This is a genomic window from Flavobacterium sp. GW823-FHT06G12 (assembly GCF_058794775.1).
Genome location: NZ_JBXAHE010000002.1, coordinates 329,062 through 386,732, shown reverse-complemented (window position 1 = coordinate 386,732; position 57,671 = coordinate 329,062). Strand labels below are relative to the sequence as shown.

The 57,671-nt window shown below is 33.8% G+C and carries 40 protein-coding genes and 1 pseudogene; 27 read left to right on the top strand and 14 right to left on the bottom strand.

The features are described from left to right. Window positions 1-52: 52 nt before the first annotated feature. On the top strand, window positions 53-829 hold the full coding sequence (gene proC, locus AC1Q5Z_RS08565; RefSeq protein ID WP_198855211.1) for a pyrroline-5-carboxylate reductase: 777 nt from the start codon (window positions 53-55) through the stop codon (window positions 827-829). A 76-nt stretch (window positions 830-905) separates the two neighbouring features. Here the strand turns inward: proC and AC1Q5Z_RS08560 are convergent. After that, a pseudogene (locus AC1Q5Z_RS08560) lies at window positions 906-1,151 on the bottom strand (c-type cytochrome); the annotation flags it as partial. A gap of 210 nt (window positions 1,152-1,361) precedes the next feature. Beyond that, window positions 1,362-2,498 carry a Na+/H+ antiporter NhaA gene (gene nhaA / locus AC1Q5Z_RS08555; protein WP_343584854.1) on the bottom strand — a complete coding sequence of 379 codons (1,137 nt, stop codon included), beginning with the start codon at window positions 2,496-2,498 and terminating at the stop codon, window positions 1,362-1,364. A 207-nt stretch (window positions 2,499-2,705) separates the two neighbouring features. On the opposite strand from nhaA, the gene AC1Q5Z_RS08550 reads away from it, so the two are divergent. From AC1Q5Z_RS08550 to AC1Q5Z_RS08530, 5 genes are all read left to right on the top strand, one after another. Next, on the top strand, window positions 2,706-3,656 hold the full coding sequence (locus AC1Q5Z_RS08550; protein ID WP_492444357.1) for a 2-hydroxyacid dehydrogenase: 951 nt from the start codon (window positions 2,706-2,708) through the stop codon (window positions 3,654-3,656). 190 nt (window positions 3,657-3,846) lie between these two features. Beyond that, window positions 3,847-4,224 carry a DUF4234 domain-containing protein gene (locus AC1Q5Z_RS08545; RefSeq protein ID WP_198855215.1) on the top strand — a complete coding sequence of 126 codons (378 nt, stop codon included), beginning with the start codon at window positions 3,847-3,849 and terminating at the stop codon, window positions 4,222-4,224. Further along, a complete protein-coding gene (locus AC1Q5Z_RS08540; protein WP_343584861.1) occupies window positions 4,199-4,663 on the top strand; it encodes a DUF2752 domain-containing protein in 465 nt (154 codons plus the stop codon). The genes AC1Q5Z_RS08545 and AC1Q5Z_RS08540 overlap by 26 nt, the downstream gene beginning before the upstream one ends. Before the next feature lie 78 nt (window positions 4,664-4,741). Continuing rightward, window positions 4,742-5,014, top strand: a complete 273-nt coding sequence (locus AC1Q5Z_RS08535; protein ID WP_343584863.1) for a TM2 domain-containing protein — start codon at window positions 4,742-4,744, stop codon at window positions 5,012-5,014. A gap of 195 nt (window positions 5,015-5,209) precedes the next feature. Next, the gene (locus AC1Q5Z_RS08530; RefSeq protein WP_343584865.1) at window positions 5,210-5,581 is read left to right on the top strand and encodes a DUF805 domain-containing protein; all 372 of its coding nucleotides are present in this window, start codon (window positions 5,210-5,212) and stop codon (window positions 5,579-5,581) included. A gap of 59 nt (window positions 5,582-5,640) precedes the next feature. Here the strand turns inward: AC1Q5Z_RS08530 and AC1Q5Z_RS08525 are convergent, their stop codons facing one another. Further along, window positions 5,641-7,443, bottom strand: coding sequence for a GNAT family N-acyltransferase (locus AC1Q5Z_RS08525; RefSeq protein WP_198855219.1), 1,803 nt, complete (start codon window positions 7,441-7,443; stop codon window positions 5,641-5,643). A 118-nt stretch (window positions 7,444-7,561) separates the two neighbouring features. Here AC1Q5Z_RS08525 and AC1Q5Z_RS08520 point away from each other — a divergent pair, with 118 nt between their 5' ends. The 3 genes from AC1Q5Z_RS08520 to AC1Q5Z_RS08510 all read left to right on the top strand — a co-directional run bounded on the left by AC1Q5Z_RS08520 (window position 7,562) and on the right by AC1Q5Z_RS08510 (window position 10,689). After that, the gene (locus tag AC1Q5Z_RS08520; RefSeq protein ID WP_343584868.1) at window positions 7,562-8,323 is read left to right on the top strand and encodes an exodeoxyribonuclease III; all 762 of its coding nucleotides are present in this window, start codon (window positions 7,562-7,564) and stop codon (window positions 8,321-8,323) included. A gap of 124 nt (window positions 8,324-8,447) precedes the next feature. Then, window positions 8,448-9,392 carry an OmpA/MotB family protein gene (locus tag AC1Q5Z_RS08515; protein ID WP_492444354.1) on the top strand — a complete coding sequence of 315 codons (945 nt, stop codon included), beginning with the start codon at window positions 8,448-8,450 and terminating at the stop codon, window positions 9,390-9,392. Between the two features lie 259 nt (window positions 9,393-9,651). After that, entirely contained in the window at window positions 9,652-10,689 is a 1,038-nt protein-coding gene (locus tag AC1Q5Z_RS08510; protein WP_492444352.1) for an aldo/keto reductase, read from the top strand. A gap of 70 nt (window positions 10,690-10,759) precedes the next feature. Here the strand turns inward: AC1Q5Z_RS08510 and AC1Q5Z_RS08505 are convergent, their stop codons facing one another. The 4 genes from AC1Q5Z_RS08505 to AC1Q5Z_RS08490 form a co-directional block, all read right to left on the bottom strand. After that, the gene (locus AC1Q5Z_RS08505; RefSeq protein ID WP_492444350.1) at window positions 10,760-12,391 is read right to left on the bottom strand and encodes a DUF4139 domain-containing protein; all 1,632 of its coding nucleotides are present in this window, start codon (window positions 12,389-12,391) and stop codon (window positions 10,760-10,762) included. A gap of 58 nt (window positions 12,392-12,449) precedes the next feature. Next, entirely contained in the window at window positions 12,450-13,073 is a 624-nt protein-coding gene (locus AC1Q5Z_RS08500) for a murein L,D-transpeptidase catalytic domain-containing protein (RefSeq protein ID WP_343584876.1), read from the bottom strand. 8 nt (window positions 13,074-13,081) lie between these two features. Then, window positions 13,082-14,242 (bottom strand): vWA domain-containing protein, encoded by a 1,161-nt coding sequence (locus AC1Q5Z_RS08495; protein ID WP_492444348.1) that lies wholly within the window; start codon window positions 14,240-14,242, stop codon window positions 13,082-13,084. 107 nt (window positions 14,243-14,349) lie between these two features. Continuing rightward, window positions 14,350-15,315, bottom strand: a complete 966-nt coding sequence (locus AC1Q5Z_RS08490) for an SIMPL domain-containing protein (protein WP_492444346.1) — start codon at window positions 15,313-15,315, stop codon at window positions 14,350-14,352. A 148-nt stretch (window positions 15,316-15,463) separates the two neighbouring features. On the opposite strand from AC1Q5Z_RS08490, the gene AC1Q5Z_RS08485 reads away from it, so the two are divergent. Continuing rightward, on the top strand, window positions 15,464-17,281 hold the full coding sequence (locus tag AC1Q5Z_RS08485; RefSeq protein WP_492444344.1) for a tetratricopeptide repeat-containing sensor histidine kinase: 1,818 nt from the start codon (window positions 15,464-15,466) through the stop codon (window positions 17,279-17,281). Beyond that, window positions 17,281-18,027: a LytR/AlgR family response regulator transcription factor gene (locus AC1Q5Z_RS08480; RefSeq protein ID WP_343585143.1), complete on the top strand. Its 747-nt coding sequence runs from the start codon at window positions 17,281-17,283 to the stop codon at window positions 18,025-18,027. The genes AC1Q5Z_RS08485 and AC1Q5Z_RS08480 overlap by 1 nt, the downstream gene beginning before the upstream one ends. A 222-nt stretch (window positions 18,028-18,249) precedes the next feature. On the opposite strand, the gene AC1Q5Z_RS08475 is transcribed toward AC1Q5Z_RS08480, so the two are convergent. Beyond that, window positions 18,250-20,214 carry a transglycosylase domain-containing protein gene (locus AC1Q5Z_RS08475; protein ID WP_492444342.1) on the bottom strand — a complete coding sequence of 655 codons (1,965 nt, stop codon included), beginning with the start codon at window positions 20,212-20,214 and terminating at the stop codon, window positions 18,250-18,252. A gap of 263 nt (window positions 20,215-20,477) precedes the next feature. Between AC1Q5Z_RS08475 and AC1Q5Z_RS08470 the strand changes: the two genes are divergently transcribed. Continuing rightward, window positions 20,478-20,963 carry a DUF6252 domain-containing protein gene (locus AC1Q5Z_RS08470; protein ID WP_343584885.1) on the top strand — a complete coding sequence of 162 codons (486 nt, stop codon included), beginning with the start codon at window positions 20,478-20,480 and terminating at the stop codon, window positions 20,961-20,963. An 80-nt stretch (window positions 20,964-21,043) separates the two neighbouring features. Here AC1Q5Z_RS08470 and radA read toward each other — a convergent pair whose 3' ends face one another. The 4 genes from radA to panC all read right to left on the bottom strand — a co-directional run bounded on the left by radA (window position 21,044) and on the right by panC (window position 24,977). Further along, entirely contained in the window at window positions 21,044-22,405 is a 1,362-nt protein-coding gene (gene radA / locus AC1Q5Z_RS08465) for a DNA repair protein RadA (protein WP_198855229.1), read from the bottom strand. Further along, window positions 22,405-23,559, bottom strand: a complete 1,155-nt coding sequence (locus tag AC1Q5Z_RS08460; RefSeq protein WP_343584888.1) for an alpha/beta hydrolase — start codon at window positions 23,557-23,559, stop codon at window positions 22,405-22,407. The genes radA and AC1Q5Z_RS08460 overlap by 1 nt, the downstream gene beginning before the upstream one ends. Before the next feature lie 204 nt (window positions 23,560-23,763). After that, entirely contained in the window at window positions 23,764-24,114 is a 351-nt protein-coding gene (panD, locus tag AC1Q5Z_RS08455) for an aspartate 1-decarboxylase (RefSeq protein ID WP_008465481.1), read from the bottom strand. 14 nt (window positions 24,115-24,128) lie between these two features. After that, window positions 24,129-24,977 (bottom strand): pantoate--beta-alanine ligase, encoded by an 849-nt coding sequence (gene panC, locus AC1Q5Z_RS08450; RefSeq protein ID WP_343584890.1) that lies wholly within the window; start codon window positions 24,975-24,977, stop codon window positions 24,129-24,131. A gap of 106 nt (window positions 24,978-25,083) precedes the next feature. Here panC and AC1Q5Z_RS08445 point away from each other — a divergent pair, with 106 nt between their 5' ends. The 12 genes from AC1Q5Z_RS08445 to AC1Q5Z_RS08390 all read left to right on the top strand — a co-directional run bounded on the left by AC1Q5Z_RS08445 (window position 25,084) and on the right by AC1Q5Z_RS08390 (window position 39,759). Beyond that, window positions 25,084-25,890 (top strand): glycogen/starch synthase, encoded by an 807-nt coding sequence (locus AC1Q5Z_RS08445; RefSeq protein ID WP_095930313.1) that lies wholly within the window; start codon window positions 25,084-25,086, stop codon window positions 25,888-25,890. Between the two features lie 21 nt (window positions 25,891-25,911). Further along, the gene (bamH, locus tag AC1Q5Z_RS08440; RefSeq protein WP_492444337.1) at window positions 25,912-27,546 is read left to right on the top strand and encodes a BamH family beta-barrel-assembly machinery protein; all 1,635 of its coding nucleotides are present in this window, start codon (window positions 25,912-25,914) and stop codon (window positions 27,544-27,546) included. A gap of 9 nt (window positions 27,547-27,555) precedes the next feature. Next, a complete protein-coding gene (glmS, locus tag AC1Q5Z_RS08435; protein WP_198855233.1) occupies window positions 27,556-29,406 on the top strand; it encodes a glutamine--fructose-6-phosphate transaminase (isomerizing) in 1,851 nt (616 codons plus the stop codon). 310 nt (window positions 29,407-29,716) lie between these two features. Then, complete coding sequence (locus AC1Q5Z_RS08430) at window positions 29,717-32,545, top strand: TonB-dependent receptor domain-containing protein (RefSeq protein WP_492444335.1); 2,829 nt, start codon at window positions 29,717-29,719, stop codon at window positions 32,543-32,545. A gap of 83 nt (window positions 32,546-32,628) precedes the next feature. Then, a complete protein-coding gene (locus tag AC1Q5Z_RS08425; RefSeq protein WP_198855235.1) occupies window positions 32,629-34,182 on the top strand; it encodes an SGNH/GDSL hydrolase family protein in 1,554 nt (517 codons plus the stop codon). A 238-nt stretch (window positions 34,183-34,420) separates the two neighbouring features. Then, complete coding sequence (gene atpD, locus AC1Q5Z_RS08420; protein WP_198855236.1) at window positions 34,421-35,932, top strand: F0F1 ATP synthase subunit beta; 1,512 nt, start codon at window positions 34,421-34,423, stop codon at window positions 35,930-35,932. An 83-nt stretch (window positions 35,933-36,015) separates the two neighbouring features. Beyond that, window positions 36,016-36,297 carry a FoF1 ATP synthase subunit delta/epsilon gene (locus tag AC1Q5Z_RS08415; protein WP_177211684.1) on the top strand — a complete coding sequence of 94 codons (282 nt, stop codon included), beginning with the start codon at window positions 36,016-36,018 and terminating at the stop codon, window positions 36,295-36,297. Between the two features lie 62 nt (window positions 36,298-36,359). After that, on the top strand, window positions 36,360-36,890 hold the full coding sequence (locus tag AC1Q5Z_RS08410) for a hypothetical protein (RefSeq protein ID WP_492444332.1): 531 nt from the start codon (window positions 36,360-36,362) through the stop codon (window positions 36,888-36,890). A gap of 153 nt (window positions 36,891-37,043) precedes the next feature. Beyond that, window positions 37,044-37,313, top strand: coding sequence for a hypothetical protein (locus tag AC1Q5Z_RS08405; RefSeq protein ID WP_198855238.1), 270 nt, complete (start codon window positions 37,044-37,046; stop codon window positions 37,311-37,313). A gap of 188 nt (window positions 37,314-37,501) precedes the next feature. Then, the gene (locus AC1Q5Z_RS08400; protein WP_492444330.1) at window positions 37,502-38,140 is read left to right on the top strand and encodes an NAD(P)-dependent oxidoreductase; all 639 of its coding nucleotides are present in this window, start codon (window positions 37,502-37,504) and stop codon (window positions 38,138-38,140) included. A 75-nt stretch (window positions 38,141-38,215) separates the two neighbouring features. Beyond that, window positions 38,216-39,352, top strand: a complete 1,137-nt coding sequence (locus AC1Q5Z_RS08395) for an aminotransferase class I/II-fold pyridoxal phosphate-dependent enzyme (RefSeq protein WP_492444328.1) — start codon at window positions 38,216-38,218, stop codon at window positions 39,350-39,352. 2 nt (window positions 39,353-39,354) lie between these two features. Then, window positions 39,355-39,759 (top strand): putative signal transducing protein, encoded by a 405-nt coding sequence (locus AC1Q5Z_RS08390; RefSeq protein ID WP_492444326.1) that lies wholly within the window; start codon window positions 39,355-39,357, stop codon window positions 39,757-39,759. 43 nt (window positions 39,760-39,802) lie between these two features. On the opposite strand, the gene AC1Q5Z_RS08385 is transcribed toward AC1Q5Z_RS08390, so the two are convergent. Then, a complete protein-coding gene (locus tag AC1Q5Z_RS08385) occupies window positions 39,803-43,957 on the bottom strand; it encodes a DUF8693 domain-containing protein (RefSeq protein WP_492444324.1) in 4,155 nt (1,384 codons plus the stop codon). 395 nt (window positions 43,958-44,352) lie between these two features. Beyond that, complete coding sequence (locus AC1Q5Z_RS08380; RefSeq protein WP_198855243.1) at window positions 44,353-44,835, bottom strand: regulatory protein RecX; 483 nt, start codon at window positions 44,833-44,835, stop codon at window positions 44,353-44,355. Window positions 44,836-45,115: 280 nt separating this feature from the next. Here AC1Q5Z_RS08380 and AC1Q5Z_RS08375 point away from each other — a divergent pair, with 280 nt between their 5' ends. The 3 genes from AC1Q5Z_RS08375 to AC1Q5Z_RS08365 form a co-directional block, all read left to right on the top strand. Next, window positions 45,116-51,502 (top strand): DUF8693 domain-containing protein, encoded by a 6,387-nt coding sequence (locus AC1Q5Z_RS08375; protein ID WP_492444322.1) that lies wholly within the window; start codon window positions 45,116-45,118, stop codon window positions 51,500-51,502. Window positions 51,503-51,649: 147 nt separating this feature from the next. Further along, window positions 51,650-55,525: a DUF8693 domain-containing protein gene (locus AC1Q5Z_RS08370; protein WP_492444320.1), complete on the top strand. Its 3,876-nt coding sequence runs from the start codon at window positions 51,650-51,652 to the stop codon at window positions 55,523-55,525. Window positions 55,526-55,969: 444 nt separating this feature from the next. Further along, window positions 55,970-57,671 (top strand): glycine-rich domain-containing protein (locus AC1Q5Z_RS08365; protein ID WP_492444318.1); only part of this gene is annotated, 1,702 nt, incomplete at its 3' end.

Sequence of the window (57,671 nt, the reverse complement as noted above, 5' to 3'; positions counted from 1 at the left end):
GCAAGCGGAAAATGCTGTTTACCAACCAGAAATAAATTAAAGCCAAACCAAAATGAAAGTACACATTATTGGAGGAGGAAACCTTGGGGTTTCTATTGCCTTAGGGATTGCTAAATTCTCGAAAAACAACCAAGTTACTGTCACTAGAAGAAACACTGCAAGTATTCAATATTTATCAGAATATGGCATTACGGTTTCAAACGATAATAAACACAACATTCAGGAAGCTGATGTTATAATTTTAACCATAAAACCATATCAGGTAGATATTGTTTTGGCTGAGATTTTACCAGTTATTAAAAACAAAACAATTGCTTCTGCAGTAAGCGGATTGTCTTTGGATGTTTTTCAAACCAAAACAAACTACGAATATCCTGTAGTGCGCATTATGCCAAATATAGCGGCGCAATTTGGAGAATCGGCAACTTGTATTTCTTTTCCAGAAAAATATAAAGAAAATGCTACTCCAATTGTAGATTTATTCCAAGATTTAGGAACAGCTCCTGTGATCGACGAAAAATTGATGGACGCGGCAACAGTTTTAGGCGCTTGCGGAACAGCTTATGCATTACGTTACATTCGTGCCTCTATGCAAGCGGGAATCGAAATCGGTTTTGATTCTAACACTGCTTTAGCAATTGCAGCACAAACAGTAAAAGGAGCTGCAAAAATGCTTTTAGAAGAACGAGTGCATCCAGAACAATTGATCGATCGTGTAACGACGCCTCAAGGCTGTACGATTGTCGGTTTAAATGAAATGGAACACAATGGTTTCAGCTCATCATTAATTAAAGGAATTAAAACTTCTTTAAAACAGATCAAAGGTTAGTTTTAAAGAAATTCCAATATTTAAAAAATCCAAATTCCAAGTTTAAACAGGAATTTGGATTTTTTTGTTTTGAGATTCAATACCGTACTCCTGAACAATAATCAATTAAGTCGGGAAGATTTTCTTCATTGATAACATCTTTAAATGTTGTTCTGTGATAATCAATTCCAAACTTTTCAATCTTCAAGATATCGATTTTATAGTTTTTCCTTAACATCCATTTTATAAAAACCAATGAGTCTATATTACGAAGTGCAGGTCCAGTACTCTTGGAATCTAGTTTATGGCAAGCGGCACAATTAGAATTAAAGATTTCTTTTCCATTTCCTGGATTTCCTTTTGAATATGCATTTCCACAAAATAGTAAAGTAGGAGTCTGATTGTAAAAATCTGAAATCGGAGGTTTATATGTTATGACTTGATAGAGAATAATACCAACAAGCAATATTATGAGAGATATTGATATTGCAAGTATTTGTCTAATTCTTTTCATCAGTTAAACTCAGTAATTAGAATTTAAAACATTCGAAATTTACTTTCTGTTTAATGTATATTTTAAATAAACAAATCCCATTAATCCTGCTAAGAAGGAAGCAATCAGAATAGCTATTTTAGAAAAAACGACAATTTCAGGGTTTTTGAATGCTAAAACTGTTATGAAAATTGACATAGTAAAACCAATTCCGCCTAACATTCCTGCTCCTAAAATGTGTGCCCATTTTAAGTTTTTCGGTAAAATGCATAAACCCGAAGTTACACCTACTGAGGAGAAAAGCAAAATTCCAAGAGGTTTTCCAACTACAAGCCCCAAAATAATTCCGTAAGTATTAACATGACTAAGACCTTCGTGCCAATTGTCTGAAATTGTTAAAGCAGTATTTGCAATTGCAAACAATGGCAAAATGAAAAAAGCAACTGGCTGATGTAAAAAGTGCTGTAGCCTATATGAAGATGTTTTTTCGCCACCATCTCCAAACGGAATAACAAACGCTAAAATCACACCAGTTATGGTTGCGTGAACTCCAGAATTAAGCATAAAATACCACATTATTGCTCCACCGATCAAATATGGAATTAGATTGTGAATTTTCATTCGGTTTAAAACAAAAAGTAAACACCAGATTCCAAGAGCAATTCCAAGATTTAAAAAAGAGATTGATGTCGTGTAAAAAATGGCAATCACGATAATTGCTCCTAAATCGTCAATTACAGCCAAAGCAGTTAAAAAAACTTTTAATGAAGTAGGAACTTTATTGCCAAGAAGCGATAAAATCCCGATTGCAAAAGCAATATCGGTTGCCATAGGAATTCCGGCTCCGTTTTGTGTAGTTGTTCCATAGTTTAATGCCAAAAAAATTGCTGCAGGAACAAGCATTCCGCCAAAAGCGGCCATAATTGGCAGTGAAGCATTCTTAATGTTGGATAATTCGCCATGATAAATTTCGCGTTCCAGTTCTAATCCGATCAAAAGAAAGAAGATTGTCATTAATCCATCATTAATCCAATGAGTTATAGAGTGTCCCGAAATTTCTTTCTCCCAAAAAGTAACATATGGAACTTGAATAGAAGAGTTGGCAAGATAAAGAGATAAAATCGTGACAAATAGCAAGATAATTCCTCCCGATTTTTCGTTTTCAAAAAAGGCTTTAAAAGTCTTGGTTAATTTCATTGGGAAGATTTTCTGAAGATTTATATGATGGATTTGAAAAATCCTTATTCTTTCAAAGTTAGAAAAAAAACCGCGCAATAAAAAAGTATTTGCTATGAAGGCTTGAACGGATAAGGTTTTTTCTAGTTTTTTCGGTTTTAAATTATCTATTGAGACTTTATGAGGTTATATTTCCCGTATTTTTGTATTTATAAAATTCAGTAAAAAATGAGCATAAAAATTCTTCATATCGACAGCAATAATCCAATTCTTTGGAATCAATTGGAAGAAGCTGGTTTTGAAAATCACGCCGATTTTAAATCTTCAAAAGAAGAAATCGAAGCAAAAATTCACGATTACAATGGCGTCGTAATTAGAAGCCGTTTCAAGATTGACAAGGTGTTTTTGGATGCCGCAACAAAGTTGCAATTTATCGCGAGAGTTGGCGCAGGTCTAGAAAGTATTGATTGTGAGTATGCTTCTGCAAAAGGAATTCATCTTATTGCTGCTCCAGAAGGAAATCGCAACGCTGTTGCAGAACATTCGCTAGGTGTGATTTTATCTTTATTCAATAATTTAAATCAGGCTGACGCTGAAGTGAAAGCAGGACACTGGAATAGAGAAAGCAATCGTGGCCACGAGTTGGATTTGAAAACGGTGGGAATTATCGGTTACGGAAATATGGGTAAGGCTTTTGCTAAAAAACTAAGAGGTTTTGATACAGAAGTTCTTTGTTATGATATTTTGGATAACGTTGGAGACGAAAATGCCAAACAAGTTTCTCTGGAAGAATTACGCGAAAAAACAGATGTTTTAAGCTTGCACCTTCCTTGGACACCAGAAACAAATAAAATGGTCGATAGTGGCTTTATAAATGCGTTTAAAAAGCCTTTTTGGATTATAAATACTTCACGTGGTAAAAACATTGTTACAGCAGATTTGGTTGAGGCTATGAAATCGAAAAAGATTTTGGGTGCAGGTTTAGATGTTTTGGAATACGAAAAGTTGTCGTTTGAAACCCTTTTTCAAGATAACAGCACGCCAGAAGCACTTCAGTATCTTATGCAGGCAAAAAATGTGTTATTAACGCCTCATATTGCGGGTTGGACATTTGAAAGTCATGAACGATTGGCTCAGGTTATTGTAGATAAAATTAAAGCGGTTTACAACAAAAAATAGTCTACAGCCTTTAGAATTTAATAACGAGGTTTTTCCTGTAAATTTTATTTAGCAAGATTAGTTTTATTTGCTAATTTTTAATAATATTGTTTCCGAATTTCAAAAGAATCAATCTAAATAAGTTCTTTTAGGGGTTTGGAGAAGCCGAAAATCCAAAGAGTAGGAATTAACGAATTTTATAAGGAAAAAGATGGAATTACAACAAACATCGAATAATTTTGAAGAACCAATCCCGGTATTTAAAGTAGACCCAATTATGGTATTGCTTTTTGGATTTTTAACATGCGGATTGTATTTGATTTATTGGAATATTAAAGTAGCTGAAGTTTTTAATGCTGTAGCAAAAAAAGAAGTTATCTCGCAACCAATTGCAATTTTTGCAGGTTGTTGTATGCCAGTTAATATTTATTTCTATTACTTAGCAGGTAAAGAAGCATTACCAAAAGTATATGAGAAAACAGGTGAACTTCAAAAAGATCAATCTACTTTACTAATTGTTTTAGGATTCTTTTTTCCTATTGCGGCTGCAATGATCGTTCAAGGTGATATCAACAGATTATATAACTAATACGCAAACAAGACGTAAAATTTACGGAATTATCGGTGCATTAATTACACTGGTAGTTCCGTTTTTTTTAATGCTTGATAATCATAATGACCATTTAGAAACAGACCAGTCTTTTTGCCCTTTTAAAATGCTGACAGGGTTTCCTTGTCCAGGATGCGGGATCACAAAATCTTTGGTTTATTTTTATCAAGGAGATTTATACAAATCAATCAGCTATCATGTTTTAGGTCCTTTTGTCATTGCATTTTGTATTGTAACTGTTTTAGTACTTACATTAGAGCTTATTACCAAAAAAGAATACTTCACAGGACTTTTGTATAATAGAAGGCTGGCATACGGACTAGCTATTTTTTTAGGTGTTTATCATTTTATAAGACTAATTTTCTTTGTAAAAAATAATTCTTTTGATGATATTCTGCATCAATCAATCTGGTTTTAATAATGTATAAACTGGTTTTATTTACGAATCAGTTTTTTTGTTCGAGTACTATTTTAAGAAATAATAAAAATTAAGATTATGGAAAATACAAAAAGAGAAGATTGGAATAATCCACGTTATCAAGAAGAAAATAAAAAAGTAGTGGCTGGAATTCTAGCTATTTTGCTAGGATATTTAGGTATCCATAAATTTTATTTAGGTTATACAAGAGAAGGAATAATTCAGCTGGTTTTAGGGTTAATGTTCGGAATTGGCGGTATAATCGGAATTATAGAGGGTATTATATATCTAACCAAGAGTGATGAGGAATTTTATCAAACTTATCAAATTGGTCAGCGAGGCTGGTTTTAAAAGAAGCACGAATATATTAACGAAGATCCCATTCAGAAATGAATGGGATTTTTTTTGTTTAAAAATGTCTTTTTCTAATACAATTATAACTTTTAGTTCCTTTAAATAAAGACTTTAGTGGGTAATCTTGCAGCATACTAGAAATAATGGAGTAACTGAAAATCCTTAAGAGTAGGGAACTTAAATGAATTTATTATGATTGAAATGTTTAAAAAAGTAGTTTTTGAAAACTATGCAAATTTTAATGGACGTGCTAGAAGAAGAGAATATTGGATGTTTAATCTTTTAACTATTTTGATTTATATGGCACTGCTTGTTTTTAGTTTTATTCCTGCAATTGGAATTGTCTTCTCAATTTTAGTTGGAATATTTTTATTAGGTATTATTATTCCGTCAATTGCTGTAGGAGTTAGAAGAATGCATGACGTTGGAAAAAGTGGCTGGTTTATTCTTATTCCGTATTATAATTTATACTTATGCTGTATCGATGGTGAAAAAGGACCTAATCAGTACGGTGCGGATCCTAAGAATCAATTAGAAGAGATTAATGAAATTGGTAAAGAGTAAGTTTTCTAATTTTAATGATACAAAAAAAAGCCGTTTCAACTGAAACGGCTTTTCTTTTATTAATCTTCTTTCTCAGATAGTTTCTTTTCCAATTCAATCTGAAACTCTTCAATTACAGGTTTCATAGTGCTTTCAGGAATATCTGCAATTCTAATGTACATTAAACCATCAATTGCATTATTAAATAACGGGTCAACGTTAAAAGCCACTACTCTTGCATTTTGTTTGATATATTTCTTAATTAAAACAGGTAAACGTAAATTTCCTGGTTCCAATTCGTCAATAATTTTGTCAAACTTATTCAAATCAGATTCTGCTTCGTCAAAAATAAAATCTTTATCAGCATCTTTTAATTTTACTTTGTACGCCTTTTTCGGGTGAATATATTGCGCTATATACGGATCGTAATAGTTTGATTTCATAAACTCAATCATTAATGATTTAGAGAAATCTGAAAATTGATTACTGATACTTACACCTCCAACTAAATATTTATGTTCTGGATGACGCAAAGTGGTGTGAATAATACCTTTCCATAATAAGAACAAAGGCATTGGTTTTTGCTGATATTCTTTTACGATAAATGCACGTCCCATTTCGATCGATTTATGCATCATATCATGAAGTTCTGGTTCAAATCTGAAAAGATCAGTCAAGTAAAAACCTTCAATTCCGTATTTTGGATAGATTTCAGAACCTAATCCCATACGGTATGCTCCAGCAATTTTTTTGGTTTCATCATCCCATAAAAACATATGGTGATAATATTGATCGTATTCATCTATGTCAATAGATTCATTTGTTCCTTCTCCAACTTCACGGAAAGTAATTTCGCGTAAACGGCCTATTTCGTGTAAAATGTTCGGAATTTCTTTTGCGCTTGCAAAGAAAACCTCATAGTTTTTACTTTGTAAAAACCTGCTGTCACTATCTCTTAACGCTTGAACTTCATCAATAAGTTTTGACTCGTTTGCAGGAGTAACGATTTTTTTAGGCGCTTTTGGTATTTTTAAACTTGCAGTGTCAATCAGTTTCGTGTCTTTTTCAAAAGGATTGGCAAGCATGTAGGTTTTCTTTCTCAAGAATTCTGAATATTCTTCGAAAGATTCGATTTCGTTTTGCTCGCTTACAGAGATTGGTTTTCCAATACGAACTTTAATTACACGATCTTTCTGAGTTAATAGCTCAGAAGGTAATTTTGCTGTACGTAAAGTGTCATCAATTTTAGAAAGCCAGTAGAATAATTTACTGTTTTTGGCATGAAAGTAAATTGGAACAACAGGAACTTTTGCTTTTCTGATTAATTTCAGTGCGCCTTCTTCCCAAGGTTTGTCAACTACTAATTTGCCGTCTTTGTAAGTTGAAACTTCACCAGCGGGAAAAATTCCCAAAGGTTTTCCGTCGCTTAAATGACGTAATGTTTCTTTAATTCCAATCACGCTCGATTTTGCATCCTTATGATTTTCAAAAGGATTAACTGGCATAATGTATTTTTTCATTGGAACAATTCTGTGTAACAGAAAATTGGCAATGATTTTGAAATTTGGCTCTCTTTCAAGCATTAATTTCAAAAGCAAAATCCCATCAATTCCACCAAGCGGATGATTTGAAATGGTAATATACGCACCATCTTTTGGCAAACGCTTTAAATCTTCTTCAGGGATTTCGAACTTAATTTCCATTTCGTCCAAAATTCCATTCAAAAAGTCAAGGTCTGTCAAATGTTTATTACGATCGTAAATTTTATTAAGGGTCGAGATCTTAAGAACCTTCATAAGAATCCAGCCAGAAAAAGTACCGAGAACCCCGTACTTTTCAACATTTATTGCCTTTGCAACTTCTTTCGCGGTAACTAAACCCATGTACTACTTTTAAATTATTAGAACAGCGAACAAAGATAACAAAAAAGTCTACTTTTCATTGTTTCCAAGATAAACTTTGCACTTTTTTATTACATTTGAAATCCTAAAAAAATCACTGATGAAAATTATTTCTTATAATGTAAACGGAATTAGAGCAGCAATAAACAAAGGGTTTATCGAGTGGCTGCAACAAGCAAATCCTGATGTTATCTGTCTTCAGGAAATAAAAGCTACACAAGATCAAATTCCTGTAGACGATATTACTGCCGCGGGTTATCCGTTTCAATATTACTATCCTGCAACCAAAAAAGGATACAGCGGAGTAGCTATTCTTTCGAAAACAAAACCAAATAATATTGTTTACGGAACAGGAATTCATCATATGGATTTTGAAGGAAGAAATCTTCGTGCAGACTTTGACGATGTTTCTGTAATGAGTTTGTATCTTCCATCTGGAACAAACATTGAAAGATTGGACCATAAATTTATGTTTATGGATGATTTTCAAAATTATATCAATGAATTGAAACTTACGATTCCGAATCTGATTATTTGCGGAGATTATAATATCTGTCACGAAGCAATAGATATTCATGATCCGGTTCGTAACAAAACGGTTTCTGGATTTCTTCCAGCAGAACGCGCTTGGTTAGATGCTTTTATGAAATCTGGTTTTATCGACAGTTTCCGTCATTTTAACAAAGAACCACATCATTATTCATGGTGGAGTTACCGTGCAGGAGCGAGAGGAAATAATAAAGGCTGGCGTATCGATTATAATTTAGTTAGCAATGTTTTAGAAAACAGGCTAAAAAGAGCTGTTATACTACCAGACGCTATGCATTCAGATCATTGTCCGATTTTAGTCGAAATTGACTAATTTTTGGTATTGTTCTTGTTGAGAGTATCTCGGTTTAAAATCAATGCTTAGAATTTGCAAAATTTCTAGGATTGGTTTTTTACGAAGTTTAAAAGATTAAACGCCTAAATAAAATCAATTAAAGATGATTAAAAAAGCCTCCATCGGATTACTAGCATTAGCTTTGTCCACAACGTCATGTGTTTCTAAGAAAATTTACAATGATTTAGAAACCAAATACTCAGATTTGAAGAAAGAAAGTCGTTCTATTGCTGATGAAAATGAAAATTTAAAGAAAGCAAAGAATCAGTTAGAAGTCGATCGCGATAAACTGACTAAAGATTTAGCAAGTGCTAATGATGATTTGGCAAAACAAAAAGCAGATTTAGCGGCGGCTCAAAATAAATATAAAGTTTTACAGGATTCGTATAATGCGTTGGAGAAAAACAGCAACGATGCATTAGAGAAAAACTTGGCTAAAAACCGCGAATTGTTAGCACAATTAGAAGCAAAAGGTAAAGCTCTTGCAGAAGAACAAGCCCGTTTAGACAAAACGGCAAATCGTCTAAAAGAATTAGAAGATATGATTGCTGCTAAAGAAGAAGCAATGCGTAAACTGAAAGAAACTTTATCTAAAGCATTAACTGGTTTTGAAGGTAAAGGTTTGACTGTAGAACATAAAAACGGAAAAGTATATGTTTCTATGGAAAACAAATTGCTTTTCAATTCTGGAAGCTGGGCTGTTGGTGCAGAAGGCAGAAGAGCAGTTGTAGAACTTGGAAAAGTTTTAGGTGACAATCCAGATCTTTCTGTTCTTATCGAAGGACATACAGACGACGATCCGTACGCAGGTTCAGGACCAATTGCAAACAACTGGGATTTATCTACAAAGAGAGCAACTGCAATTGTTGCTATTTTAAGTGAAAACCCAAAAATCAATAAACAAAAACTAACAGCAGCAGGAAGAAGTGAATTTTCTCCTCTGGCAAGCAACGCGACTCCAGAAGGAAAAGCTAAAAACCGAAGAATCGAAATCATCTTGACTCCAAGATTAGATGAGATTGCGGAGATGTTGAATGGCATTAACTAAAGTTGCTAAGGTTCTAAGATACTAAGTTTCTAAGATTTAAAAAAAGGGTTCAAAGTTTTACTTTGTGCCCTTTTTTATTTAGAAAAAAACTTAGAATCTCAGAACCTTAGTACCTTAGCCTCTTAAAAAAGAATCTTATTCTTTTTTTAACTCTTGTCTCCTTTCGCATTGCACAATCACTTCGTAACTTTGAGGCTTTATAACTCAAAATAAGAAAACTTAGAATCTTAGCCACTTAGAACCTTAGAATCTCAAAAGAATGAAATACACTACATTACCTAACACCGATATAAAAGTTAGTAAAATCTGTCTTGGAACAATGACTTTTGGACAGCAGAATACAGAAGCAGAAGGACATGAACAAATGGATTATGCTCTTGAAAGAGGCGTAAATTTCTTCGATACAGCCGAAATGTATTCGGTTCCTGCGAGTGAAGCGACTTACGGAAGCACAGAAAAAATTATTGGAACTTGGTTTAAGAAATCGGGAAATAGAGATAAAGTGGTTTTAGCGTCTAAAATTGCTGGTCCGAATCCGAATTTTGGTTATATGCGCGAAAAGCTGGATTTTTCTCCAACAAGTATTAAATACGCGGTTGAAAATAGTTTAAAAAGACTGCAAACAGATTATATCGACTTGTATCAAATGCATTGGCCAGAAAGAAAAACCAATAATTTTGGACAGCGTGCTTTTCACGGGCACGATGATGTTTGGGAAGATAACTTTAGAGAAATCTTAGAAACTTTCGATGGATTAATTAAAGAAGGTAAAATCAAACACATTGGAGTTTCTAATGAAAACGCTTGGGGAATGATGCGCCTTTTGGAAGAAAGCAAATACAACAATCTTCCAAGAATCAAAACTGTTCAAAATCCGTATTCTTTATTGAATCGTTTGTTTGAAGTGAATTCTGCAGAAGTTTCAAAATATGAAAATGTTGGTTTGCTTGGATATTCGCCTTTAGCATTCGGCGTCTTGACTGGAAAATTCTTAACTGGAGAAAGTCATCCAAAAGCGAGAATTAATCTTTTTCCGCAATACAAACGTTACAATAGCGACCAATGTACCGAAGCAACAAAATTGTATCTGGAAATCGCTAAAAAACATGGTTTAACGCTAACGCAATTGGCAATGGGATTCGTTTTGCAACAACCATTCTTAACAAGTGCTATTATTGGAGCTACGACATTAGAACAATTAAAAGAAAACATCGATACAATTGATGTCACACTTTCTAAACAAATCTTAGCAGAAATTGACGCGGTTCAGGCTATATTTCCAGATCCAGCACCGTGATTTTAGTAAATTGAATAAATATAAAATCCCGATAGTTGAGAAACTATCGGGATTTATTTTTTAGGAGATATTATAAATTCAAAACCTGATCTTTAGGATATTTTACACGATAACTTATTCTGATCTTCTTGGTTTCATTTGGTTTCAGCTGTAATTGCCAAGTTAAGATTCCTGTTTCAGAATTTACTTTTGCGCTGTCACTTTGTAATAATTCTACCTCGATTTCCTTATTGGTTGTCAACGGATATTGATCTTTTAATAAAAGTTCAACCAATTCTTTTTTATTATTTCGAACGGTAATGTCGTAGGTAAAAGTTTGTTCTTTTCTAGAAGACAAAAACTTCGTTCCCGATTTGTCTGCTACTTTTTCACGTTTTATAGAAACTTTTTTATCGCGCCCCATACTTAAATTCAAAGTATCACTGGTTTGACTTGGTTCTATAAATGTTTTTCCAACATACATTCCTTCAAAAATGATATTCGCTTCGCCTTGCAATAAATTGTATTTGCTGTAATCTGCAATTTCGGCAAGTAGGAAAGCCTCATTTTCTACTTTTGGAGCAGCGTAATATTTATATGTTGCTGGAAGTTTAATTTCTTTTAAGGAAACGCTATGTACTTTTCCATTAGAAAGAATATCGTACGGAATATCAATATCAAAAGCTATATTAAGTTGGTTTTCTGCAACAGTTGTAAAATCAGAAACCGAAGATTTTTTCATCTTTGGCAATGCAGATACTACGACGTCTTCAATTGCTTTATCTTTCACTTCTCCGTAAGCACTACTTTGCAATTGGTTGGCAACAGCTCTTTGATTGTAACCATAATTGGCATTGTTTCTTAAAAACCAAGAACTTAATATTGGAGCTTGATTGTTTTGGTTTGGATAACCGCTAGATAATGTTAGTTTTACTTTTTTCCAGTCGATGCCACTGTTCTGAACAACCTGTGCTTTATAAACCATATTGATTGGTGCATTTACACTTTCGGTACGCAAATCATAAAATGGTGTCCAAGATGCGCTTTGTGTTAAATATGAAATCTCTAACGGAACAATTCCTGCTGTAGTGTTCATTACTTGAACAATTAATTTTCCTGATGAAGTTCGTTCTTCTTTGTTTGTATCAAACTCAAGTTTATTGTTCAGTTTCTGAAGTGTCTCGTCTAGTTTTCTCTGTTTATCGGTTAAGGTATTGATATTATTGGCAATTTCGATTTGTTTGTTTTTATAATAATCTACCATTTTCATTAATTCAGCAACGTTCAATCCAGAATTTACTCCCGAAATCTGTTGGTTTCGATCGAGTAACAGCATGGTTTTGTTTTCTGAATTAATCGTATTGACTACTTTTTGAAGTTCTTTTTGAACCAAAACAATACTATCATTAACTCTTTTGATTAAAGGAGATTTCGAATCTGTTTCATATTCTGAAATATAATTATTGGTAAACTGAACAGACAATACCGTTACATTTGCTGGAGCGCCAATTTGTACTGAATTTTCATTTAAATATGAAGCCACATTTTTAATGACAATTTCACTTGTTCCTGTAGGCAAAGTGGTACTTGCAGTCTGAGAAATTTCGGCAGCATTAAAATATACAGTTGCGGCTTTTACTTTTGCTGTTGTAAAAATTGGCTTTTGTGCATTCGCGAAAGCGCTGATCAATAATATGATGAATAGAATTACTTTTTTATTCATGAGGTTAAATTTAAATTAGCGGGAAATATATGATTATTACTGTTAAATAAAAATAGATTTAATAGTACATCACTAGAATTATTTTCTTTTTAGAATTGTCGATTAGTTTTTCGAGAACTCCGAAGAATTTTTCGTTTACCATTGGACATCCGAGACTATTGCAAATTGGGTAAGGCTGTTCATCAAAAGGAATTTCTGAGTATTTATGAAGCACTATATTTCGATCAAAAGCGTTATTGTTGGTTTTGTCTAAACCATACAATTTATAGGCTTTTCCAAATGTTCCAACATACGAACCGCCAATGGCGTATTTGCCTAACGAACTGCAATTTGAATTTTTAACATTGCTGAATTTTAGTTCCCCAGGAATTCCTGTTTCAGAACCAGAACCGTGTCCAACCAAACCTTTATCTAGTAACTTGTTGTTTTTTAAATCATAAATAAAAAACCGATTTCTTCCAGATTCTATCTTCATATCTAAAAATAATGCCACATCTGAATTGTATTTTGGAGATTTCCCCAAGAACCTCCTTACTTCAGTTATTTCATTTTTTAGTTTCTTTTCATAAGAATAGATCGGTTTTTTAGTTCTTGTGTCTTTTGTTTTCTCTTTTTTATTTTCACAACTCAAACAAATCAATGGAATTACTGTAAAGAGCAGAAAGAATATTTTCTTTTTCATTTGGATTTTTATTTTTCAACCGTATAGCCTTTTACTTTAGCGAAAGCTAGAATAGAAGAGTTAATCGTATTTCCAAGATCGTCTTGCGTTTTAGTTTTTTTAGCCTCATTATCAATATATTGCTGACGTTTTTTTGCTAAAACACTAATTTCTTTCTGAATTGTTTCTCTTTCTTTTGTTTTTTCGGTCACTATTTTTTGCAATTCTGCAGTGCTTTTGTTTTGCAGTTCGATTGGTAATTCTTCTTTTTTGATTTTCGAAATTGCTCCGGCATCATCTTTTACTTTATCTACCAAATCCCAAGTATCATTTTTATAAACGGCTTTTGATTTACTTACGGCACGATCGGTATAATTGGAAGCTGAAACTTTTTTAGCGTTCTGATCCTGCATTATCTGGTTTCTTTTTTTATCGGCACCTTTCGCTCCGTAATTGATATAGGTTTTATTGATTTTTTCATCACATTTAGCAATTTCATCATCATATGGTGTTGCAATATATTGAACCGCTTTGTCTGAATCGATATTGAAATATTTTCCTTTTCCGCGATCTGCTCCGTCTTTCCATAATGAATTAATGCCTTCTGTTTTGTCTCCACAGAAAATAGTATTCACATAAATATTATTTTTTAAAGCATCGCTAATTGTTTCTTTATAACTTATTCTTCCTTGATCAAAACCTTCATTTCCTGCAATGTAAATCAGTTTCATGCTGTTTTTGTCAGAAGCCCATTTTAATCCCTTAGTTGCATCTTGAATTACAGCGCCGCAATATTCACTTCCGCCATTAGTTCTTAAAGCAAATAATTTCTCCGAAATCAAATCGAGATCTGTCGATAAAGGTGTCACTTGTCTGATGTAATTTGATCTTTCAGATAAACCGTCGTTTCCATATTCGTATAAAGAAATTTCGATGTCTGGAGTTTTTCCTTCGTATTTTAAAGTCGTTAAAGTGTTTACAATGTTCCATAATCTTGATTTTGCCTGATCGATTAATCCGTCCATACTGTTAGAAGTGTCCAATAAAAGAGCGACTTGAATTTTGGTCGTTTCAGCCGAATCTGGCTTTTCGATTTCAGTGTTTTTTACTGGTTTTGCATTAGACGAATTACAGCTTGCAAAAAATATTGCTGATGCCAAAAGCGCTGTTATAAAAAGATTTGATTTCATGATTTTAGTTTTTAATTGAATGATTATAGATCAAACTTAAAAACTAAAAAAGCTCACTTTTTGGACAAATGGTGAAACAGTCTTTTGACTTGGTGAAACTTTCCAGATTAATGCATTTGTTTTGGAGTGTTGATATTCAGGTTTTTTAAATCGCCATTTGGAGTAATCAGAATAAATTCTTTGTCTGTTTTGGCAACTTGCTTCTTTTCTTTTTCTCTGTTAATAAAAATCTTTACTTCATATTGTACTTGAATAACAGGTTCCAGAACCGAAGAATTAATGATGAAATCGAATTCTTTACCAAAAATAGGCTGGTAATAAAGCGTAGTCGATTTATTGGCTTGATTAACATCTGCCGATTTTTTTAAATTTAAAGAAGAACTATTGTACGCTTCGTACGATTTGTACATTTCTACAGGTAAATTCACAACAAAACCATCGGTAATTCTTTTTTCAACGTTTGTAAATGTCTCTCCAAGAAGAAGCTCATAATTCTTGATTTTTTCCTGAATCAGCAGTTTGGCTTTGTTCATCATTTCCTTTTTGATGGTTTCTAATGAATTGGAGAAATAATCAACTCGAACTAAATCATATATTTCATGATTTGATAAAATCGAAATAAAATCGTTCAACTGATTTGGATCGGAAAATTTTATGTGGATGTTTTTCTTTAACTCAAATCCCACAGGAACTTCATTGTACGTTTTACGGCTGAAAATCTTTTTCTCGACTTCATATTCATAAACAGGAACAAAAGAAATCATATCCACAAAAATCTCAACGCCTTTTTTAAGTTTGATTTCGTTAAGCGAACGTTCAATTCTCTGGTCAAGCAAATCATTGACTTCTTTGGTTGTTTTGCCCGTTTGAGTAGTGCTGAAAATTGCCGTATAAGTATCTGCTTTAACATTAGCAAGACCTTTTACAGTTGCTACAATACCTTCGCTAGACGGAAAACCAATATCAATTGTAGTATTTGCAGCATATTGATTCTGATAATTGACATTTCCAGAAACTTGTCCGATAATAAACTGAGAAAAAAGGATAAAAGAGAAGTAAAATAGTTTTTTCATAATGATGGTTTTTAAGATTACTAGGTAAAAGTATTGATCGAAAAAACGTATTTTTGAGAGAATGGGTCAACAAGCCTTTTGACTTGGTGAATGTTATAGGATAGGAATTTGAAATTAAGTTACTTTACACTTTCTAAATAACTTGTTTGTGAAACGTCATGTATTAATTGTTTTCAGTCTGCTTTTTTTAGCGTTTTTATTTCCTCAAGAAATAACTGCGCAGTCAATTCCTGAAAAAAACGAAACAAAGAGTAAAGCCAAAATCAGTAAAACTGCCGAAGAATTATCTAAATCTTTAGATGAAAACGATGAATCGAAAATTGCTCAAAACTATGAAAAGCTGGCTAATGATTTTTTAAGCAAAGGCGATAATGCAAAAGCAGAAGAGTATTTTAAAAGAGCTTTAAATTCTTATACCAAATTAAAACTAACCGAAGATAAAATGCGTGTCACCAGAAGTTTGGCCAAAGTTCAGGAAAACCAGAAAAACTTCGATTCTGCGATTAAGAACTACGAAGCGGCAGGTTCTTTAACCAAAGATGCATCTGAAGAAAAAATAAACCAGAACGATGCTAACCGACTCAGAAATCAATCTAATCCTGCAAGTCAGACCAATTATGTTGATTCGAATATTGAATTGCTGAAAAAAGACAAAAAAGCTGCTGAAGTAAGTGAAGCATATGTACAGAAAGCACAGAATTCTTTGCAGTTAAATGACAAAGCAGTTGCAATTGAAAGTTATAAAAAAGCTTTAAAATATGCTAAAGACAAACCAGAAGAAGTTAAAATTAAAAACGAAATCGCAAAAGTTTACGTTGCCGATAATCAGTTTGACAAAGCACTTGCCATTAACGAAAAATTGCTTGCTGATGCTAAAACCAACAACGATTTTACCACAGAAATAAAACAATTGCAATCGCTGGCTTCACTTTATTTTGAAAAGAAAGAACCAGAAAAAGCCATTTCTTCTTTAAAAGAAGCCTATAATTTATCTTTTCAAAAAGGAAATTCATCTGAAGCCAGAAAGAGTTTATCTTCTTTAATTAAATATTATAAAACAAAAGGCGAAGACAAGGAAAGTATGGCTTTGTACGAACAGTTTTTTAATAATTTCGAACAGTTAATCAAATCCGATACTACTTTAATTGATGCCAAAACGTTTCAGGTTACAGAAGACAAAATTCGTCAGCTTGAAAAAGAAAAGGTTTTAAAAGACGAATTGATTTCGAAGAAAAACTCTTTCAATTATTTCCTTTTAGGTTCAATTGGTTTGTTGTTGCTTTTGTTTTTCTTCATTGTAAAAGCATTGTATTCTATCAGAATCAAAAACAAAGAAATCGCTTTGCAGTCATTGCGTCGCGAAATGAATCCGCATTTTATTTTTAATAGTTTGAATAGCGTCAATCAGTTTATTGCCGAAAACAAAGAATTGGAAGCCAATAAATACTTGACTTCTTATTCAAATTTGATGCGAAATATGATGGAAAACTCTAATAAAGATTTTATTTCGTTGGACAAAGAAGTAGAGCAATTAAAGAAATATCTCGATTTAGAACATTTGCGTTTTCAGGATAAATTCGACTTTGAAATTGTGGTTGATGAATCTCTAGATACCGAAAGAGTTTTTGTTCCGAATATGATCATGCAACCGCATTTAGAAAATGCCATTTGGCACGGATTGCGTTATTTGGACAAGAAAGGTTTTTTGTCGCTTCGATTTGAGTATAAAAACGGAAAAATTAATGTGATTATTGAAGACAACGGAATTGGTTTAACCAAAAGCCGTGAGCTCAAAACGAACAACCAGAAAATTTACGAATCTCGAGGTTTAAATAATACTAAAGAAAGAATTGACCTTTTGAATGAATTGTACAAAAAGGATATTTCGTTTACTATTTCAGAAAAAGAAGAACCAAAATCAGGCACGATTGTTCAGATTGTTTTTCCATTAATTGATAAAATATGATGACTTTGCAGAAAATAAAAAGCGTAATTGTCGAAGATGAATTGGCAGCGCGCGAAGTGCTTAAAAATTATTTGAGCAAATATTGTCCGCAAGTTGAGGTTGTCGGCGAAGCGCAGAATATAAAAGAAGCCGTTCCGTTGTTGCATGAAATTAAACCGCAGTTGGTTTTTCTAGATGTAGAAATGCCTTTCGGAAATGCTTTTGATGTTTTAGAAGCCTGCAAAGAGCTACAATTTGAAACCATTTTTGTAACCGCTTTTTCTGAATATTCGCTTCGTGCTTTAAATCAAAGTGCAGCATATTATCTTTTGAAACCAATTAGCATTGAAGAACTGATTATTGCGGTAAACAAAGTGCATCATCAGATTTTGAATCATGAAATTTTCAATCGAAATAAAATTATTGTTGAGAATTTTCATGAACAAAAACCAGAAAAACAACAAGTCATTCTTCCAACGCTTGAAGGTTTTGAAGTTGTCAAAATGGAAGATATCGTGCGTCTTCGAGGAAACGGAAATTTTACCGATTTGTATTTGAATACTGGAGCAAAAAAAATGGTCTGCCGATTTCTGAAACATTTTTCCGAGATTTTGCCATTGCCTTTTATTCGTGTTCATAAATCGCATATCATCAATCTCAATTGCGTGAAATCGTATAATAAAGGAGGAATTGTAACATTGAACGACGGAACTGAAATTGAAGTTTCGCCAACTTATAAAGAAGAGTTTTTAAAGAACTTTAAGTAGTGGTTTTTGCCACGAAGGCGCTAAGGCACGAAGTTTTTTTAATCTCGCAAAGACGCAAAGTCTTTTGAATAGGAATAAGATCGAAATAGGAAAGGGCTTTAGCCAAACTTTACTAGTTTGGCTAAAGCCCTTAGATTTGCATTTATATTTACATCCAGCTAAAGCTGGATGCAATTGAACTTAAAAAACTTAGTGTCTTAGTGCCTTCGTGGCTAAACCCTCTTACAAATCAAATTCATCATCAACAGCCAAAGAATCTGTTTTGATTGCTGTAGAATCTGGAACTTTAATGCGAATTAATGAACGTGCATTTCCAGAAATATAAACAGGCAATAGACCAATTGTGTCTTCTGGAACTAAAAGCCCTCTTCTAAACATCAAATTCTTCAGGAAATTTTGGTTTTTAATAGCATAATCCTTCAAATTACCTTGGTCATTAAATTGATACATGAACTTTCTAGGTTTCGGAATAATCGTTGCTAAATACAAACATTCATCAACATTTAAAGCCGAAGGACTTTTTTGGAAATAGAAATGACTCGCTTCGCCAATTCCATACACATTTGGTCCCCATTCGATAATGTTGAAATAAACCTCTAGCATTCTTTCCTTGCTTACAATTCGGTTGTTTTCTAAAATGTAAACTAGCAGAATTTCTTCAAGCTTTCGCGAAAGCGTTTTTTCACGAGTTAAAAAGACATTCTTAATTAACTGCATGCTAATTGTGCTGGCACCGCGAGAGAATTTCTTAGTTCGAATGTTCTTAAGAATTGATTGTTTGAAAGCTTCATTTATAAATCCGCGGTGCGAGAAGAAAGAAGGATCTTCGGTCGTTAAAACACATTTTCTTAGATATGGAGAAATTTGGTCTAGCGGAGTATAATTAGGATTCGCATTTCCAACCAAAACTGGTCTTTGCAATACATTTTGAATAATCGCTCGATATACAAATTCGCCATTTAATTTATTTAAATCTGCTTCGCCATATTTGGTAATTCGCAAATCTTCTTTGTTTAATTTGCTGTCAAAAACAAGCGTGTTTGGTTTGTTTTTATTGAATTTGAAATCCAGTTTATAATCGAAGTTTCCAGTGGCCTGCATACCTTGAAAATGCGTGAATAAACCATCTGGAAGCGAAACGATAAAATCTTGCGCTTTCATTTTCGGAATATCGACTTTCAAAGTATAAATTGTGTCTTTTTCTGTATCGTAAGAAATATAAGGACGAACTTTAATCTTGTTCAACTGCATGGTTGACGAACTGTCGATCGAAATAAAGCTATCTCCCAATAAAAATCGGTAATCAAAACGCGCATTTTTTATTACCACATCTTTGCTGGCAATTTTCGGGTGATTGATTGTAAGATTGGCAATCGAAGTAAAACCGTCAATATGCAGTTCGCTGCCACTTTTGTCAATGTTTTGGACATTTAGACGAATAGAATCAAAACTTGCTTTTAAATTGTAGCGTTGATCTAAATAAGGCACACGAATGGCACCATTATCTAAGTTGAAAAAGCGAATATCTGCCTTTTTATTTCTAGGATCGGCAAAACCTTTAATATTCCAACGCTGATCAAAATCTTTTGCTTGAACGTGAAGATTGGTTTCTAATTGTTTGTTGTTTAAAACCAATTTGTCTACATCAATAGAAGTTAGTTTGTCGTTGTCATTGATTTTGAATTTGAAGTTTTTCAAATCCATATCGGTTGGAACCAAATTCAAAACTTTAGAAATGATTCTGTAGGCAAAAGCGGCATATTTACGTTTTTCGTTTGAGTCTGTTTCTTCGCGATCTCTTTTTAGAAAAGCATCAAAATTTCGTTTGTTGCCTTTTTTTACTAGTTGGATATAACCGTTGTCGACTTTTAAAGTTCCAACCTGAACATCTCCAATCAATAAATTGCTTAAACTGATACTGGTTTCTACGTTTTTTATTTTTACAAGTGTGTCTGCATTTATAGGTGCTAGCACAACATTTGTTAAATGTATGGTTGATAATCCATCAAAAGAAGCAGATTCTACAGAAAAATTACTGTTGTATTGAACAGCCATTTTGTGCGTGACTTTTGCAATTGCTTGATTTAAAAGTGAGTTGCGAAAAAAATAAAGCCCAACGCAAAGCAAAACCAATATTGCGGCAAGTATTTTTAGCGCTTTGTATATTTTTTGTTTCGGAAAATTCATAAAATTAATTTGATTCGAAATTATTCAGTTTTCAAATCTAGGATAAATTTAAATTTAAAATTATCAGCTTGTAGAGTTTTTCTTTTAAATTTTAAAAAATCTATTAAAATATTGATATAATAATTTTTGTGTCTATTTATTTATGCCATTTTAAAACTTATAAGCCTCTTTGTACTATTTTCTTTTGCGTTTTGTGGGAAACCGTAATGTCTTGTAGTATATGCCCTATATATTTGTGCTATTAAACAATAAAAACCAGTGAAATGAAAAATTTAAAAAAAGTTATGTTTTTGTCTTTTGCAGTTTTTGCATTAGTGTTGTCTTCTTGCAGTAGTGATAATTCGTCTGATGATTCGGATAGTCCAGAAAGCCAAGAAGGATTTATGAAATTTAAATATAATGAAAAAGATTATACTTTTTCTGAGCCTGCCATAATTACTTCTGGAAGTGTAAATATTATGGGAAGTTCAGGAATTGACAATACATATAAAAAAATCTCTTTATGGACACCTTTAGATATTAAAACGGGAAGTCATCCAATAGTTTATGATTTGTCAAATCTTACAACTACTTATCAAGCAAGTTTTAGTTTTATGCCAGAAATAGAAAATGTCAACGCTACATCTGGAACGCTAAACATCATTACTAATGATGATAAAAAAATTGAAGGAACTTTTAGTTTTTCAGGAACTTCAAACGGAAAAACATTTACAGTTACTGAAGGAAGTTTTAGATTTGTGAAATTTTAGTACTTTTAAAAGTATAAAATCCTGCTCATAAGTTTATTAAACTATTGAGCAGGATTTTTTTTATAATTGATATGCTGAATTTATCCAAAAAGAATGCTTGCAACATCTTCAATTTTTGCAACCAATTCAATTTTAATTCCTGTATTCTTTAAAGCAATTTTGTTGTATTTAGAAACAAAGATAGTATCGAAACCTAATTTTTCAGCTTCTTGAATGCGCTGATCCACACGGTTTACAGGACGAATTTCGCCAGAAAGTCCGACTTCGCCAGCAAAACAGAAACCTTTTCCAACAGGAATATCTTCATTAGACGATAAAATTGCGGCAACAACAGCCAAGTCAATGGCAGGATCGTCAACAGAAATTCCTCCCGTAACATTCAAGAAAACATCTTTTGCACCTAAACGAAATCCAGCTCTTTTTTCTAAGACAGCCAAAATCATGTTTAGTCTTTTGGCGTTGTAACCCGTTGTACTTCGTTGAGGTGTTCCATAAACAGCTGTACTCACTAAAGACTGTATTTCGATCATCAACGGACGCATGCCTTCAAGAGTTGTGGCAATTGCTGTTCCAGATAATTCTTCGTCTTTATGAGAAATCAGGATCTCAGAAGGATTGCTAACTTCTCGTAATCCGCTACCAAGCATTTCGTAAATTCCAAGTTCTGATGTTGAACCAAAACGGTTTTTTAGCGAACGTAAAATTCGGTAAATATGGTTTCTATCGCCTTCAAACTGCAAAACGGTATCTACCATATGTTCCAAAATTTTTGGACCAGCGATGTTTCCGTCTTTGGTAATATGCCCAATCAAGATTACCGGAATATTACTTTCTTTAGCAAATTTGATTAATTCTGCTGTGGTTTCGCGAATCTGAGAAATACTTCCAGCAGTCGATTCGATATAATCGGTGTGTAAAGTCTGAATAGAGTCAATTATGACTACTTCAGGCTGAATGGTTTCAATTTGTTTGAAGATATTTTGCGTTTTAGTTTCAGTAAGAATATAACAATTGTCGCTGTTTGGCGTAATTCTTTCTGCACGCATTTTTATCTGTTTCTGACTTTCTTCACCAGAAACATATAATGTTTTATATGGTAATTTAAGAGAAACTTGAAGTAAAAGTGTACTTTTTCCGATGCCGGGTTCACCGCCCAAAAGCGTTAAAGACCCAGGAACAAGTCCGCCTCCTAAAACACGATTCAATTCGCTGTCAGTTGTGTCCATTCGAACTTCTTGAGCAGAATCAATCTCGTTAATCTTTAAAGGTTTTGGCGCTTTGCTTGTTGGAGTAGGTTCGCTTTTCCAAGCAACCTTATCCTGTTTCTGAATTATTTCTTCGGCAATCGTATTCCATTCTTTGCACGCGTTGCATTGCCCTTGCCATTTGGCATATTGAGTTCCGCAGTTTTGGCAGAAAAAGGAAGTTTTAACTTTTGACATTATTTACTTTTTTTGGCAAGTGTATTCATTTCGTCAATTTTCTCATACATCAAGTCTTTATTCAAATCGCCAATTGGCTCCATTTGCGAAGCATTTTGGTATTTTCTTGATGCGTGTTTAGGATCGCCTTGTTTTTCATACATTAATCCTAACTCATATTCTCCTAACATGGCTTTCGGGTAATTTACATTTCCTATTTCTGCCATTTTTCCTAGTTCGCTGTATGCATTTCTTTTTAAAATAAGACTTTCCACTACTTTAAAATCGCTCATTCGAACTGGAATCTGAACGCCTAAAACTTCAGACATGTCAGCGTATTTTTTTTCTAAATATTCAGCGTAACCTTCTTGAAGAACCGCAATTTTGTCGTTGTATTCGGCAGAATTTATAGGTCGATAAGCTTCAAAAATATGGTACAATGCACTTGGTATAGAATGCAATACTTCTGTATAATGTGTTGCGCCTTTAAATACATCATATTTATAATTCACTAACGGATTATTAGCAATTTTAATATTACTGTTTAATTTATCTATTGGCTCTTTAATTTTTTTAATATCGCCTTCTCCAGCAGAAAGGTAATAGAAAATTGGTTTTTTTACTTTGGCAAACTTCTCTGCAATGCGCACTTCCATTTTTGGAGCAAGCTCAGGGCTTAAACAGATGTATGCATTAAAAAGTGGCATTTCCTTATACAAATAAAAATTAGCAAAACTTGCTGTTACATCGTGACCTGCAATAAGCCTAAAAGGTGAGGTGCGATATTTTTTTTCAATATATGGCACTAACTCAGCTCCGATGAATTCGAAAAATTTTGCGCCTTTTTCAAACGGAAGACCTTCATTTTGATCAATTGTTGAGTCGTCGTAACGCTCTCCATCTTTATTTTGATGAATTCCGATGATAATCATTTCTGGAATGTCATCCCAATAAGTTCCGTAACTAACGGCTCCTGAAAACGGATCAAATAAATAATCTCCATCCAATAAATATAGAACCGGATATTTTTTGTCTTTATTGGTTTCGTAAGAAGCAGGAAGTCCGATTGTAATTCTGCGTTCTTCTCCGAGTTTCTCCGATTTAATGTTGTCGAACGTTTTTTGGGCAAACGACGAAAATGAAATTAATAAAAATAGTAGGTAAACTTTTTTCATGATTTGTGGCATTTCAGTGAATTAAAAAAGTATTGAAAATAGTGTAGCAATATACTATTTTATTTGCTTCTTTGCTAAGTGGTTTAAAAATTGAAGTAGAGTGTTTTAGCGCCAAAATCATTTTTCGATTAGGACAAAAGAAGGATTTTTTGTGCAAAATTGACTTTTGACAAAGTAGGGGAATTCGGTAAGAAAAAGAAAATCTTAGGTTAAAGAATTGTCGTTTTCATTTGGGAAAATGATCCAAGGCTTGAAGGTTTTTGCTTCTTCAAAATCCAGTGTAGCATAAGAAATAATAATGATGATATCATCTTTTTGTACTTTTCTAGCTGCAGGACCATTTAAAGTAATTTCTCCTGAATTTTTTTCGCCTTTAATAGCGTAAGTTTCAAAACGCTCGCCATTATTAATGTTAACAATAGATACTTTTTCGCCTTCAATAATGTTTGAAGCCTCTAGTAGAGTTTCATCAATAGTAATACTGCCAATATAATTTAAATCGGCTCCGGTTACTTTAACTCGATGAATTTTTGATTTTATAACTTGAATTTGCATGATGCAAAGTTAGATTAATTTAATGAAATGGTGTCAATCAGTCTTATAGAATTAACAAATACCGCTATAAATGCTCGATATTTTTTATCATTCTCTTTCTGATCGATAGATAAAAGTGTAGATTCGTCAGCAATAACAAAATACTCCAGTTCAAATTCCTTGTTGTCTTTGAAAGAATTTTCTACAAATTCGATTGTTTCTTGCGGACTATGATTTTGGAAAATCTCTTTTGCCTCTGTCAAAACTTTGTAAATAATAGAAGCGTCTTTTCTTTCTTGAGAAGTTAGACGTTCGTTTCGCGAACTCATGGCAAGTTCATTTTCTTCTCTAAAAATCGGACAGCCCACAATATTTACTGGCAATCCTGTTTTTTCGACTAATTTTTTAACAATTTGAAGCTGCTGAAAATCTTTTTCGCCAAAATAAGCATTGGTTGGCGTTACGATTTCGAAAAGGCGTTTTACAATTGTTCCGACACCATTAAAATGACCTGGACGGAATTTTCCTTCCATCTGGTTTTCTAATCCATCAAAATCAAAAGTCTGCGAAACGGTATTTCCTTCATAAATATCATCAACCGAAGGAGCGTATAAAATAATTTTATCGCTTAATGTACGCATTTTCTTAACATCTTCTTCTAGTGTCCTAGGATATTTTGCTAAATCTTCAGCATTATTAAATTGAGTTGGATTGACAAAAATACTTACTACGGTGTCGTTGTTTTCTTTCAGCGAACGTTGCATTAAAGCCAAATGTCCTTGGTGTAAAGCGCCCATTGTAGGTACAAATCCGATAGTTGAATTTGCGGTTTTGATAGTTTTAAGATAGGCTATCAACGCTGCTTTACTGTAGAAAATATGCATTGAGGTATTATTAAAATTTATGCAAACATAATATATTAGTTATAAACTGCATAAAATTTTGTAATTTTGCGACGTTTTTATTACCAAAATTAAGTAAAATACTATTATGAAAGATAAGAGGATATTATATGTATCATCTGAAGTCGTGCCTTACTTGGCTGAAAATGAGGTTTCTTTAATGTCTTATGACGTTCCGAAAATGATTAATGACCAAGGCGGCCAGATAAGAATTTTCATGCCTAGATATGGGAATATAAATGAGAGAAGACATCAATTGCATGAAGTGATAAGACTTTCAGGGATGAATTTGGTAGTGAATGACTTAGATATGCCATTGATTATTAAAGTAGCATCGATTCCAAAAGAAAGAATTCAGGTTTATTTTATCGATAATGATGAATATTTCAAACGTAAAGCGACTTTTACAGATGAAGAAGGTGCTTTATACCCTGATAATGATGAAAGAGCAATTTTCTTTGCCAAAGGTGTTGTTGAGACCGTAAAAAAATTAAACTGGGTTCCGGATATTATACATGTTCATGGCTGGCTTGCGGCAATGCTTCCTATATATATGAAGCATTATTATAAACATGAAGCATTGTTTTCTGAAACGAAAATTATTACTTCTGTTTACGGGCAATCGTTTGATGAGAACTTAGACTTAGAAATGATAAATAAAGTTAAATTTGATGGTGTTCCTCATGAAGCAGTATCAGATTTAGAAGTGCCAAATTATGAGAACGTTTTAAAAGCGAGTATTTTACATTCTGATGGCGTAATCATTGCGTCAGAAAATGTTTCCCCAAGTTTAACAAAATTTATAGAATCTTCAGGAAAACCTTTTTTACCTTTCGCCACGAAAGATGCATTTGCTGACGCTTATACAAATTTCTACAGAACATTTGGACTTTAAATTTTAATTTTATTATTAGACATGTATAGAACTTCTTTTTTTAAGAAAACTCTTTTAGCTGTAATGGCTGTTTTTTTATATTCTTGTGACAAAGATTTTAATGCGATTGGTGAGGGTTTAGTTGGTGATGATCATTTTGGACTTGAAGCTGTAAAATACGACGTTTTAGCATATAATCAAGAAGTGACTCCTATTCAGTCAAGTAATATGTCGCCAAATAATGCTCTTGGTATTTTTGACAATCCGCTTTTTGGAACTACGACTGCAAATTTTGTTACCCAACTAGGACTTGCTACTTATTCTCCAACAATTGGAGCTTCTCCTGTAGTTGATAGTGTTAAAATAGAAATTCCTTATTATAGTCACGTGACAGCTACTAATGAAAAAGGAGACAGCACCTATGAGTTAGATTCTATTTATGGTGATAAAAACGGAAAATTTAAGTTAAGTATTTATGAGTCTGGGATTCAGATGAGAACTAGTTATTTTAGCGGTGGTAATCAATTGCCTCAGTATTATTATACAGATCAGAATAGTGAATTTAGTAATAAAAAAATTGGAGCAAGATTAAATGATGGAAATGTCCTGCAAAATGATGAGTTCTATTTTGATGCTAAAGAAATTGTAATTAAAACGACTGATCCTGATACTAAAGTTGTGACTACAGATAGGAAAAAGCCTCAAATGACGATGCTGCTTAATAAACAATTTTTTCAAAATAAGATATTAAATGCTGCTGCTTCGAAACTTTCTACAGAAGATCTCTTTCAGGAATATTTTAGAGGGTTGTATTTTAATGTCGAAAAATCAGGATCCAATCCAAGCAATATGGGGCTGATAAATTTTAGTGATGGTAAGATTACAATTTATTACAAAGCTAAAACAGAATCTACAACAGATGAGGATAGCACTATGGAGAATAAATCTATAGTTTTGAACTTAAAGGGAGTAAGTGCACTTACGTCTAGTACCGCTAATTTTCTTGATTATGTTCGAAATGCAGATTATGCAAGTGCTATAACTACAAGCGTAAATAAGACAGAAGGAGATGAAAAGCTTTATTTAAACGGAGGTCAAGGGTCTTTGGCGGTTATAAAACTTTTTAATCCAACAGATGTGTTGAGTTATAATGCTAAAGGCGAAGTAGTGAATGGAGCAAATGGGGTTCCTGATGAATTGGACGAAATAAGAAGTAATGCTACGGTTAAAAACTGGAAAGTTAACGAAGCTAATTTAGTTTTCTACATCGATGCTGATAAAATGAAGGGTACAGGAGAGCCAAATAGAATCTATTTATACGATTTGACAAATAATGCCGTTTTAGTTGATTATTCTACAGATGCTTCATCTACCTATGGAGGATTAATTACTCTTGATTCTGATAAAAGAGGAAAAAGTTATAAAATTAGAATTACAGGACATATTCGTAATTTGATAAAAGATGCGACGGCAAAAAATGTTGATTTAGGTCTAGTTGTTTCTCAAAGTCCGGCAGTACTTGCGTTTAATGCGTTGAAGAATAAAAATGAGGTTATATCTGCAGTGCCAAGAACATCAGTTATGAGTCCTTTAGGTACGGTCTTATATGGCGGAAAAACTTCTGTTTCAGATGATAAAAGATTGAAACTTGAAGTCTACTACACGAAACCAAATTAATAAATATATATGTGTGGAATTGTTGGATATATCGGTCACCGAGATGCCTATCCTATTGTAATAAAAGGATTAAAGCGTCTTGAGTACAGAGGATATGATAGTGCCGGCGTTATGTTGTATGACGACGAATCGGGAATTAAAGTTTGTAAAACCAAAGGAAAAGTTTCTGATCTTGAAGCTAAAGCTAATGAGGGTTTTTCGACAATTGGTAACATTGGAATTGGACATACGCGTTGGGCAACTCACGGGGTTCCAAATGACGTGAATTCTCACCCTCATCTTTCTAATTCTGGAGATTTGGCAATTATCCATAACGGAATTATTGAGAATTATGCTCCTTTGAAAGAAGAGCTTATCAAAAGAGGATATACTTTTAAGTCGGATACAGATACTGAAGTTTTAGTTAATTTAATAGAAGAGGTTCAGAAGAAAGAAAATATTAAATTAGGTAAAGCTGTCCAGGTTGCATTAAACCAAGTTGTAGGTGCGTATGCAATTGCTGTTTTTGATCGAAAAAATCCAAACGAAATTGTAGCGGCTAGATTAGGAAGTCCGTTGGCAATTGGAGTTGGAGAAGGGGAGTATTTTGTTGCTTCTGATGCTTCACCGTTTATCGAGTACACTTCTAATGCAGTTTATTTAGAAGATGGCGAAATGGCAAATATCAGATTGCATAAGCCAATCAAAATTAGAAAAATCCAAGATGACTCTTTGGTGGATCCTTACATTCAAGAACTTCAAATGAACTTGGAGCAGATTGAAAAAGGCGGGTATGATCATTTCATGCTTAAAGAAATCTACGAACAGCCAAGCGTAATTAAAGATACTTACAGAGGAAGACTTCATGCTAATGAAGGAATTGTTCAGATGGCCGGTGTAGAGGATAATCTAGAGAAATTTTTAAACGCAAAAAGAATTTTAATTGTTGCTTGCGGAACTTCTTGGCACGCAGGGTTAGTAGCAGAATATATCTTTGAGGAATTTACACGTATTCCTGTTGAAGTAGAATATGCTTCTGAGTTTAGATACAGAAACCCAATTATAAATAAAGATGACGTAGTTATTGCTATTTCACAATCTGGGGAAACTGCAGATACTATGGCAGCTATTAAACTGGCTAAAGAAAACGGAGCGTTTGTATTTGGAGTTTGTAACGTAGTGGGTTCTTCTATTTCTAGAGAAAGTCATGCTGGTGCTTATACACACGCAGGACCAGAGATTGGAGTAGCTTCTACAAAAGCGTTTACTACTCAAATCACAGTTCTAACTATGATTGCTTTACGTTTAGGAAAAGCAAAAGGAACATTGTCAAATACAGATTTCCATACTTACCTACAAGAATTAGAAATTATTCCTGAGAAAGTGTCTGAAGCGTTAGAAACTGATGCTAGAGCTAAAGAAATTGCTGCTGCTTTTAAAGATGCGCCAAACTGTCTTTATTTAGGTAGAGGATACAATTTTCCTGTAGCATTAGAAGGTGCATTGAAATTAAAAGAGATCTCATATATCCATGCAGAAGGTTATCCAGCTGCTGAAATGAAACACGGTCCAATTGCTTTAATTGACGAACATATGCCAGTTATTGTTATTGCGCCTAAACAAGGACATTACGACAAGATTGTGAGTAATATCCAGGAAATTAAATCAAGAAGCGGTAAAATTATTGCAGTCGTTACAAAAGGTGATACTCAGGTTCGTGAATTAGCTGATTATGTAATCGAAATTCCAGAAACTTCAGATGCATTGTCGCCATTGGTTACTACTATTCCTTTACAATTGCTTTCTTACTATATTGCTGTAATGAGAGGTTGTAATGTAGATCAGCCACGTAACTTAGCAAAATCGGTTACGGTAGAATAAGTTTATTTTTCAAAATATAAATATGTTAAAAAAGCGAGATTTAGGTCTCGCTTTTTTTTATTGCCAATAATTTTTTTACGCATATGTATTTTTGTGAAATTTTCAATTTTTTGATAAAATATTATATGTATGCATAGTAAACTGATTTTTCTTTAGGTTTTCTTTGTTTTTATTTTAATAAAATCAATTAGTGAATAGTTAAAATATAGTGCAAAACAATGATAAATATCAATTTTATTTAACATTTTTTTATGCATATTAAAATATTTGCTTATTTTGGCTATATATACTAACAAAAAACTAACCCAAAATGAGAGTCTACTTGCTAATTATGTTGTTATTCAGCGGAGTGTCCTTTGCACAGAATACAATTACAGGTTCGGTTACCGATGGTAACAAACAATCTATCCCTGGTGCCAATGTTGTTGTTGTCGGAGAAAACAGTGGTACTTCTACTGATTTTGACGGATCGTTTAAATTAACTACTAATGCTAAATTGCCTTTGTCTATAAAGGTTTCTGCAGTAGGATTTGAGACTAAAACGATAAGCGTAACAACGGCAAATCAAAAAGTGAATGTGATTTTAAAAGATGAAGAAACTAAACTGGATGAAATCGTTGTTGCTGCATCGAGAACACCAGAAAGAATTCTAGAGTCTCCTGTAACTATTGAAAGAATGGGTGTGCAGGAAATCAAAAAAACGGCTTCTCCTTCTTTTTATGATGGTTTAGAAAACATGAAAGAAGTGCAGATGAATACTAGTAGTATGTCATTCAAGTCAATCAATACGAGAGGATTTGCTACTGTGGCTAATACTCGTTTTATGCAGTTGGTAGATGGAATGGATAACTCGTCTCCATTATTAAACTTCGTTTTGGGGAATATGATTGGGGTTTCAGAAATTGACGTTCAAAGTGTTGAGTTGCTTCCGGGAGCATCATCTGCTTTGTATGGAGCAAATGCTTTTAATGGAATTTTATTTATGACAAGTAAAAGTCCGTTTACCAATCAGGGGGTTTCAACTTATTTTAAATATGGTGCGACTTCGCAAGAAGCTGCGGGAACAAATAGTTTTTATGATTTTGGTATCCGATTCGCCCATGCTTTTAATAAATATTTTGCAGCAAAAGCAAACTTTACTTATATGCAAGCTACAGATTGGTATGCAACAAATTATAATGATAAAACGAGAGCAGGTATTGATAGAACAGATCCTAACTATGACGGTATTAACGTTTATGGTGATGAGGCTTCGACAAATATTAGAGGTGTTGGTCAAAAATTGGAAGCAATGGGCTTGATTCCTGTTGGAGCATCTAATCTTCTTCCGAATTCAAATGTTAGTAGAACGGGTTATAACGAGATTGATTTGACAGATAATAAAGCGGCAAACAAAAAGATTGACTTCTCTTTGCACGGTAGACCTTTTGGCGATGAAAGATTGGAAATTATCTGGCAGAGTAAATTTGGAACTGGAAATGCGGTTTACCAAGGAGCAAACAGATATTATTTAAATGACTTTTTTATGCAACAGCATAAATTAGAGTTAAGAGGAAAAAACTTCTTCGTGAGAGGGTATATGACAGGAGAGGATGGAGGTCATTCTTACGATATGGTATTTACAGGAATTAATGTAAATAGAAAATGGAAAGACGATAATACTTGGTTTGGACAATATGCGGGAGCTTATATTCAAGGAACTTTAGCAGGTATGAATCCGCAACAAGCCAATGCTTTGGCGAGATCTACAGCAGATACGGGTCGCTTTTTACCAGGTACGGCTGAATTTAAAAATGCATTTAATCAAGTTATAAATGATCCAGATGTTTTAAGCGGATCAAGATTGGTGGATAATTCTAAAATGTATCACTCAGATGCAAACTATAATTTCAGAGATATTATAAAATTTGCTGAAATTCAAGTAGGAGGTTCTTTTAGGTCTTATGAGTTAAATTCTCATGGAAGAATTTATACAGATGCTACTAGCTTGATTAATTATAATGAATACGGAGCTTATGCACAGTTGATGAAAAAGTTTTTGGATGATAGAATGAAGTTTACAGGATCGCTTCGTTATGATAAATCTAAAAACTTTGATGGTAATTACTCTCCTCGTTTGTCTCTTGTTTATTCTGCTGGAGAAAAGAGAAATCATAATTTCAGAGGATCTTTTCAAACAGGTTTTAGAAACCCGACAACTCAAGATCAATATATCGGATTTAATATTGGTAATGCAGTATTGTTAGGTTCTGCTCCAGATAACTTAACTAGATTTAATGAAACTTTCAGTCTTAGCGCAGAAGGTCAGCTATACGCTGGAAGCGCTACAAAGATTATGAATGGTAATGATGCTTATGGCAATTCTTACTTGGCAAGTTCTGTAACTGCGTTTTCTGCAATGGCTGGAACAGATCCTATCGCAGCGGCTGCGTTATTGAAAAAATCAAGAGCTAATTATGTGAAACCAGAAGAAGTAAAAGCCTTTGAGGTTGGATATCGTTCTATTTTTGAAGGTACTTCAATAGATATCAATGGATACTATAATATCTACAATAATTTTATTGGTAATTTAAATGTGGTTTCTCCTTTCTATGGAACGGCTCAAGATAATCCGAATATTGCTGCAGGAGTTGCTGATCCAGGTGTTCAGTCAATCAGAGCTCTTCAAAACGGAGAATATAGAGCATATCAATTGTATACAAATTCAGATGTAGAGATTCATTCATTAGGATTTGGTGTTGGTCTTTCTAGAAAAATAATTAGCGATTTCGAATTAGGATTAAACTATAATTATGCTCAATTTGATTTTGATCAAGCTAAAGACCCAAGTTTTGAGGCTGGATTTAATACGCCAAAACATAGAGTTAAAGTATCTCTTGGAAATGATAAATTATTCAAAAACTTCGGATTTAATGTAAGTGGAAGATGGAACAGCGAGTACGAATGGGAATCTAACTTTGCAGATGGTACAATCAAATCTGCGACAGTAATTGATGCTCAAATAAATTATGGAATTCCAAAATTGAAATCTGTTGTAAAATTAGGAGCTGCTAATATTGGCGGTAAAGAATATTACCAAGTTATTGGAGCTGGATTAATCGGACAGCAATATTTTGCTTCTTGGACTATTAACCCATAATTGATTATTAACTCTAAGTCAAATTCATTATTTGTGTTTCTAGATCAATGTCGAGAAACAGATAATTATAAAAAATATAGATTATGATAAAAAATTTCAAGTGGCTTGTATTGGTTTCGTTAACCTTTATGGCTTGTAATAGTGATGATGATGTGACTCCTGTAGTAGAGTCGTCTGATGGTAAGCCTTTAACTGCTGGAACTGCAGATTTTTCGAAGTATGTTGCTTTAGGAGATTCTTTTGCGGCAGGATTTAGTGATAATGCTTTGTTTATTAAAGGTCAAGAAGGAGCTTACCCAAATATTTTAGCACAGCAATTTGCTTTAGTAGGTGGAGGTGAATTTAAAACACCTTTTGCAAATGATAATGTAGGTGGATTGTTGTTAGGAGGAAATATAATTAGCGGACCGCGTTTGTATTTTAATACAGCAATAACACCAGAACATCCGAATTCAACAGTTGATCCTGTAAACGGAGTACCTACTACAGAGGTTACAGCGCATTTATCAGGGGCGTTTAATAATTTAGGAGTTCCTGGGGCAAAAAGCTTTCATTTGCTTGCTCCTGGTTATGGTAATGCTGCAGGTGTTGCTACAGGAACAGCAAATCCGTATTTTGCTCGTTTCGCATCTAGTGCAACAACAACTGTTTTGGCTGATGCTTTAAGTCAAAATCCTACTTTCTTTTCTTTATGGATTGGAGGTAATGATGAGTTAGGGTATGCAACAGCTGGTGGAGATCCTACGGTAAATCCTTTAACTCCTCCTGCGACTTTTGACGGTGCGTACAAAGCTTTGGTTGCTCAGCTTGTTGCTGGCGGAAGAAAAGGTGTTGTGGCAAATCTTCCTGTTATAACAACACTTCCTCATTTTCATGTAATTGCTTATAATCAACTTAGTCAAGCTAGTTTAACTGATAAAGGAGTTAGTTTGATTCCAGCTTTAAATGCACAATTGTATGGTCCTTTGCATAATGCATTAGCATTTTTAGGTCAGGGTGATAGAATTAAGCTTCTGTCTTCAACAGGAAATAATCCGTTATTGATTGTAGATGAAACATTGCCAGATTTGTCAGCAAATTTAAAAGCAGTGCTAATGGGTGGTGGATTAGATGTTAATACTGCTACAGCAATGGGAATGATTTTTGGAAGAGCAAGACAAGCATTGCCTACTGATTTAATTGTTTTAGGGGCTTCTACAAGAATAGGTAAGGCGCCAAGTGTGGCTTTAGACGGAATCGCTTCGCCTTCGCCATCTTTAGCGCAATTAGGGGTTACTTTTCCTTTGCCAGATAGATATGTTTTGTTACCTTCTGAAGTAGATGAAATAGGAGTAGCTACCGCAGCTTATAATGCAACTATAAAAGCAGCTGCTGAGGCAAATGGTTTGGCAATTGTTGATGCGGAATCGATTATGTCTGATTTAAATAAAGCAAGCGGAATTACAATGAACAATTTTACATTGAAAGCTACTTTTGTTACTGGAGGTATGTTTTCTTTAGACGGAGTTCATCCTACTCCAAGAGGGTATGCTTTTATTGCTAATAAATTTATTCAGGCCATTAATGCTAAGTATGGTTCTAACTTAAAAGGTGTAGATATTGGTAATTATCAGGTTCTATTTTCGAAACAGTTATAATTAAAGAATTAGTACAATATCAAAAAACCGCTCATTTTTACAGATGAAGCGGTTTTTTTTCTTTTATTAAAAAAATGCTGTTTTTGTTATTTTTTGAGCAAGTTTTATGAATCAAACAAAATCATGCTATTTTTTATGAAAAAAAAATTGATTTTATATTTTAAAAAATTATCTTTGCGCTCTGAAAAAAGAGGTATTTTCGATAAACCTAAATAGCTATTTAATAAATACATAAGTAATGTCAAAAGTAATAGGAAAAGTTGCTCAAATCATTGGACCAGTAGTTGACGTAGTTTTCAACGGTAAAGATGTTGAACTTCCAAAAATTTATGATTCACTAGAAGTCACTAAAAAAGATGGAACTATCTTAGTTCTAGAAGTACAATCTCACATTGGGGAAAACACTGTTCGTACAATCTCTATGGACTCTACAGACGGTTTGTCTAGAGGATATGAGGTAGTTGGAACTGGTAATCCAATCCAAATGCCAATCGGTCCAGACGTATATGGACGTTTATTTAATGTTGTTGGAGATGCCATTGACGGTTTAGGTAATTTACCTAAAACAGGAGAAAACGGTTTGCCTATTCACAGACAAGCTCCTAAATTTGAAGATTTATCAACTTCATCTGAAGTTTTATTCACAGGTATTAAAGTAATCGATTTGATTGAGCCTTACGCAAAAGGAGGTAAAATTGGATTGTTTGGTGGTGCTGGTGTTGGTAAAACAGTATTGATTCAGGAGTTGATCAACAATATCGCAAAAGGTCACGGTGGACTTTCAGTATTCGCTGGAGTAGGTGAAAGAACACGTGAAGGAAATGACTTGCTTCGTGAGATGTTAGAGTCAGGAATTATTAAATACGGTGATGATTTCATGCACTCTATGGAAAATGGAGGATGGGATTTATCTAAAGTAGATATGCCAGGAATGAGAGAGTCTAAAGCTACTTTCGTTTTCGGACAAATGAATGAGCCACCTGGAGCTCGTGCACGTGTGGCACTTTCAGGATTATCTATCGCTGAGTATTTCCGTGATGGAGCTGGATCTGATCAAGGTAAAGATGTATTATTCTTCGTTGATAATATCTTCCGTTTTACTCAAGCAGGTTCTGAGGTATCGGCACTTTTAGGTCGTATGCCATCTGCAGTAGGTTACCAGCCAACTTTGGCAACAGAGATGGGTGCTATGCAAGAGCGTATTACATCTACAAACAAAGGATCTATTACATCTGTACAAGCGGTTTACGTTCCTGCGGATGACTTAACTGACCCTGCGCCAGCTACAACTTTCGCGCACTTAGATGCAACAACTGTATTGTCTCGTAAAATTGCTGAGTTAGGTATCTATCCTGCGGTTGACCCGTTAGATTCTACTTCAAGAATTTTGACTCCACATATCTTAGGAGATGAGCACTACAACTGTGCACAAAGAGTAAAAGAAATTCTTCAAAAATACAAACAATTACAAGATATCATCGCTATCTTAGGTATGGAGGAGTTATCTGAAGAAGATAAACTTGCAGTATCTAGAGCACGTCGTGTACAACGTTTCTTGTCTCAGCCATTCCACGTAGCAGAGCAATTTACAGGTATTCCAGGTGTATTAGTTGATATTAAAGATACTATCAAAGGATTTAACATGATCATCGACGGTGAGTTAGATCACCTTCCAGAAGCAGCTTTCAACTTGAAAGGTTCTATTCAAGATGCAATCGAAGCTGGAGAGAAAATGTTAGCTGAAGCATAATAATATTGGTTGTTAGTTGTTAGTTGTCAGTTGTTAGAAAGCAACCATCAACCATCAACCATCAACTATTAACTAAAAAAAATATGATTTTAGAAATAGTATCACCAGAAGCGAAATTATTTTCAGGAGAGGTAACATCTGTTACTTTACCAGGAGTTAATGGAAGTTTTCAGATTTTAAATCATCACGCGCCAATTGTTTCTATTTTAGAAGAAGGGACAATTAAAATTGCAGCTCCAAGCTTCAGTTTTTCTAAAGAGGCTGCTGATAAATTTACGAGAGTGAATGACCAAACTTATACTTTAGAGATTAAGTCAGGAACAATCGAAATGAAAAACAATAAGATAATTGTATTAGTTGACTAAGACAATTTCAAAATAAGCAGAAAAGCCAGACAACATTGTCTGGCTTTTTTTATTTTTGGCACATGGGAGAAAAAAAAGAAAATGAAATTTCGATTTTTACTGGAAAACGAGCTTGGTACGAGCTATTATTAGCATCAATTTTTTTTGGAGCTTTCATATACATGATCGTTTTGTTTGTATATTTTGCTTTTATTGAAGTGTCGATTAAAATAGCGATCAGAGCTTTTGTTACATTTCTTTTATGCGGAACATATTGTTTAGTATATGGATTCAAATTTTCGGCAACCAAAAATATGCTGATAAACTCGGAGACTAATACAGTAATTTCAAGATACATTATTGGACCATTTTCTTATGATGTGAAATTGAAAGCTAGAGAGTTTGAATATATTTCTTTTTTTGAAGATAGATATGGTGAGTTTGGGACAAATCTTTGGTACGTTAAAAACAGACATTATAAAATGTACAGTTTTGAAGATAAAGAATCAGCATTTCAATTTTCTCTCGATCTTTCCAACAAACTTAATATTGATTTGCTTGACGCTACAGAGAAAGGAAATTTTAAATGGGTGGAGAAAGAGAATATACAATAGTTCGTATTTGCCTTTTGTATTGTTTTGTTTGAGTCTGGTGTTTTATATGTCAGAAAATTAACAAAAAAAACATAAAAAACCATTTTAAAAGTTGTAATATTTTACTGATTATTAGCTACGTTTGTAAGTATAATAACATTTAAAAAAAATATTATGAAAAAAGTTTTTTTAGGAATACTGCTAATTGCATTAAGTTTTGGGACAATGTCTCTAACTACTAGTTCTGAGAATGTTACTAAAGCTTCAATAGAAGCTACAAATGTCGTTGTTGGTCCAACATATACGGCCCCTTGGTTAGGAATCTGTTGCGAGTCGCCACTTACTGCTGCGGAACGTGATATTGTAAAACGCGGTTATCCTGCGACTACTCAATATACTATTAATAGTACGACGAGTAATACGGTGACGTACACAATCTTTTAAACTGTTAAAAAAATACATTTAAAGCTAGATTTAAAGTCTAGCTTTTTTTATTTCTGTACTTTTGAACTATCAAAATCTCTTTATAAAATATTTGATCAATTGTAAAAGCTCAGTAAGCTTTTATGTTATTGCTTCGTCTTATTTGACGGGGCATATATTACTTATGTCAAATTTTATAAAGAATATATATGAAAAATATATCAAAAGTTGCTGTTCTTGGCGGTGGCGGAAGAACAGGAAAATATCTTGTAAACCAATTATTAGAAAACGGTTTTAGTGTAAAACTTCTATTAAGAAATCCAGACAATTTTACCTTTCAAAATTCAAAAATTGAAATCATTAAAGGCGATGCTATTAATGAAGAATCTTTAAAATTATTGCTTAGAGATTGTCAGGCTGTAATTAGCACTATTGGTCAGAGACCGGGAGAACCGATGGTGGCGAGTGAGGCAACAAAGAATGTTCTAAATGCTATGAATGAATATGAAATTCAGAGATACATTCTTCTTGCAGGATTAAATATTGATACTCCATTTGATAAAAAAAGTCCAAAAACAACGATGGCAACCAACTGGATGAAAACTAATTTTCCTGAAATTCAGAAAGACCGTCAATTAACTTACGATCTTTTAACTAACAGTAAGGTTAATTGGACGCAGGTTCGTGTTCCGTTAATTGTTTTTTCTGGTGATAGTGATAAAATCTCTGTAAGTCTTGAAGATTGTTTAGGAGATAGAATTACAGCATTAGATATTTCGAAATTTCTAGTAAAAGAAATGGTTGAATCTAAATATAGTCATCAATCACCTTTTATTAGCGCAATTTAAATTTAGAAAAGCAGCGAATTTCACAGAAATTCGCTGCTTGTTTTATTCTAAAATGAATTGTCTAACTTTGTTTTTATGAAGCTGCCAGAAAATCTTAATCGTAAATTGGAAACTTGTATACAGAACAATCTGTTTAGAAAATTGCCTGTATTTAATAATCTGATTGATTTTTCGTCTAATGACTACATCGGATTTTCGAAGTCAGAAACTATTTTCAAGCACACTCATGCTTATTTATTAGAAAATGAGATTTTCCAAAACGGAGCGACAGGTTCAAGATTAATCTCAGGAAATCATTCTCTTTATCAAATTGCAGAAAGTTTTATAGCGGAATTTCATGAGGCAGAAGCGGCTTTAATTTTCAATTCGGGATACAATGCCAATTTGGGATTTTTTAGCGCTGTACCGCAAGAAAATGATGTTGTTTTGTGCGATGAATTATGTCATGCCTCAATAAAAGATGGAATCGCAATGTCTCGAGCTAAATCTCATTATTATATTCACAATGATGTTGAAGATTTAGAGCGACTTATTCTTAACCATTCAAATGCTACAATTTATATTGTAACCGAAACTGTTTTTTCTATGGATGGCGATAGTCCGAATTTAGAAGAACTGGTGTATCTTTCAGAAAAATACAATTGCTATTTGATTGTTGACGAAGCTCACGCTTTAGGCGTTTTTGGAGATAAAGGAGAAGGTCTGACTCAATATTTGCAATTGCACAATAAATTTTTTGCTCGAATTGTAACTTTTGGAAAAGGTTTAGGATGTCAAGGCGCTGCAATTTTAGGAAGTGATAGTCTTAAAGAATATTTAATCAATTTTGCGAGAAGCTTTGTTTATACAACTGGATTATCTCCTCATGCTGTAGCAACCATTTTTATAGCGTATCAACAGTTGGAAATCGAAAAAGAAACCCGTGAAAAACTTCGTCAAAATATTGTGCTTTTTAATCAGCAGAAAAATTTATTAGGATTAAAGCCAATGTTTGTACATAGTAAATCTCCAATACATTCTGCTATTGTTCCTGGTAATAAGAATGTAAAAGAATTGTCGGAGAATCTTCAAGATAAAGGATTCGATGTTCAATCTATTTTTTCTCCAATTGTTCCAGAAGGCCAAGAACGTATACGTTTTTGTCTTCATAGTTATAATTCGCAGGAAGAGATTAATAAAGTTTTAGAATTGGTTAGAGATTTTGTTTTTTAAGTATGAAAGAAGATTTTAAATTAGTTAGAAGTTATCAATATTCATCAGAAGCCCAAATATTCTGTGGTAAGCTAGAATCTGAAGGAATAGAAGTTTATTTAAGAGATAATCACATAGTAGATTCAAATCCGATTTGGAGTAATGCTGTTGGTGGGGTCAAGCTTTTTGTGAGGGAAGAAGATTTTAAAAAAGCAAATGAAATTCTTTCGACAGTTAGTCAATATTCATTAGATGAAAAGAATGATTTAATTCAATGCCCAAATTGCGGTGCCGAAAAAGTCGAAATGATTACTTCACTAAGAGATACGAAATCATTAGTTGCATTTATTTTTTCACTGCTTTTTGTTCTGATGCCTTTTTATTCAAAATACCGTTATCAGTGCGATTGCTGTAAAACTGAATTTTAAAAATAAAAACAAGAAACCCATCTTTTAAGATGGGTTTTTGCTATTAATTAAATATGATTTTCTTTTTTGTTTCATGACCATTTTCAAGAATTACTTTTACTAATAAAACTTGATTGCTTGAATGTAAGTTTGGAATCTGCAATTCTTTAGCTTCAATTTTGTTTTTGTTGTAAAGCATTTGACCGCCAATAGTATAAATCTGAACTTCTTTAATGTTTTCAGTTCCACTGGTTACATTTACAACTTTTGATTTTACAGCTACTAAAACTCCATCCGCTACATTTTCAAAATCATCTGTGCCAAGTGTTTTGTTAGTATAACGTAATACAAAACGATCTGGAAAAGTTCCGACAAGAGTTGTAAAAGTATAATTTGAAGCACGTAAATCTGTTACTATACCTGTTGTTTTATCTTCAAGATAAACTGCTTGTTGGTCGAAAAATCCGTCTGCGTGATCTATCGAGATTGTAAGCGAAGTTTCTACAGTTGCTTTATAGCCAAGAGGAATTATTTCTGTATTGTCAAAAGGTAAAGCTCTTGCCTGAATAGCCAATTTTTTTGCTTCGTTAATCGTATAAAAATCTACATACGAATTAGCTGCTAGTGTAACGGCATCATAATTATAATCGAAAGTGTTTGTTGCGCCTTCTGCATATCCTATTAATAGCTGTTTAAAAGCATCTTCATTATTACTCAGATTTAACCATAAGCGATTTACTTCAGTTTCGGTTTCTTTCGCAGTAGTTTTGAAAAACTGTGTATTTTGTGCTTTTACACGTAGATCATTGTTGAAAATAATTGAAGTTACTTTTGGTTTTACAAAGAAGCCTTGTCCTACCCCAATATATCCAGAAGGCATTTCTCCTCCAGTTGTCGCTCTTGTTCCTCCTAATGATGTAAATATTGCATAATCTGGACTGCTGTATGTAGCAGTGTTGCTACCATTTTCTTTTTTTGGCAACGATGCATGTGTCCAAAAATATAATGGTCCGACATCTCCATTTGCTTTAATAAATTTTCGTGCATCAATAGCAGATGGATAAGGATTTCCAGTAAAATAATATTTATCTGCGGTGGTTTGAATTACAATATCTCCGTTATTTGGTTTTCCAAAGAATTTTCCTGTAAAAGCAGAGGCCGATTCATTATTAAAAGACTGTGGGCCTCGAATACTGTATCCTTTTCCAACTTCCATTGGCAATGTTCCATACAGATTGGTTGCCCATTTGAAATCAGAAGACCAGTAAAGATATTTATCAAAATAGGTTTCAGGAGACAAAGTATTCATTTTAAAATCTGGGTTATTTACTGGTGGTGACCAATACGTCAGATCAAAACGTCGTACTTTGGTAATTCTTTGTATTTCAAATGCCTGCATGCTTCCAGAAAACATGTCTTTACTTGTTGAAGTTTGAAGTAATGATCCGCCGTCTAGAATTAGTAATTTACCTCCTGTTTCAACTTTTATGTTTTCATCAACAGTTAGGGTAACATCTTTTTTAACGGTTAGAGTAATATCTGGATTAATCGTGCAGGAGCAAACTTTAAGATCAGATTCTAAAGCAGTGTCTTTATTGATTACTAAGCTACTTCCATCAGGAATAGTTCCAGTCCCATTGTAAATAATATCTGTTTTTGTAAAATTAATTCCAAGGTTAGCATCGCCCCCATCTTCTCTTAAGCGTATCTCTACTCTAGACTCGCTGTTTAAAGGGTAAAGATCTCCACTGTTAATTAAATATGTAGCATTATCCCAACCATAGTTAGAAAATATTAATTTATCATCGATGTAAAGCTCAATGGCATCATCATGATTCATGTGTTTTAATTGGTATAATCCACAATCAAAACCTTTACGTTTGTAAACCACTGTAAAATTGTTGTCTGGTATTTGAGAACCTTGCCAGATGGTTGCAGCTGAAGGAGATTTATCTTTTGGCCAGTAATTTGTTGAATCGGGATTTAAATTTGGATCAACATAATAACCAGCATATCTTACATTGGCTAACGTTATATCGTTGTTCACATAACCATAAACGTTCCAAACTTTGTCTCCATATTCAGAAGGATTTCCTTTTGGAATGCCAAAGAAAAAAGAAACTCTTGAATCACCTCCGTCTTCATAATACTCAAGAACAAATTTATGTTGGCCTATAGCTAAATCTTGTGTAGCATAATCCATAGTGTAGCCATGACCATTCCATCGTGATATAAGAGGTGTAGCTACATCATCGATATATAGTCTTACCCCGTCATCGCTTCCAATATCAAAACTGTATACGCCAGCTTCAGTAATATCAGCAAGCATTTTATATCGTACAAAGAATCGATCAGAAGGAGCATCATCACAAGCAAAATTCGAAGTTTGACCAGTAACAGCACCACCTCCAATATTTCTATCAAAGTTTTTGTTTTCAGTTACAGTTCCTATATAAGTTGCAATACTAGTACTTGGTAAAGCCGGATAAGAAATATTTGGAGGCATGGTATTGGTTGTTAATTTATAAACATATCCATTCCAAATGTTTGATCCAAAAGCAGTTTGGTCACCTGTTGGTACGCAAGTCGCCAACTCATGAGCTCCGATGTAGGGTTTTATTCTTGTATTGTTGTCAATGTCTGTTGTGACAGTTGCAATTAAAGTTCCGATAAGAGTTTTGTTTATCGCACTATTCGCGTCTAAATATAAACTGTTGTTTAGAAATAGTGGATTTGCATTTTTAGAGTTAGTATCTTTATTTGTTGTTTGTTTCCAATCGTCAATAGTAGTTTTTTTGTTTGCTGAAGTGTAATAGCTTCCAAAAGTACCTACATACTGTGAACTATAGTAGTTGTTGTAATCTAATGTTGGGAATTTTGAACCGTCTGCAGATTCTAAATATATCGCAAAACGTTCGCTTCCTGATGTTTGAGCATTTACAAATATATTGTTTCTAATATCTAGTCCAGAACCATCTCTTACGTATAAAGCAGAAGAGCATCCAGAAGGTTGGTTTGTAATAAGTTTTACGCTATTGTGATATAATTTAATACTAGAACCAGAATCAATATAAATACCAAAGGCATTTTGACTACTTACACCGCCACCTCCAGCCGAACTTGCATCAAGTACAAAGTTGTTGTATAGTAATTGATTGTTTCCTGTTGCGTAGATTCCGCTTGCAGTTACTGCTTGGTCAGAAATTATAGAACTAATTTTATTGTTAAATATTGAAGCATTATTTCCTTCTAGTTTAATTGCTATTGCTCCAACACTAGATGAATTTGAAAAGTAATTAGAGATGATGTTTTTAGAAATAATTACGTTATCTCCTTTAATATAAACAGGATAACCTATGCCGTAACCTCTGCGGTTTTCTATATTTGAAATAGTATTATTTGAAACAGTTCCATCACTTGCCTCTTCTAGATATATACCAGAAAAATTAAGTGTGCCATCAAAATTAGAAGGGATTTTTATTTCGTTTAAGATATTTCCTGTTACAGTATAATTGCTCACATTTAAAAGAGAAATACCTAAAAATGCTTTTGAGCCGATCTTATTGTCTAAAATTTTCCATCCCTCATTGTTTTTGTTTTGACCTTTTACAACTATACCCTGTTTAACATTGACAAAAGTTACATTTTGAATGGTATTATTGCTATTATTTGCATTGCTGTCGAAGCTGTCTCCAGAGGCCAAAATACCAGTAGATGTTGTTCCTATTGCGTCGCCCAAAGTGTTTAATTCGATGGTTAAATTCTTAATGATATTGTTCTCAGACTTTTTATACAGCCAAATTGCAACTCGACTAGAATAGCTATTGCCGTCAAAGTTATTGTAAATTTTTAATTTGTTGTCCTCAAGAGTATTATTTCCATCAATAGTAATATAATCGGCGTTATTAAATGCAATCAATGCTCCACCACCAACTTTTCCAGAGATGATAATTTCTTTTCCATCATTGGGTCTTATGGTTACTGTGTTTTTATTTTTGTTCTTAAAGCTTGGAATTGTTAATTGAGAAGATAAATTTTGATTATCATCTAATAGAAACTGGACATCTTTATCTATTCCCTCATTTTTCAGTTTTTCAATTGCTTCAACAAGATTTTTGAAATCTGCATCAGTTCTGGTTGAACTAATGATGTAATTACGATTCAATTGAGCAAACGTTAAAAAAGGTAATAATAAGAATAAAAGTAAAGTTTTTTTCATGTTAAATGTTTTCTATCAATTTGTTATGCTGGCATAGAACTTTCGAAGCGCGGCAAAGATAGATACATCTACGAGCTAGAATTTGGTAGGGTTTTGAGAACCCATATATAATCGATGAATTGTTAAAATAGTCGATGAACTACATTAAAAATTTTAATGTTCGATAAATATTCTTATAAAAGAATAGAAAATATTATAAGAATAATCGTAAAAAATTGAATTTTTAGAGGTTGTTTTTTGCGCTTTTAGACTAAAAAACGTCAGATTTGCTATAAAATCTTAGAAATAGGAATATTTTACAACTGTGAGTTGTGTTGTTTTTTTGAGGATGAGAAGTTTTAAGAATTTAGAAAATTTATAAAAATTCTTCTTTTTGGAGGATTAAAAAAACAAGTTTAGTTTTCTTCTAATTCTTTTACTTTTTCGTAGACTAAATTGCTTTCGAAACCTCTTCGAAGCATATAGTCACAAAATTTTTTACGCTTTTTAAGAAGATTAGTTTCAGAAATAGTATTCCAAGATCTTTCTGCAAGATTTTCGAAAGTTTCAAAATATTCTTCGGGTGAAATTTCTTTTAAAGCCAATGTAATATTTGTTGAAGAAATGTTTCTCGCTTTTAATTCGTTTGTAATTCTGATTTTTCCCCAATTTTTAATTCTGTGTTTACCTCTAGCAAAACTGCAGGCAAAACGAGTTTCGTTTAAAAAATTGCCTTCAATAAGCTGAACTACAATAGTATCGATCTCATCACGAGTCATTTTCAGGCTGTATAATTTATCAACAACTTCATCGTGACAGCGCTCTTGATAAGCACAAAAATGCTCTAATTTTTGTAAAGCTTCTTTGATGGTAAAAGTGCTGTTCGTCGGTTTTTTCATGCGTTTTAACGTTTAAATGAAGTTATAGTCAATTAGTTATAAAATATTTCTAAAATTTGTTAATATTTTAGAAAAAGAAATAAATTATAACCTTGTGTATTAGGCTAATTTAAATATTTTTGTACGGAATTTTAACATTTTTAAATTTCGGCTAAATGCCAAGATTTTAACATTTTGGATTTCAATATAATACCAAAAGAACATTTATTCTTTTTGAAAGAAATGCCTTTTTTGCTTTAAGCAAACCAAAAACAAATTTAAAACAAATACCTACTGTTATATGATGAGAAAATTACTTTACTCGTTTTTATTCTTCATTTCCTCTAAGTCTTTCTGCAAAAGATTAAGTACTCCAAGTTTAGGATTACTTTGTGTTGGGATGTTTTTTGTGGTTTCTTTTGCTAATGCAGCAACTTATTATTCTCGAGTAACAACAGGTCCTTTCGCAACTAATGGGACTTGGTCAACTAATCGAAATGGGAATCCAACTAACACTACTAATCTCGCTAATGGAGATAATTTTGTAATTCAAAATGGACATACTATTACTGTTGGAGTAAATGAAAGACTTAATAATATAACTATTGAAGCTGGGGGTACATTAATTGTTGGAGGATATGATTTTAGAGTAGATGGTACAACGACTATTTCTGGAACTGTGATATTTAATAGTGCTAGTGGAACAAAAACTTTTTATGATTTAGTGACTATTAATTCAGATGGTATATGGAATAATACTGGTGATTCTATAATAAATTTTAGAGGAGGAATTACAAATAATGGAGCATTTAGTGCAGGGGCAGGTACCCATAATTTTACAACCAATGCTCAATCATTGAACGGAAATTTATCGATTCCAAATATCTCAATAAGCCAAAATTTAACAAATCTAGGGAGTCTCACAGTTTCGGGTACATTATCTGGTGGGTCAACTTTTATTAATTCTACAAATGCTACATTTAATTATGGAGGAACTACTATTAGCCCAACTCTTACAGCTACAGCTTCAGGAAATATAGTGAATTATAATGGATCTATTAATCAAACTATAAAATCGACCACATATAACAATCTTACTCTCTCTGGGACAAGTACTAAAACGTTTTCAGCAAATACGACAATAAATAGTACTTTATCTATTGCATCAAATGTTGTAGCTAATTTAGGTACAGGTTTAAACCATATGGCTAATAGGCTTACTTTAGGAGGAGCGGATACTGTTACAGGATCATGGGGTAGTACAACTTCAGCAGCAACGAATCAAAATAATACCTATTTCTCTGGGGTTACTGGAATTGTAAATGTAAGTGCTTCAAATTGTAATTTAGCGTCATTTACAATGACTGGTACAAGCGGAGGTTATTGTAGTACGGTAGCTGGAACTCCAATAGGACTGTCAGGTTCAGAAACAGGAGTTAATTATCAGTTATATCGAGGTACAACCGCGGTAGGTTCTGCTGTCGCAGGAACAGGAAATGCTTTAAATTTTGGTACGTTTAATACTACTGGAGATTATACTATAGTGGCATCAAAACCATCAACTTTTTGTTATAGAACTTTTGGTCCAATTTCTATTTATAATTATAGCACACCGCCTACGCCTACAGCGACAGTGGTAAAAACAACCTGTCCAACATCTGCTGATGGATCAATCACAATTACAAACGCATTATCACCGGCTTCATTAGCTTTTACAAGTGCAAATAATCAATATGTTGATACGGGAAGTCAATTGCTTTCTAATAGAGCTGCCTTTACGATAGAGGGATGGGTGAAATTTGATCGTGCTACTGCCATTGGAGCAAATAGAATGTCTCTTTTTGGACAAAATGATGCCGTAGAGATTGGTTTTATAGATGGAAATTTAATCTGTTACACAGCTGCAGCGGGTCAGGTTAATATGTCTTTAAGCACTTATTACCCAAATGATAATGGATGGCATCATATTGCAGTGACAGCTGATGGAACACTGGGTGGAATTAAAATTTATGTTGATGGTTCTCAAAAGGTTTCGGGAGGTAGTGCAGTTTCAAATTACGGGTCAAGTAGTTATACGACAAAATTTGGATGGGGAACACTTGATGCAACAGGGGGAGGATACACAGGAGAAGTTTTTAAGCTAGGATTTTGGAACAGAGCACTTTCTGCAACTGAGGTTACGAGTATGGCATCAGGCTTTGTTGTCTATAATGGAGCGCAAACAGGATTATTAGCAGGTTATAGCTTTACTGAAGGGACAGGTTCAACAACTGCATCAGTTGGAAGTGCGGGACTATCAGCATCAAGCCTTACGAATTCTCCTGTTTGGACAGACCCATATTCTTATTCTTGGACTTCTACTCCAGCAGGTTTTACAGCAACGACTAAAAACATAACGGCATTAACGGCTAGAACTTATAATTTAATAACTTCGTTGAAAACTTGTACTAATGCAGGAAGTTGGGCTGTAACGTCGACTAATCCAGCTGTAACGGCAAGTGTGAGCATTGCGGCTTCACCATCGGCAACGATTTGTTCTGGAACATCAGTTACATTTACAGCCACACCTGTAAATGGTGGAACAGTTCCAATTTATCAATGGAAAGTTAATGGGGCTATAGTTGGAACAAATAGTTCAACGTATTCAAGTTCAGCTTTGTTAAATAATGATGTTGTTACTTGTGTCATGACATCAAATGCAGCCTGTGTATCGGGAAGTCCTGCTACATCACCTGGAATAACAATGACGGTAAATCCATATGTAGCGGCTTCTGTTAGTATTGCAGCCGTTCCATCTGGAGCAATCTGTTCTGGAACATCAGTTGCATTTACGGCAACGCCTGTAAATGGTGGAGCAGCTCCAACTTATCAATGGAAAGTTAATGGAACTGTAGTTGGAACAAATAGTTCGACGTATTCAAGTTCAACTTTGTCAAATAATGATGTTGTTACATGTGTTATGACATCAAATGCAACATGTGTAACAGGAAGTCCTGCTACATCGGCAGGAATTACAATGACAGTAAACCCAAAACCAACAGTAGCCAATGCAGGTGCTGATCAATACGGCAATGGAGCATTTACGCTAGCTGCCAATGTCCCTACAGCTGGTACAGGTAAATGGAGTATAGCGAGTGGTCCAAGTACAGCTCTAACTCAGTTTAGTAATGTTAATGCTGCTAACGCTACATTTACTCCTCTTGGAGCAGGAGTATATACATTAAATTGGACAATAACTACTACTAGTTGTGGTTCGTCTACAGATGATGTAGTTCTTTCGAATTGTGTAGGTAATTTAATTCAAAACGGAGATTTTAGTAACGATACAAATAATTGGTCAAAAGCTACTACAAAAGGAACGAAGGTTGAAGTTTTAAAAGAAAATGTATATTTTCCAAACGGCAATAGTGAAAATTATACCGCAGAATTAGATGTAGAAGCATCATTAGGACAAACGGTATCAGTTATTCCTAACGTTCCTTATACTTTAAGTTTTATTTACGCTCGTAGACCGGGATCTTCTCCTACTGTTGCGGTTGATGTCAAAATAATTGACGGATCAAATACAATAACAAGAAGTTATACAACTAGTGATACAACTAATAGTTCTGTGTTTCAGACTATTCAATTTACACCATCAACTTCTTCTATATGGATTGAATTTTACAACTCACTTGAAACTACTACACTTGGTTCTATTGTAGACAACATTGTTTTACTTCCTACTTCTCAAGTGAACCCTGTAGCGACAACAACACCTAAAGGGAAATTTAAAACTGTAGATGCTTGTAATGGTGCAAGTGTTCAGTTAGATGTTGAAAATGTCCCTGCTTCAGGTGTATCATATTCTTGGACAACTACATCGACAGGGGTGACCTTTTCGCAAAATGATATAAAAAATCCTAAAATAACGGTTACAGGAACAGGAATTAAGAACGCGACAGTTGTTGTAACTACTACAGGAGGTTGTTCTTCTGTTTCTTCTACTACTTATGTTAATGTATTGGCTTTACCAGTAGCAGGCTTAGTCAGCAATGATGCAGATAACACTTTTTGCGAAGGAACATCGGTGACTTTTACTGCATCAGGTGGAACAAGCTATGTATTTAAAGTTGGCTCTACTACAGTTCAATCGGGAACTAGTGCCACTTATACAACCACCACTTTAACAAATGGACAGACTGTAACTGTAGATGTTACTAATGCATCAGGATGTACATCAACTAGTGCAGGAATTACTAATACTGTAATCCCAAACAATACCATAACACTAACTTCAGCTACAGGAACAGACTCACAAACTGTATGTGCTAATACAGCAATTACAAATATTACATACTCTACTAATGGAGCGACAGGAGTAAATTTTGGAATCCTTCCTGCTGGAATTTCAGGAATCTGGGCAGGAAATGTTGCAACAATAAGCGGAACTCCAACAGTAAATTCTACAAATTCTTATAATTATACGATTACTTTAACTGGCGGTTGCGGAACTATTACTGCAACAGGAACTATTAATGTAGATTCTTTGCCAGTAGGAGGAAGTATTGCAGGTGGTACGACAGTTTGTTCAGGTACAGGCGATACTGTATTAACATTAAGCGGTAATTCAGGGACAATTGCACATTGGGAATCTTCATTAGATAATTTTGCAACGGCAGGTACAGTTATAAATAATACAAGTACAACACTTACAGCTTCTAATTTAACAGCAACTACATCTTACCGAGCTGTTATAACAAACGGTGTTTGTGCTTCTGTTAATAGTGCTACTGCAACAATAACAGTAAAAGCACTACCAACAACCCCAACAATTACAAAAAACAACAACGTATCTTGTGGCGGTTTCGGTATTATAACATTAACTGATTTACCTGCAGATTGGACAATTAATCAAACAGGATTAACTACTGGATCAAGAAGTTTTTCTGGCACAGATTCTTCTGTACCTATCCAAAACCTTACAATAGATACATATAGTTTTACCGTTAAAGATAATGCTACAGGCTGTACCTCAAACGCTGCAACAGTTGCCATAACAGACGAAAGTTCTATAACAGAATGGACAGATTCAGGATGGAGTAATGGTGAACCCGATGGAAGCAAAAGTGTTGTAATTAAATCTGTAGCAGTAGATCAACCTTTTAAAAGCAATAAACCAAATGTAGTGGCATGTTCTTTAACTATTGATGTTCCAGATAACGGACCAGATGTAGAAATCCCGTCTAATGTTACTTTAAGAATTACAAACATTGTAAAAAGTAATGGAAAATTAGTGTTTAAAAGTGGTTCTAGTTTAGTACAAAAGGATAACGTCCAAAATGATGGTGATATCGTTTATATTAGAGCAACCGATGTACGCCGTTTTGATTTAACTTATTGGTCAAGCCCAATTAAGTCAACAAAACCAGAAGGTTTTAGAATGCAAGACTTGTCACCGACAACATATTACGATAAATATTTATACTGGTCTTCTGATTATAAATGGGCAACCAATCTGAATGGAACACTGCCAATGGAAGTAGGAAAAGGATACAGCATTCGAGGACCTCAAGAATTTGATAATGTTGGTGGAGGTACCTTTGAAGGAAAATTTATTGGAGTTCCAAATAATGGTAATATAGACGTAACAGGTGTAGGTATAGATAAATACTTTTTCTTAGGAAATCCTTATCCATCACCGATAGATGTAGAGAAATTGTGGGATGCTAATCCTGATGTTCTGGGGCCGCTTTATTTCTGGATACATGCCTTACTTCCGCAGAAAGCTCCTGGAGACAATACTGCTCGTTACAGTAGTAATGATTATATAATTTGTACGGCATCAGGAAGTACAGATATTAATGGCGGAACAGCACCTAAATCATTTGGTGGATTTATTGCTGCAGGTCAGGGATTTTTTGCGAAACCAAAAACGACAGTAATACATTTTAATAATGATATGCGCGAAGGTGCAACAGAAAACACTAATTTCTTTAAAACAGCTAAAAGCTCTAGTATTGAAAGAAATCGTATTTGGCTGAACATTAGAAATACTGAAGGTGCCTTCAAACAAATATTAGTAGGTTATATTCAAGGTGCTACTAATTCCGTAGATTTTAATTATGATGCTGCAACGCTTGGAGCTAATTCATTTATCGACTTTTATAGTATAAACGAAACAAAGAAATTAACCATTCAAGGGCGTGCTTTACCGTTTGACGATACAGATGTTGTTCCGTTGGGTTATAAAAGTACTATAGATAGTGATTTTACTATAGCAATAGATCATGCTGATGGATTCTTTGATAAACAAGAGGTTTATTTAGAAGATAAAACTACAGGGAAAATAATCAATTTGCGAAATGAGAATTATACGTTCTCTACATTAGCCGGAACTTTTGCAGATCGTTTTGTTCTTCGTTATACCAATAAAACATTAGGTACTGGTGATTTTGAAAATATTGAAGATAGCGTCTTAATTTCAGTGAAAAATAAAGTGGTAAGTATTACTTCTTCTAAAGAAACAATTAAAGACGTAAATATTTTCAATGTTGGAGCTCAGTTAATGTATAGTAAAAACAAAGTAAATTCGTCAGAATTACAAATTAATAATTTGCATTCTAGCGATCAGGTTTTATTAGTTAAAGTAACTTTAGAAAACGGTTCTACAGTTTCTAAAAAAGTTGTTTTTTCTAATTTACCATAAAAAAATAATACTTCATCAAAGCCCATTTCTTCTCTGAGGAATGGGCTTTTTTTTATAAAATATCCCTAAATCTAGGTATTGTATTTTTAATAACCGCTTTATAATTTTAGCTTAATTCTTACAAATATTAACTTCAATTATATAGTTTTGATTAAAAATATATTTTATTTACTAATCATAATTTCAATATCAGTTCGTACGGTTTCTGCTCAGCAAGGAAAAACTGACAACTCTTTTAACATTCTTGATGATGGACAAAATGGTGATGGGTTTGATAGTACTGTTCGAACTCTTCTCATGCAAAAGGATGGAACTTTACTCGTTGGTGGCGATTTTTTGCGATTGAATGGAACAGCTGTTTCTTACCTCACCCGCTTAAATACAGATGGATCCATAGAAGAAAGTTTCAATACGGGAACGGGTTTTAATGGTAAAATCTATTCTTCTTGTTTACAATCAGATGGAAAAATTATAATTGGAGGAAGCTTTACAAGCTATAACGGAATTAGTGCAGGAAGAATAATCCGTCTGAATCAAGATGGTTCTTATGATCCTACTTTTAATACAACAATTGGAGCGACTTCAGGAATTGTCTATGATATTGCCTTACAGTCTGACGGGAAAATAATTATAGTTGGCAGTTTTACCAACTATAATAGTAGTAAGATAAACAGGATTGCACGCTTGCTGCCAAATGGATCGCTAGATACTACATTTCTTATTGGTTCGGGATCTTTATTAAATGTTACACAAGTAAAAATTTTAGCAGACGAGAAAATACTTCTAACCGGTAATTTTACCATATTTAATACTATTTCAGCTAATCGTATTATTAAACTCAATGCTAATGGGACTTTAGATTCTAGTTTTAATTGTGGATCAGGATTTGACAATGATGTTAATGCCATTGCTTTGCAACCTGATGGTAAAATAGTTTTAGGAGGAAATTTTACTTCTTTTAATAATATTACCGCTAATAGGATCATCCGTTTGAATGAAGACGGAAATAGAGATGAAAGTTTCGTAAGTGGTTCTGGTTTTAGTAAAGAAGCAGTTGAAACAATCAAGATTAATAAGAATGGAGAAATAATGGTTGGAGGTTCCTTTACGGGATTTTACAATACCAACGAAGTGGTGAGACTAATTTTATTAGAACCCGATGGAAGCATAAAACCTAATTTTGATATCGGTTCTGGGCCTGCAACAGCTTCAGTATTCGCTTTAGAATTTGATGAAGAGGGGGCTTGGTTTGTTGGTGGTTCTTTCAGTGTTTTTAATGGTCTAAATCAAGGAAGATTAGTAAAAATCAGTAACGAAGGAGAACATGATATTTCATACTTGGCTTCAGGTATTGGTTTTGATAATTCTGTTTTTAGCATTTTGCCTCTTCCAAATAGAAAAACTATAATTGGCGGAAATTTCAAAAAGTTCAATGGAAATGTTGCTTCAAAAATTACTTGTTTATTAGAAAATGGCACAACCGATCCTACTTTTAACGCCACGAATTCAGGAAGTAATAATGCAGTAAAAGCTACCACATTGCAATTGGATGGAAAGATAATTTTGGGTGGTAATTTTACAAAATACAATGACTTTACGAATAATCGTATTGTTAGAATATTTCCAAATGGAGATATCGATAACTCATTTAATAGTGGAGATGGATTTAATGGACAGGTCAATGTATTGGCCATTCAATCCGATCAAAAAATAATTGCTGCAGGAACATTTACAAAATATAATGGATCTGCCGTCAATGCTAGTAGAATTGTCCGAATTCTTCCAAACGGAGCAAGAGATCCTGATTTTAATATTGGTTTTGGCGCAGACTCTTTCATAGAAAGTTTGGTTTTGCAAAAAGATGGAAAAATACTCGTAGGAGGTCGTTTTAAAACTTTCAATAATATACCCTTTGCAGGTTTAGTAAGATTAAATGAAGACGGAAGTATTGACGAGAGTTTTAATATAGGAGTTGGTTTTGATAAATATGTTTTTGCAATTGCACTTCAATCCAATCAGAAGATTATTGTAGGTGGTTCTTTTTTGACTTTTAATGAGGTTTCACAAAAGCGTATTGTTCGGTTAAACAAAGACGGAAGTTTTGATGATACCTTCGATTCAGGTAATGGCTTCAGTAAAGGAGATGTTCGTGCTATTTTAGTGCAGCCCGATGATAGAATTTGGGTAGGAGGAACTTTTTCTGGAACATATAATGCCATTTCTTCTTCTAGATTGATTCGGTTATCATCTTCAGGAATCTTTGATAATTCTTTCGTAGTACCACTAAATAACACCTTGTATGCGATGAATTTTAATGAAGATTATAAATTGATAATTGGAGGAAATTTTAACTCCGTTTCGGGCAAGTCAAAACATAGAATAGCCCGTTTAAAATTTTGTATTAATACAACAACTTGGAATGGAACTTCATGGTCAAACGGTTTTCCTTCCGCAGGAAAAGAGGTATACTTTAAAGAAAATTTTCAAAATTTGACTACTACTAATATTTGCGGATGTAATATAGACAGTGGAAAAACGGTTACTTTGCTTGAAAATAATACATTAGGAATTGAGTTTGCCTATATTGGCCAAGGAATACTGGTTTTAGAAAATGCCGCCAGTCTATATCAAGATGACGATGATATAGTAAACACTGGAATTGTTCATGCAAAAAGAAAAACAAAACCTGTAATCCGATTCGATCTTACCTATTGGTCTTCGCCAGTGGCAGATATGAAATTATGTGATTTTTCGCCAGAAACATACTTTGATAAATATTTATGGTTTGATCCGATCTTGGGATGGAAAACAAATCTTTACGGAACATTCACTATGGATTCAGGGCATGGATACAGTGTGAGAGCACCTCAAAGTTTTTCTAATAGTGAGCGAGGAATATTTGAAGGTGTTTTTAAAGGAATTCCAAATAATGGTAAAATAAAAGTTGAATTTATTGCACCAGAGCGGTATTATTTCGTTGGTAATCCATACCCTTGTGCAATAAATGCAGATGATTTCTTAAGGGGTAATGCTCCAAAGACAAAAGGAACCTTATATTTCTGGACACACAATACGCCACCCAGAATAACGATACCCGGAACTAATACCGCTCGTTATAGCAATGATGATTATGCAGTTTATAATTTGCTAGGCGGAGTTGGCACAAGTTCAGCTTTAAATTCTGGAATAAGTAATGATGCACCAGATGGTCTTATCGCTTCTGGACAAGGTTTTTTCGTGAAAAGCAATCAGATTGGTTATTTGGAGTTTAATAATAGCATGAGAGTCAGAGATAGAAATACTTCTTTTTTTCGACCAGCTTCAAATTCAGAAGTGAAATCGATTAATGAAAAGTATCGATTTTGGCTAAACATTAGAAATAATGGAAATGAATTTAAACAGATCTTATTAGGCTACGCGACAGAAGCTTCAAATTCTTTAGATTTAATGTATGATGCAGAATATTTGAGTTCAGGAACGGCAGTAGATTTTTATAGTGTAATAAATGATAAAAAGCTAGTGATTCAGGGGCGTGAATTGCCTTTTTCGGAGAATGATTCAATTTCTTTAGGATATAAAACTACCATTAATGATAGTTTTAAAGTAGAAATCGATCATCAAGATGATTTTTTTAATGACAAACCTATTTTTTTAGTAGATAAAAATTTAAATCTAGTTCATAATCTTTCTGAAGGGCCTTATCAATTTACGTCTGAGGTCGGAACTTTCCATAATCGTTTTTCGATAATTTACAATGATAAAACTTTAGGGAATACAACTTTTAAGGATAATTCTAATAACGTTTTAATATCTACTAAAAATCACATTATAAATATCGAATCTACCAAAGAAAATATAAGCGAGATTATAATATTTGATGTTTTGGGAAATCAAATCTATAAAGAAGATAAACTTGAAACTAAAAAAATCGCTGTTCAAAACTTGATCTCTTCTCATCAGGTTTTATTTGTAAAAGTCATTTTTGAAAATGGCAAATCCAATTCAAAAAAGGTAATTTTTTAATAATTGAAAAATTATTGGAACAAATCCTTTTCGCTGTAACAATTCGCTGATAATCAATGATATAATCTTTGTGTTTTTATTTTTTAACAGTTTTTTCTTATTTTTTATAGTTTTTAGATTTTAGCTGTTAAAATTATGTGTTTAATACTACATTATGAATTTCAATGTAAATAAAATCGTACCTTGTAGTTGCTTTTAATCGATTAAAAGCGTTTTTAATCGATTAAAAGTATTTCTATAAGCCTTTGTATTATAATTTTTTTCTTCGAAAAGGACAGTTATAAAAACTGTCGTTTTATCTGCCTTAAGTTGATTGTAAAAATTGGAGGGTTTCTTTAATTCCATATTCTTGTTAAGCTGACTCCCAAACTTTAATCTTCCTGATTTTGCAATTTATCTTGTTTTGAGTTTGAATTTATTTTTCAATTACTAAAATGCCACAAGATGAAAAAAGATTTACTTACGATGCTGAGTTTCTTCAGCCATTTATCTTTAATAGCAGATATTGAAAAACTATTAAAATCAAGTAGAAGATTAAGAATTCTGCTAGTTTTAGTTTTATCAATTTTTTATACAACGTCAAAAGCACAATTATCACACCCATTCACAACTAGCGGATCTCTTCTTCTTCCTGCCGGTATGGATGTAGTTACTGTTGAAGCTTGGGGAGCCGGTGGCGCTGGAGGTGGAGCCAAAGTGACGCCTCTTGAAGGGAGAAGCGGCGGCGGCGGCGGCGGTGGAGCTTATGCTAAAGGAACAATTAATACAATAGGCGTTTCAAGCTTGAATTATGTAGTTGGAACAGCTGTTGCCGGAGGAGCTGGTGATGGAGCATCAGGAGGAGCAACATACATAACGGGATTTACAAGTGTTTTCAATGCGCCTGGAGGTCTAGGAGGAAAAGGTAATATTGCAACAACTTCTACTCCAACAGGAGGAACAGGAGGTACTGGTGCTATTGGAAATCTTGGAACTGCAATAGGTGCAAATGGTACAAATGGTAGAGTTGCGGCATTAAGTTTACTTCTTACGTCTGGTGCTGGTGGAAATGCAGGTAATTACGGTACAGTAGCTGGAGCTGGAGCTGGTGGAGCTGCGCAATCTACTTTATTATTAACAGATCTTGCTGGAACTAATGGAGGGACTAACGGCGGCGGCGGCGGCGGAGCTCTAAGTGCTAATGTTGCACAAAATGGGGGAAGTGGAGCAAGAGGTAATATTAACATTACTTATACTTGTAAAACGTATAGTCTAACTGGGACATCTGCACCAAATGTTTGTACAGGGACTACTTCACAAGTACAATTAACAGGTACAGCAACAAGTCTTCCGGCTGGAACATACACCGTTACTTATAATACAAGTCTGCCAAACGCAACAGGAAAAACAGAACCAATGGTAGTTAGTACCGCAGGATCTGGAAGTTTTACTGCAAGAGGATTAACTACTTTAGGGAATTGTACTATTACAGTTACGTCTTTGACTTCTGTAGATTGTACTTCATCTATTAGCGCAAATGGTGTTGCAAATATTATTGTTAGCGCTCAGCCAACAATAACTTTAGGAACAACTACTGCCGTATGTGCGAGCGCAAGTCTACAAAATGTAGCATTACCTTATACTGGAGTTACAAATACACCAACAAACTATAGTATAACATGGAATGCGAGTCCTGCAAATAGTTTTTTGCCTGTTACAAATGCCGTATTGCCAGCAACTCCAATAAATATTGCTGTTCCTGCTGGAACTGCTGCGGGCACCTATACAGGATCACTAACGGTTAGTAATGCGGCTGGATGTGTATCTGCTGCTGCAACGAATTTTACTATAACAGTAAATCCACTTCCGACAATCACGCTCGGATCGGCAGGAGCGGTGTGCTTTAGCGCTGGTGTGCAGAGCGCCAGTCTGAGCTACAGCGCTGTGACAAACGCGCCGACCAGCTACAGCATTGTCTGGAATGCCAGCCCGACAAATAATTTTCTTCCCGTTACCGATGCATCTCTAACGGCCGGTTCAATTAATATTGCCGTTCCTGCGGGAACAGCCGTTGGAACTTATACGGGAACTTTAACGGTTAAAAATGCAAACGGCTGCGTTTCCTCAGGAAACAGTTTTACGGTTACGGTTAATCCTCTTCCTGTCT

Excerpts from the sequence above, each read along its gene's own strand:
- AC1Q5Z_RS08520 (WP_343584868.1), top strand. The coding sequence starts at position 7,562 with ATGAAAATTATTTCTTATAATGTAAACGGAATTAGAGCAGCAATAAAC.
- AC1Q5Z_RS08495 (WP_492444348.1), bottom strand. The coding sequence starts at position 14,242 with ATGAAATCAAATCTTTTTATAACAGCGCTTTTGGCATCAGCAATATTT.
- nhaA (WP_343584854.1), bottom strand. The coding sequence starts at position 2,498 with ATGAAATTAACCAAGACTTTTAAAGCCTTTTTTGAAAACGAAAAATCG.
- AC1Q5Z_RS08515 (WP_492444354.1), top strand. The coding sequence starts at position 8,448 with ATGATTAAAAAAGCCTCCATCGGATTACTAGCATTAGCTTTGTCCACA.
- AC1Q5Z_RS08480 (WP_343585143.1), top strand. The coding sequence starts at position 17,281 with ATGACTTTGCAGAAAATAAAAAGCGTAATTGTCGAAGATGAATTGGCA.
- AC1Q5Z_RS08400 (WP_492444330.1), top strand. The coding sequence starts at position 37,502 with ATGAAAAATATATCAAAAGTTGCTGTTCTTGGCGGTGGCGGAAGAACA.
- bamH (WP_492444337.1), top strand. The coding sequence starts at position 25,912 with ATGTATAGAACTTCTTTTTTTAAGAAAACTCTTTTAGCTGTAATGGCT.
- proC (WP_198855211.1), top strand. The coding sequence starts at position 53 with ATGAAAGTACACATTATTGGAGGAGGAAACCTTGGGGTTTCTATTGCC.
- AC1Q5Z_RS08470 (WP_343584885.1), top strand. The coding sequence starts at position 20,478 with ATGAAAAATTTAAAAAAAGTTATGTTTTTGTCTTTTGCAGTTTTTGCA.
- AC1Q5Z_RS08535 (WP_343584863.1), top strand. The coding sequence starts at position 4,742 with ATGGAAAATACAAAAAGAGAAGATTGGAATAATCCACGTTATCAAGAA.
- AC1Q5Z_RS08375 (WP_492444322.1), top strand. The coding sequence starts at position 45,116 with ATGATGAGAAAATTACTTTACTCGTTTTTATTCTTCATTTCCTCTAAG.
- panD (WP_008465481.1), bottom strand. The coding sequence starts at position 24,114 with ATGCAAATTCAAGTTATAAAATCAAAAATTCATCGAGTTAAAGTAACC.
- AC1Q5Z_RS08395 (WP_492444328.1), top strand. The coding sequence starts at position 38,216 with ATGAAGCTGCCAGAAAATCTTAATCGTAAATTGGAAACTTGTATACAG.
- AC1Q5Z_RS08505 (WP_492444350.1), bottom strand. The coding sequence starts at position 12,391 with ATGAATAAAAAAGTAATTCTATTCATCATATTATTGATCAGCGCTTTC.
- AC1Q5Z_RS08500 (WP_343584876.1), bottom strand. The coding sequence starts at position 13,073 with ATGAAAAAGAAAATATTCTTTCTGCTCTTTACAGTAATTCCATTGATT.
- panC (WP_343584890.1), bottom strand. The coding sequence starts at position 24,977 with ATGCATATTTTCTACAGTAAAGCAGCGTTGATAGCCTATCTTAAAACT.
- AC1Q5Z_RS08475 (WP_492444342.1), bottom strand. The coding sequence starts at position 20,214 with ATGAATTTTCCGAAACAAAAAATATACAAAGCGCTAAAAATACTTGCC.
- AC1Q5Z_RS08425 (WP_198855235.1), top strand. The coding sequence starts at position 32,629 with ATGATAAAAAATTTCAAGTGGCTTGTATTGGTTTCGTTAACCTTTATG.
- glmS (WP_198855233.1), top strand. The coding sequence starts at position 27,556 with ATGTGTGGAATTGTTGGATATATCGGTCACCGAGATGCCTATCCTATT.
- AC1Q5Z_RS08490 (WP_492444346.1), bottom strand. The coding sequence starts at position 15,315 with ATGAAAAAACTATTTTACTTCTCTTTTATCCTTTTTTCTCAGTTTATT.
- AC1Q5Z_RS08405 (WP_198855238.1), top strand. The coding sequence starts at position 37,044 with ATGAAAAAAGTTTTTTTAGGAATACTGCTAATTGCATTAAGTTTTGGG.
- AC1Q5Z_RS08550 (WP_492444357.1), top strand. The coding sequence starts at position 2,706 with ATGAGCATAAAAATTCTTCATATCGACAGCAATAATCCAATTCTTTGG.
- AC1Q5Z_RS08445 (WP_095930313.1), top strand. The coding sequence starts at position 25,084 with ATGAAAGATAAGAGGATATTATATGTATCATCTGAAGTCGTGCCTTAC.
- AC1Q5Z_RS08545 (WP_198855215.1), top strand. The coding sequence starts at position 3,847 with ATGGAATTACAACAAACATCGAATAATTTTGAAGAACCAATCCCGGTA.
- AC1Q5Z_RS08380 (WP_198855243.1), bottom strand. The coding sequence starts at position 44,835 with ATGAAAAAACCGACGAACAGCACTTTTACCATCAAAGAAGCTTTACAA.
- AC1Q5Z_RS08410 (WP_492444332.1), top strand. The coding sequence starts at position 36,360 with ATGGGAGAAAAAAAAGAAAATGAAATTTCGATTTTTACTGGAAAACGA.
- radA (WP_198855229.1), bottom strand. The coding sequence starts at position 22,405 with ATGTCAAAAGTTAAAACTTCCTTTTTCTGCCAAAACTGCGGAACTCAA.
- AC1Q5Z_RS08385 (WP_492444324.1), bottom strand. The coding sequence starts at position 43,957 with ATGAAAAAAACTTTACTTTTATTCTTATTATTACCTTTTTTAACGTTT.
- AC1Q5Z_RS08415 (WP_177211684.1), top strand. The coding sequence starts at position 36,016 with ATGATTTTAGAAATAGTATCACCAGAAGCGAAATTATTTTCAGGAGAG.
- AC1Q5Z_RS08430 (WP_492444335.1), top strand. The coding sequence starts at position 29,717 with ATGAGAGTCTACTTGCTAATTATGTTGTTATTCAGCGGAGTGTCCTTT.
- AC1Q5Z_RS08390 (WP_492444326.1), top strand. The coding sequence starts at position 39,355 with ATGAAAGAAGATTTTAAATTAGTTAGAAGTTATCAATATTCATCAGAA.
- AC1Q5Z_RS08530 (WP_343584865.1), top strand. The coding sequence starts at position 5,210 with ATGATTGAAATGTTTAAAAAAGTAGTTTTTGAAAACTATGCAAATTTT.
- AC1Q5Z_RS08510 (WP_492444352.1), top strand. The coding sequence starts at position 9,652 with ATGAAATACACTACATTACCTAACACCGATATAAAAGTTAGTAAAATC.
- atpD (WP_198855236.1), top strand. The coding sequence starts at position 34,421 with ATGTCAAAAGTAATAGGAAAAGTTGCTCAAATCATTGGACCAGTAGTT.
- AC1Q5Z_RS08525 (WP_198855219.1), bottom strand. The coding sequence starts at position 7,443 with ATGGGTTTAGTTACCGCGAAAGAAGTTGCAAAGGCAATAAATGTTGAA.
- AC1Q5Z_RS08460 (WP_343584888.1), bottom strand. The coding sequence starts at position 23,559 with ATGAAAAAAGTTTACCTACTATTTTTATTAATTTCATTTTCGTCGTTT.